Origin of the sequence: Agromyces sp. H66, assembly GCF_004959775.1 — a bacterium.
Taxonomy (GTDB): Bacteria; Actinomycetota; Actinomycetes; order Actinomycetales; family Microbacteriaceae; genus Agromyces.
Genome location: NZ_SJZG01000014.1, coordinates 1 through 55,788, shown reverse-complemented (window position 1 = coordinate 55,788; position 55,788 = coordinate 1). Strand labels below are relative to the sequence as shown.

55 protein-coding genes and 1 pseudogene (1 of these 56 only partly in view) are annotated in these 55,788 nt (G+C 72.1%); 33 read left to right on the top strand and 23 right to left on the bottom strand.

The genetic code is table 11. The annotated features are described in order from the left end of the window. From EZM51_RS18170 to EZM51_RS18160, 3 genes are all read left to right on the top strand, one after another. Positions 1–1,503 carry the 3' portion of a cytochrome b/b6 domain-containing protein gene (locus EZM51_RS18170; protein ID WP_136709727.1) on the top strand. Its footprint begins 237 nt before the window's first position, so only the last 1,503 of its 1,740 coding nucleotides appear in the window; its start codon lies beyond the left edge, outside the window; its stop codon occupies positions 1,501–1,503. An 86-nt stretch (positions 1,504–1,589) separates the two neighbouring features. After that, a complete protein-coding gene (locus EZM51_RS18165) occupies positions 1,590–2,579 on the top strand; it encodes an amidohydrolase family protein (protein ID WP_136709726.1) in 990 nt (329 codons plus the stop codon). 114 nt (positions 2,580–2,693) lie between these two features. Then, entirely contained in the window at positions 2,694–3,554 is an 861-nt protein-coding gene (locus EZM51_RS18160; RefSeq protein ID WP_136709725.1) for an IclR family transcriptional regulator, read from the top strand. A 102-nt stretch (positions 3,555–3,656) separates the two neighbouring features. On the opposite strand, the gene trxA is transcribed toward EZM51_RS18160, so the two are convergent. Both trxA and trxB read right to left on the bottom strand, forming a co-directional pair. Beyond that, on the bottom strand, positions 3,657–3,983 hold the full coding sequence (gene trxA / locus EZM51_RS18155; protein WP_136709724.1) for a thioredoxin: 327 nt from the start codon (positions 3,981–3,983) through the stop codon (positions 3,657–3,659). A gap of 50 nt (positions 3,984–4,033) precedes the next feature. Further along, positions 4,034–5,011 (bottom strand): thioredoxin-disulfide reductase, encoded by a 978-nt coding sequence (gene trxB / locus EZM51_RS18150; RefSeq protein WP_136709723.1) that lies wholly within the window; start codon positions 5,009–5,011, stop codon positions 4,034–4,036. Between the two features lie 207 nt (positions 5,012–5,218). Between trxB and EZM51_RS18145 the strand changes: the two genes are divergently transcribed. Together EZM51_RS18145 and EZM51_RS18140 are read left to right on the top strand one after the other, a co-directional pair. After that, positions 5,219–5,479: a hypothetical protein gene (locus EZM51_RS18145; RefSeq protein ID WP_136709722.1), complete on the top strand. Its 261-nt coding sequence runs from the start codon at positions 5,219–5,221 to the stop codon at positions 5,477–5,479. 7 nt (positions 5,480–5,486) lie between these two features. Continuing rightward, entirely contained in the window at positions 5,487–6,287 is an 801-nt protein-coding gene (locus EZM51_RS18140) for an IclR family transcriptional regulator (protein WP_211195978.1), read from the top strand. Positions 6,288–6,298: 11 nt separating this feature from the next. Here EZM51_RS18140 and EZM51_RS18135 read toward each other — a convergent pair whose 3' ends face one another. Genes EZM51_RS18135 through EZM51_RS18125 form a run of 3 tightly spaced genes read right to left on the bottom strand, consistent with a single transcriptional unit; the run spans position 6,299 to position 9,070 of the window. Continuing rightward, positions 6,299–6,760: a MarR family transcriptional regulator gene (locus EZM51_RS18135; protein ID WP_136709721.1), complete on the bottom strand. Its 462-nt coding sequence runs from the start codon at positions 6,758–6,760 to the stop codon at positions 6,299–6,301. A gap of 31 nt (positions 6,761–6,791) precedes the next feature. After that, complete coding sequence (gene pabB, locus EZM51_RS18130; protein WP_136709720.1) at positions 6,792–8,321, bottom strand: aminodeoxychorismate synthase component I; 1,530 nt, start codon at positions 8,319–8,321, stop codon at positions 6,792–6,794. Then, the gene (locus EZM51_RS18125) at positions 8,288–9,070 is read right to left on the bottom strand and encodes a DUF1932 domain-containing protein (protein ID WP_136709719.1); all 783 of its coding nucleotides are present in this window, start codon (positions 9,068–9,070) and stop codon (positions 8,288–8,290) included. Before EZM51_RS18125 ends, pabB begins: the two co-directional genes overlap by 34 nt. A gap of 175 nt (positions 9,071–9,245) precedes the next feature. Here EZM51_RS18125 and folD point away from each other — a divergent pair, with 175 nt between their 5' ends. Then, entirely contained in the window at positions 9,246–10,106 is an 861-nt protein-coding gene (gene folD, locus EZM51_RS18120) for a bifunctional methylenetetrahydrofolate dehydrogenase/methenyltetrahydrofolate cyclohydrolase FolD (RefSeq protein ID WP_136709718.1), read from the top strand. Positions 10,107–10,122: 16 nt separating this feature from the next. On the opposite strand, the gene EZM51_RS18115 is transcribed toward folD, so the two are convergent. Beyond that, the gene (locus EZM51_RS18115) at positions 10,123–11,136 is read right to left on the bottom strand and encodes a LacI family DNA-binding transcriptional regulator (protein WP_136709717.1); all 1,014 of its coding nucleotides are present in this window, start codon (positions 11,134–11,136) and stop codon (positions 10,123–10,125) included. A 136-nt stretch (positions 11,137–11,272) separates the two neighbouring features. Here EZM51_RS18115 and EZM51_RS18110 point away from each other — a divergent pair, with 136 nt between their 5' ends. The 4 genes from EZM51_RS18110 (at position 11,273) to rhaS (ending at position 16,014) form a co-directional block, all read left to right on the top strand. Next, a complete protein-coding gene (locus EZM51_RS18110) occupies positions 11,273–12,802 on the top strand; it encodes a sugar ABC transporter ATP-binding protein (protein WP_136709716.1) in 1,530 nt (509 codons plus the stop codon). Continuing rightward, positions 12,799–13,839, top strand: a complete 1,041-nt coding sequence (locus tag EZM51_RS18105) for an ABC transporter permease (RefSeq protein WP_136709715.1) — start codon at positions 12,799–12,801, stop codon at positions 13,837–13,839. The genes EZM51_RS18110 and EZM51_RS18105 overlap by 4 nt, the downstream gene beginning before the upstream one ends. After that, positions 13,836–14,912: an ABC transporter permease gene (locus tag EZM51_RS18100; protein ID WP_136709714.1), complete on the top strand. Its 1,077-nt coding sequence runs from the start codon at positions 13,836–13,838 to the stop codon at positions 14,910–14,912. Before EZM51_RS18105 ends, EZM51_RS18100 begins: the two co-directional genes overlap by 4 nt. A gap of 61 nt (positions 14,913–14,973) precedes the next feature. After that, complete coding sequence (gene rhaS / locus EZM51_RS18095) at positions 14,974–16,014, top strand: rhamnose ABC transporter substrate-binding protein (RefSeq protein WP_136709713.1); 1,041 nt, start codon at positions 14,974–14,976, stop codon at positions 16,012–16,014. A 62-nt stretch (positions 16,015–16,076) separates the two neighbouring features. On the opposite strand, the gene EZM51_RS18090 is transcribed toward rhaS, so the two are convergent. Further along, complete coding sequence (locus EZM51_RS18090; RefSeq protein ID WP_136709712.1) at positions 16,077–16,364, bottom strand: Fe-S cluster assembly protein HesB; 288 nt, start codon at positions 16,362–16,364, stop codon at positions 16,077–16,079. A 200-nt stretch (positions 16,365–16,564) separates the two neighbouring features. Between EZM51_RS18090 and EZM51_RS18085 the strand changes: the two genes are divergently transcribed. From EZM51_RS18085 to EZM51_RS18070, 5 genes are all read left to right on the top strand, one after another. After that, positions 16,565–17,503 (top strand): aldo/keto reductase, encoded by a 939-nt coding sequence (locus tag EZM51_RS18085; protein WP_211195977.1) that lies wholly within the window; start codon positions 16,565–16,567, stop codon positions 17,501–17,503. A gap of 78 nt (positions 17,504–17,581) precedes the next feature. Further along, entirely contained in the window at positions 17,582–17,746 is a 165-nt protein-coding gene (locus EZM51_RS20695; protein ID WP_169053982.1) for a hypothetical protein, read from the top strand. Positions 17,747–17,832: 86 nt separating this feature from the next. Beyond that, positions 17,833–19,665, top strand: a complete 1,833-nt coding sequence (locus tag EZM51_RS18080; RefSeq protein ID WP_136709710.1) for a DEAD/DEAH box helicase — start codon at positions 17,833–17,835, stop codon at positions 19,663–19,665. A 128-nt stretch (positions 19,666–19,793) separates the two neighbouring features. Next, positions 19,794–20,345 carry a hypothetical protein gene (locus EZM51_RS18075; RefSeq protein ID WP_136709709.1) on the top strand — a complete coding sequence of 184 codons (552 nt, stop codon included), beginning with the start codon at positions 19,794–19,796 and terminating at the stop codon, positions 20,343–20,345. Positions 20,346–20,497: 152 nt separating this feature from the next. Continuing rightward, entirely contained in the window at positions 20,498–21,439 is a 942-nt protein-coding gene (locus EZM51_RS18070; protein ID WP_248305732.1) for a phosphodiesterase, read from the top strand. A 3-nt stretch (positions 21,440–21,442) separates the two neighbouring features. Here EZM51_RS18070 and EZM51_RS18065 read toward each other — a convergent pair whose 3' ends face one another. Further along, positions 21,443–23,035, bottom strand: coding sequence for a stealth family protein (locus EZM51_RS18065; protein WP_136709753.1), 1,593 nt, complete (start codon positions 23,033–23,035; stop codon positions 21,443–21,445). Positions 23,036–23,393: 358 nt separating this feature from the next. On the opposite strand from EZM51_RS18065, the gene EZM51_RS18060 reads away from it, so the two are divergent. From EZM51_RS18060 to EZM51_RS18040, 5 genes are all read left to right on the top strand, one after another. Then, positions 23,394–24,776 carry an NtaA/DmoA family FMN-dependent monooxygenase gene (locus EZM51_RS18060; RefSeq protein WP_136709707.1) on the top strand — a complete coding sequence of 461 codons (1,383 nt, stop codon included), beginning with the start codon at positions 23,394–23,396 and terminating at the stop codon, positions 24,774–24,776. Further along, the gene (locus EZM51_RS18055) at positions 24,773–26,062 is read left to right on the top strand and encodes an aminotransferase class V-fold PLP-dependent enzyme (RefSeq protein WP_136709706.1); all 1,290 of its coding nucleotides are present in this window, start codon (positions 24,773–24,775) and stop codon (positions 26,060–26,062) included. Before EZM51_RS18060 ends, EZM51_RS18055 begins: the two co-directional genes overlap by 4 nt. A 67-nt stretch (positions 26,063–26,129) precedes the next feature. Further along, on the top strand, positions 26,130–27,203 hold the full coding sequence (gene pstS / locus EZM51_RS18050; RefSeq protein ID WP_136709705.1) for a phosphate ABC transporter substrate-binding protein PstS: 1,074 nt from the start codon (positions 26,130–26,132) through the stop codon (positions 27,201–27,203). A gap of 59 nt (positions 27,204–27,262) precedes the next feature. Further along, complete coding sequence (locus EZM51_RS18045) at positions 27,263–28,207, top strand: bile acid:sodium symporter family protein (protein WP_136709704.1); 945 nt, start codon at positions 27,263–27,265, stop codon at positions 28,205–28,207. 217 nt (positions 28,208–28,424) lie between these two features. Next, on the top strand, positions 28,425–28,922 hold the full coding sequence (locus EZM51_RS18040; RefSeq protein WP_136709703.1) for an FBP domain-containing protein: 498 nt from the start codon (positions 28,425–28,427) through the stop codon (positions 28,920–28,922). Positions 28,923–29,084: 162 nt separating this feature from the next. Here the strand turns inward: EZM51_RS18040 and EZM51_RS18035 are convergent, their stop codons facing one another. From EZM51_RS18035 to EZM51_RS18025, 3 genes are all read right to left on the bottom strand, one after another. Further along, positions 29,085–29,849, bottom strand: a complete 765-nt coding sequence (locus EZM51_RS18035; protein WP_136709702.1) for an SGNH/GDSL hydrolase family protein — start codon at positions 29,847–29,849, stop codon at positions 29,085–29,087. Between the two features lie 81 nt (positions 29,850–29,930). Then, on the bottom strand, positions 29,931–30,125 hold the full coding sequence (locus tag EZM51_RS18030; RefSeq protein WP_136709701.1) for a DUF1918 domain-containing protein: 195 nt from the start codon (positions 30,123–30,125) through the stop codon (positions 29,931–29,933). A gap of 61 nt (positions 30,126–30,186) precedes the next feature. Continuing rightward, positions 30,187–30,633 carry an SgcJ/EcaC family oxidoreductase gene (locus EZM51_RS18025; protein ID WP_136709700.1) on the bottom strand — a complete coding sequence of 149 codons (447 nt, stop codon included), beginning with the start codon at positions 30,631–30,633 and terminating at the stop codon, positions 30,187–30,189. A gap of 78 nt (positions 30,634–30,711) precedes the next feature. Here EZM51_RS18025 and EZM51_RS18020 point away from each other — a divergent pair, with 78 nt between their 5' ends. Continuing rightward, positions 30,712–31,314, top strand: coding sequence for a helix-turn-helix transcriptional regulator (locus tag EZM51_RS18020; protein WP_211195975.1), 603 nt, complete (start codon positions 30,712–30,714; stop codon positions 31,312–31,314). A gap of 47 nt (positions 31,315–31,361) precedes the next feature. Here the strand turns inward: EZM51_RS18020 and EZM51_RS18015 are convergent, their stop codons facing one another. Then, positions 31,362–32,906 carry a PucR family transcriptional regulator ligand-binding domain-containing protein gene (locus tag EZM51_RS18015; protein ID WP_248305731.1) on the bottom strand — a complete coding sequence of 515 codons (1,545 nt, stop codon included), beginning with the start codon at positions 32,904–32,906 and terminating at the stop codon, positions 31,362–31,364. Positions 32,907–33,108: 202 nt separating this feature from the next. Between EZM51_RS18015 and gabT the strand changes: the two genes are divergently transcribed. The 7 genes from gabT (at position 33,109) to EZM51_RS17975 (ending at position 40,590) form a co-directional block, all read left to right on the top strand. Next, the gene (gene gabT, locus EZM51_RS18010; protein ID WP_136709697.1) at positions 33,109–34,467 is read left to right on the top strand and encodes a 4-aminobutyrate--2-oxoglutarate transaminase; all 1,359 of its coding nucleotides are present in this window, start codon (positions 33,109–33,111) and stop codon (positions 34,465–34,467) included. After that, positions 34,464–35,786, top strand: coding sequence for a Glu/Leu/Phe/Val dehydrogenase (locus tag EZM51_RS18005; RefSeq protein WP_136709696.1), 1,323 nt, complete (start codon positions 34,464–34,466; stop codon positions 35,784–35,786). Before gabT ends, EZM51_RS18005 begins: the two co-directional genes overlap by 4 nt. Positions 35,787–35,839: 53 nt before the next feature. Further along, complete coding sequence (locus EZM51_RS18000) at positions 35,840–37,309, top strand: NAD-dependent succinate-semialdehyde dehydrogenase (protein ID WP_136709695.1); 1,470 nt, start codon at positions 35,840–35,842, stop codon at positions 37,307–37,309. A gap of 451 nt (positions 37,310–37,760) precedes the next feature. Further along, positions 37,761–38,402, top strand: a complete 642-nt coding sequence (locus EZM51_RS17990) for a DUF937 domain-containing protein (protein WP_136709752.1) — start codon at positions 37,761–37,763, stop codon at positions 38,400–38,402. A 76-nt stretch (positions 38,403–38,478) separates the two neighbouring features. Next, the gene (locus tag EZM51_RS17985) at positions 38,479–38,925 is read left to right on the top strand and encodes a MaoC family dehydratase N-terminal domain-containing protein (protein ID WP_136709694.1); all 447 of its coding nucleotides are present in this window, start codon (positions 38,479–38,481) and stop codon (positions 38,923–38,925) included. Further along, positions 38,925–39,350 (top strand): MaoC family dehydratase, encoded by a 426-nt coding sequence (locus tag EZM51_RS17980; RefSeq protein WP_136709693.1) that lies wholly within the window; start codon positions 38,925–38,927, stop codon positions 39,348–39,350. Before EZM51_RS17985 ends, EZM51_RS17980 begins: the two co-directional genes overlap by 1 nt. A 1-nt stretch (position 39,351) precedes the next feature. Then, positions 39,352–40,590 (top strand): UDP-N-acetylmuramate dehydrogenase, encoded by a 1,239-nt coding sequence (locus tag EZM51_RS17975; RefSeq protein WP_136709692.1) that lies wholly within the window; start codon positions 39,352–39,354, stop codon positions 40,588–40,590. 14 nt (positions 40,591–40,604) lie between these two features. Here EZM51_RS17975 and EZM51_RS17970 read toward each other — a convergent pair whose 3' ends face one another. Beyond that, complete coding sequence (locus EZM51_RS17970; protein ID WP_136709691.1) at positions 40,605–40,943, bottom strand: hypothetical protein; 339 nt, start codon at positions 40,941–40,943, stop codon at positions 40,605–40,607. Then, positions 40,943–42,505: a PspC domain-containing protein gene (locus tag EZM51_RS17965; RefSeq protein WP_136709690.1), complete on the bottom strand. Its 1,563-nt coding sequence runs from the start codon at positions 42,503–42,505 to the stop codon at positions 40,943–40,945. The genes EZM51_RS17970 and EZM51_RS17965 overlap by 1 nt, the downstream gene beginning before the upstream one ends. Positions 42,506–42,621: 116 nt before the next feature. On the opposite strand from EZM51_RS17965, the gene EZM51_RS17960 reads away from it, so the two are divergent. Then, positions 42,622–43,938, top strand: coding sequence for an ATP-binding protein (locus tag EZM51_RS17960; protein WP_136709689.1), 1,317 nt, complete (start codon positions 42,622–42,624; stop codon positions 43,936–43,938). Continuing rightward, positions 43,931–44,599, top strand: a complete 669-nt coding sequence (locus tag EZM51_RS17955; RefSeq protein WP_136709688.1) for a response regulator transcription factor — start codon at positions 43,931–43,933, stop codon at positions 44,597–44,599. The genes EZM51_RS17960 and EZM51_RS17955 overlap by 8 nt, the downstream gene beginning before the upstream one ends. A 14-nt stretch (positions 44,600–44,613) precedes the next feature. Here EZM51_RS17955 and EZM51_RS17950 read toward each other — a convergent pair whose 3' ends face one another. From EZM51_RS17950 to EZM51_RS17910, 9 genes are all read right to left on the bottom strand, one after another. Then, positions 44,614–46,320 (bottom strand): long-chain-fatty-acid--CoA ligase, encoded by a 1,707-nt coding sequence (locus EZM51_RS17950; protein WP_136709687.1) that lies wholly within the window; start codon positions 46,318–46,320, stop codon positions 44,614–44,616. A 10-nt stretch (positions 46,321–46,330) separates the two neighbouring features. Continuing rightward, positions 46,331–47,938, bottom strand: a complete 1,608-nt coding sequence (locus tag EZM51_RS17945; RefSeq protein WP_169053981.1) for a phosphatase PAP2 family protein — start codon at positions 47,936–47,938, stop codon at positions 46,331–46,333. 137 nt (positions 47,939–48,075) lie between these two features. Then, complete coding sequence (locus EZM51_RS17940) at positions 48,076–48,702, bottom strand: response regulator transcription factor (RefSeq protein ID WP_136709685.1); 627 nt, start codon at positions 48,700–48,702, stop codon at positions 48,076–48,078. Beyond that, positions 48,699–49,922, bottom strand: a complete 1,224-nt coding sequence (locus tag EZM51_RS17935) for a sensor histidine kinase (RefSeq protein ID WP_136709684.1) — start codon at positions 49,920–49,922, stop codon at positions 48,699–48,701. Before EZM51_RS17935 ends, EZM51_RS17940 begins: the two co-directional genes overlap by 4 nt. A gap of 25 nt (positions 49,923–49,947) precedes the next feature. Continuing rightward, positions 49,948–50,751, bottom strand: a complete 804-nt coding sequence (locus EZM51_RS17930) for an ABC transporter permease (protein WP_136709683.1) — start codon at positions 50,749–50,751, stop codon at positions 49,948–49,950. Beyond that, positions 50,748–51,629 carry an ABC transporter ATP-binding protein gene (locus EZM51_RS17925; protein WP_136709682.1) on the bottom strand — a complete coding sequence of 294 codons (882 nt, stop codon included), beginning with the start codon at positions 51,627–51,629 and terminating at the stop codon, positions 50,748–50,750. The genes EZM51_RS17930 and EZM51_RS17925 overlap by 4 nt, the downstream gene beginning before the upstream one ends. A 126-nt stretch (positions 51,630–51,755) precedes the next feature. Continuing rightward, positions 51,756–53,099, bottom strand: a complete 1,344-nt coding sequence (locus EZM51_RS17920; protein WP_136709681.1) for a sigma-70 family RNA polymerase sigma factor — start codon at positions 53,097–53,099, stop codon at positions 51,756–51,758. Next, positions 53,096–53,491, bottom strand: coding sequence for a YciI family protein (locus tag EZM51_RS17915; protein WP_136709680.1), 396 nt, complete (start codon positions 53,489–53,491; stop codon positions 53,096–53,098). The genes EZM51_RS17920 and EZM51_RS17915 overlap by 4 nt, the downstream gene beginning before the upstream one ends. Positions 53,492–53,581: 90 nt before the next feature. Beyond that, positions 53,582–54,274, bottom strand: a complete 693-nt coding sequence (locus EZM51_RS17910; RefSeq protein ID WP_248305730.1) for a LysE/ArgO family amino acid transporter — start codon at positions 54,272–54,274, stop codon at positions 53,582–53,584. Between the two features lie 71 nt (positions 54,275–54,345). Here EZM51_RS17910 and EZM51_RS17905 point away from each other — a divergent pair, with 71 nt between their 5' ends. From EZM51_RS17905 to EZM51_RS20885, 3 genes and pseudogenes are all read left to right on the top strand, one after another. Next, a complete protein-coding gene (locus tag EZM51_RS17905) occupies positions 54,346–55,233 on the top strand; it encodes a LysR family transcriptional regulator ArgP (protein WP_136709679.1) in 888 nt (295 codons plus the stop codon). Positions 55,234–55,301: 68 nt separating this feature from the next. After that, on the top strand, positions 55,302–55,514 hold the full coding sequence (locus tag EZM51_RS20690) for a hypothetical protein (RefSeq protein ID WP_169053980.1): 213 nt from the start codon (positions 55,302–55,304) through the stop codon (positions 55,512–55,514). A gap of 4 nt (positions 55,515–55,518) precedes the next feature. Continuing rightward, positions 55,519–55,788: pseudogene (locus tag EZM51_RS20885) on the top strand (hypothetical protein); the annotation flags it as partial.

Below are 55,788 nucleotides of genomic sequence, written 5' to 3'. Positions count from 1 at the left end.
AGCGGACTGCCGCGCGTGCCCGGCGGGCGTCCGTGGCCCGAGTCCGGTGAGGTTCCGGCCGTCGCTGCGACAGTGGCGTCGGATGCCGCGGCAGCGCCGGCCACGGAGCATCCGCCTGCGACCGCCGAAGCGACGACCGCACCCGCGCCAACCGTACCCTCCGTCGCCGCACCCGCCGCGACTGCGCCTGCCGCGACCGGCGGACGCACCCTGCGCCGCGGTCTGCCGCGCGTCGCCGGGGGAGAGCCATGGCCCCCGACCACGGCCGTCGCGCCGGTGGCCGCGTCGGCCCCGGCCGCCGCCGAGCCCGCGGTCGCCGAAGCCCCGGCGCCGTCCGAGCAGCCCGCTGCGGCGGCATCCGTTGCCGAGACGCCCGCCCAGCCGACGGTTCGCCGTGGCCTGCCGCGCCCCGAAGCCGCGGTGCCCGAAGCACCGGCGAGCACTCCCGTGCCCGAGGCCGAGCGCACGCCCGAGCCGGTCGCCGCCGCGGTCGCCGCTCCGACGCCGGCGCCCGCACCCAGGCCCGCCGCCCCGGCACCGGCGCCGACCCCGCCGGCGAAGCAGCCCGCCCCCGAGCCGGCGGCCACCGAGGCGAAGCGGTACGGCCGCTTCACGCTCAGGCAGTGGGTCGGGGCATCCGTCATCGGAATCCTCGCGATCATCGGTGCGGCCACGATCGTGGTGCAGCTCACCCGCTGGTTCATCGGGCTCGACTTCATGCAGGACTTCATGGCGACCTACCCCGGTGAGACGCACCTGCCCGAGGGTGCCCCCGTGGGCCTGCCGGCATGGCTCGGCTGGCAGCACTTCTTCAACGTCTTCCTCATGGTGCTGATCATCCGGTCGGGCCTGCAGGTTCGGCTCGAGCGGCGCCCGGCCGCGTACTGGACCCCGCGCTGGTCGAAGGGCGGTGCGGGCAAGATCAGCCTCAACGCCTGGTTCCACCAGTCGCTCGACATCCTGTGGTTCGTGAACGGCGTGGTGTTCGTGGTGCTGCTGTTCACGACCGGCCAATGGATGCGCGTGGTGCCCACGAGCTGGGAGGTCGTTCCGAACGCGATCTCGGCGGGCCTGCAGTACGCGTCGCTCGACTGGCCGCTCGAGAACGGCTGGGTCAACTACAACAGCCTCCAGGTGCTCGCCTACTTCGCGACCATCTTCATCGCCGCGCCCCTCGCGGTGCTGACCGGGGTGCGCATGTCGGGGCTGTGGCCGAAGAACGCCGCGGCCCTCAACCGCATCTACCCGGTCGAGTGGGCACGTGCCGTGCACTTCCCGGTGATGCTGTACTTCGTCGGCTTCATCGTCGTGCACGTCACGCTCGTGCTGACCACCGGCGTGCTCCGCAACCTGAACCACATCTACACGGCGCGTGACGCGAACGACTGGATCGGCTTCTGGCTGTTCGTCGGGTCGCTCGTGCTGATCGCGGCCGCGTGGATCGCGGCGAGACCCATGGTGCTCGCGCCGATCGCCGGGCTCTTCGGACGCGTCGGGCGCTGACGCCTGCGGATTCGCCTTCCGCAGGGTGAAAAGTCGACCCCGCGGATGTTGCAGGTGGCCTGAGAGTGAAAGCTCAGGAGGCACACGTGACCATCGACGCGCACGCGCACATCATCCCGAAGGACTTCCCCCGAGAGGATGGCTTCCCGCGCATGGAGGCCATCGACCATGACACCGCCCGCACGCTCATGTTCGGCGCGACGAACTTCCGTGCGCGGGACGTGTGGTTCGACGTCGAGCGACGCATCGAGGCCATGGATGCCGCCGGTGTCGCCGAGGAGATCGTCTCGCCGATGCCGCCGCTGCTGAACTACGCCGTCGCTCCGGTGCTCGGCCTCTCGATCGCCCGGTACGTCAACGAGGTCATGGCCCGGTACGTTCGCGACGGCGAGGGTCGCATCCATGGCCTGGGCATCGTGCCCATGCAGGACCCGGAGCTCGCCACGGCGGAGCTCGCGCACCTTCCCTCCCTGGGCCTGCGCGGCGTCGAGGTCGCGTCGCACGTGAACGGCGTGCCGATCGGCGACCCGCGCTTCACCGAGTTCTTCCAGGAGGTCGACCGCCTCGGCATCTCGGTGTTCATCCACACGATGCCGCGCATGGACGAGGTCGCCCTGCCCGCCTCGCTGCGCGCGTCGATCGGCGTGGGCCTCGAGGGCGCGCGGGGTGCGACATCCCTCGCCTTCGGCGGGATGGCCGACACCTGCTCACTCGACCATGTGCTGTTCAGCCACGCCGCCGGCGGACTGCCGCTCATGCTGGCGCGCGCCGACCACTTCTGGGCGCAGCAGCCCGAAGACGCCCGATCGGCCGAGCCGCCGAGCGCCGTCGCCCGCCGGTTCTTCTACGACTCGATGGTCTTCGACCCGCGTGGCCTGCGGTTCGTCGTCGACTACCTCGGTTCCGACCGGGTCGTGCTCGGCACGGACTTCCCGGCGATGCCGCGTCCGGCGCGGCTCGCCGACACGATCGAGGCACTCGACCTCGCGCCGGAGGACTACGAGAACATCGCCTCCCGGAACGCGCGCGCGTTCCTGAGCCTCGAATCCGCCCCTCTCGCTCCCCTCTCCGCATAGGTATTCGCTCCCCTCACCACACCACTCCGCACCACACCCACACGACCCCCCACCACACGACACGACACGACATCGGCACTCGGAAGCGCTGTCAGCGAAGACAGGAGCTGGATCATGGCGACCATTCAGACGCAACCTGATGGGCAGGGACTCATGGCTGAGACCTCCGACCCCGACCCGGGCAAGCGCACGGCTGCCGCGCGAGTGCTCGCCCTCCTCGGTGCCTTCGCACGCGGCGGCGGATCCCTGACGCTGTCGGAGATCAGCCGGTACGCCGACCTGTCGCTGACGACGACCCACCGCCTGGCGAAGGAGGTGCTCGAGTGGGGCGGCCTGGAACTCGATGACCACGGGCGCTACCGACTGAGCCGGAAGATCCTCGACCTGGCGTCCTCGTCGACCCAGGCCCTGCGGCTCCGGGAACGGGCGCTGCCGCATCTGGCCAACCTGCATCGGCTCACCGGGCTCACCGTGCACCTCTCGGTGCGCGACGGCCGCGACGTCGTCTACCTCGACGTGCTGCGGTCGCATCCGAACGTCACCGGCGAGAGCCGGATCGGGGGCAGGCTCCGGCTGCACGTCGCGGCCACCGGGCTCGTGCTCCTCGCCCACGCCGATGAGGCGTGCGTCGACGAGTACCTGCAGGAACCGCTGAGGCGGTACACGTCCGAGGGCATCGGCGACGCGGCGACGCTGCGGGCGAGACTCGAGGAGGTGCGGAGGAACCGGTTCGCCATCGCCAGCCGGTTCCTGTCGATGCGGGCCGGCTCGGTGGCCGCGCCGATCTTCAACCCCGATGGAACCGTCGACACGGCCCTGGGCGTCGTGTACTACACGGAACGCGACGATCCCATGAAGCTCGTCGACCTCGTGCGCGCCACGGCCAATCGCGTCTCGCACGCGTTGGCCGACGACAAGCCGCGGCTCGATCCGCGCATGATCGAGTTCCGGCGCCGGCAGGCGGGCATGGGCTGAGACCGGGGAGCGGATGCCGCGAGCCGATGGATGCCGCGACCGGATGCCGCGTGCCGATGGATGCCGCGAGCCCACGTCGGCCCGCGGCATCCCACCTCGTCCTCAGCCGATGAAGTCGACGAGTTCCGCCTCGAGCGCGGGCTTGCCCTTGGCTCCGGTCATGCGCTTCACGACCTCGCCGTCGCGGAAGACGAAGATCGCCGGGAGCGAGGTGACCTGGTACTTCAGTGCGGTCTCCATGTTCTCGTCGACGTTCACCTTGACGACGTCGAGCCGGCCGGGGTGCTCCGCCGCGATCTGGTCGAGGATGGGCGAGAGGGCGCGGCACGGGCCGCACCACGGCGCCCAGAAATCCACCATCGTGGGGGTGTCGGCGCCGAGCACCTCGTCGGCGAACGTCGCATCGGTGACCTCGCGGGCTGTGGACATCGGGGTTCTCCTTCGAGACGGGTGGAACGGACGGACGGGGACGAGCGGGACTAGGCGTCGACGGTCTCGGCATCGGCCGGCCGGACGGCGGCCGACACGAGGTCGTCGGGGAGGGAGGCGAGGTAGTGCTCCGCGTCGAGCGCGGCCACGACGCCGGAGCCCGCGGCCGTCGCGGCCTGCTTGTAGGTGGGGTCGATGACGTCGCCCGCGGCGAACACCCCGGCGAGGTTGGTGCGGGAGGAGCGTCCCTCGACGGCGATGGTGCCCTCGACCGTGAGGTCGAGCTGCCCGTGCACGAGATGCGTGCGGGGGTCGGCGCCGATGGCGATGAAGACACCTGAGAGGTCGAGGGTCGCCTCGGATCCGTCCACCGTGTCGACGAGCCCGACGCCGCTCACGAGGTCGCCGCCGTAGATGTGCGCGACCCGCTTGTTCCAGTGGAACCGGATCTTCGGGTTGGACCGGGCGCGTTGCTGCATGGTGGCGGAGGCGCGCAGCGAGTCGGTGCGGTGGATGACGTGCACGGTGTCGGCGAAGCGGGTGAGGAAGGTGGCCTCCTCCATCGCGGAGTCGCCGCCCCCCACGACGGCGACCTGCTTGTCGCGGAAGAAGGCGCCGTCGCACGTGGCGCACCAGGAGACGCCGTAGCCCGACAGTCGCGCCGCGTCGTCGAGTCCGAGCATGCGGTAGGCGGATCCGGTGGCGTAGATCACGGCGAGCGCCTCGTGTACGTCGCCGTTGCCGAGGTGCACGCGCTTGACGGGGCCGTCGAGTTCCAGCCGCACGACGTCGTCGTAGACGATCTCGGCGCCGAACCGCTCGGCCTGCCGCTGCATGTTCATCATGAGCTCGGGACCCTGGATGCCGTCGGGGAATCCCGGGAAGTTCTCCACCTCGGTGGTCTTCATCAGCTCCCCACCGAATTCCACCGAGCTCGCGATCACGAGCGGCGCCAGCCGCGCCCTCGCGGCGTAGATCGCCGCCGTGTACCCGGCAGGACCAGAACCGACCACGATCACCTGTCGCACGGGGATTCCTCTCTCGTCGTCCATGCCGGGCGATGGAGCTCCCCGGCCTCGTCAGTCTCCGACAGGGGGTTCGGCTGAGACGAACAGCTTTCCGGCTGGTGAAAGGTTCGGTGGGGAGGGCGCATCCGACGTGCTTGAGTGACGAAGGTGGGTCCACGGGTTCCGCGTGAAGCCGGAGGACCGTGAACGAGTGAAGAGGAGGTCCTGATGACGGACACGATCGGCGGCCCTGCGGCCGTGGATGAAGCACTGCAGCAGTTCCGCGACATGCTCGCGTCCGACGGGTACCTGTTGAGCTGGTCGGATGCCGGCGACGAGAAGGTCGTGGTCGAGATCGCGGCCGGCGAGGACGCCTGCGCCGACTGCCTCGTGCCGCTTCCGGTGATGGAGGCGATCATGTCCAAGGCGCTGGAGCCGACGCCGTACTCGCTCGACCACGTGATCCTGCCCGAGGGCGAGGGGCACTAGCGGTCAGGTGACGGATCCGATTGCGGAGGACGCGGCCGACGATGAGGCGTCCCGGTCGGTCGTCAGCCGTGCCCTCGCGATCATCGGCACCTTCCACGGCGGCCGGGAGCGGCAGTCGCTCTCGGAGCTGAGCCGCAATTCCGGTGTGCCGATCGCCACCGCGTACCGGATCGTCCAGCGCCTCGCCGACTGGGGCGCGCTCGAGCGCGACGAGGCGGGCAAGTACCGCATCGGACTGCGGCTCTGGGAGGTCGCGTCGCTCGCCCCGAGGTCGATGGGACTGCAGCGCATCGCCCGGCCCTACATGCAGGACCTGTACGAGACGACGCACTACAACGTGCAGCTCGCCGTGCGCGAGGGGAGCGAGCTCGTCTCGGTCGAACGCTTCCAGAACCCGCAGTACCGTCGGGGTCGTCCGCGCGTGGGCGGCCGGTACGCGCTGCACGTCACCGCGATCGGCCTCGTGCTCCTCGCCCACGCGCCCGACGAGGTGCGCGAGGAGGTGCTCGCCGGCCCCCTGAAGCGCTACACCGAGCACACCTACACCGATCCGGCGCAGTTGCGCCGCGTGCTCGCCGAGGTGCGCAGCCACGGGTTCGCGATCAGCGACCGGCAGATGGATCTCGACCACGTCGGCGTCGCGGCCCCGGTCTTCGGGCCCGACGGATCGGTCGTGGCGGCGCTCTCGCTCGTGTTGCGACACGATGACGTCGACGAGAAGAACATGGTGCACCTGGTGCGGGTCACCGCGAACGGTATCTCGCGGGCGCTCCGCAAGGCCGGCGAGGCGGGCCGGGCTCCGGTCTGACCCGCCGTGGTCTAAGCGCCGCTGCGCTCGCCGGTGCCGATCCTCGCAGACGGCGAGCGCAGGGCATCCCGGCAGCGGCGCAGGTACGACCTGAACTGGTCGACCTCTTCGTCGGTCAACTCCCGCAGCATGTCGTCCTCGACGGCCCGTACGTCGTCGGCCATCGCGCTGATGCGGGCGATGCCGGCGTCGGTGATGTAGAGCAGCATCTGGCGGCCGTGGTCGGGGTCGGGCTCGCGGCGCACGAGCCCGCCGTCGATGAGCACCGTGATGGTCTCCGCCATCGTCTGAGCACGCACGAACGACCGACGCGCGAGCTCGGACGAGGTGAGGCCCGGCAGCCGGAACAGCACGGTAAGGGCCGTGTACTGGGCGAAGTTCATCCCGTGCACGTTCACGACCTCCATGAACGGGCGACGCACGCCGAGTTCCACCTGCTTGATGAGATAGATGAGTCCGCGATCAGTCGCCATGGGGATTCTCCAGTCGGTTCGGCTGCTCGCATCATCCTGCCACCCGCATGACCGTGGCCGCCATTTCAGGTGACCTGACACTCCGTCCACTCGAACGAATATCGTTCATGACGAGGGTCGCGGATGCCGCGGCGAGCAGCGGCTCCGCCTTCAGCAGCGTCTCGGCGAACTCGTGCTCGTCGACCGACGAGGCGGTCACCCCACCGCCGGTGCCGATCGTCGCGACCTCCGGTTGCACGACGAGGCTCCGGATCGTCATCGCGAGGTCGACCCGTCCATCGGTGCCCAGGTAGCCGAACGCGCCCGCGTAGGGTCCGCGCGGCCCGCGCTCGAGCCGGTCGATGATCGTCATGGCGCTGTGCTTGGGGGTTCCGGTCATCGACCCGGCCGGAAGGCACGCCTCGAGCACGTCGACCCACGACCTCCCCTCCGCGATCCGCGCCGAGACGGTGCTGACCAGTTGGTGCACGTTCCGGTAGCTCTCCACGCGCAGGAGGCCGTGCACCACGACCGAGCCGAGCTCGGCCACCCGGCTGAGGTCGTTGCGCATCAGGTCGACGATCATGATGTTCTCGGCCCGCTCCTTGGGGTCGGCCGCCAGTTCGCGGATGAGCGCGGCATCCTCCGCCTCGGATGTCCCGCGCCGCCGTGTGCCCTTGATCGGCATGGTCTCGACCCGGCCGTCGGGGCGGATGTCGAGGAACTGCTCGGGCGATGAGCTCAGAAGCGCGACATCCCCGAACCGCAGCAGGCCCGCGTGATGGCTGGGATTGGCGCGCCGCAGCCGCAGGTAGGTCTCGACGGGGTCGAGGCTTGCGTCGATCGTGATCTCGTTCGTCAGGCAGATCTGGAACGCGTCGCCGCGGGCGATCGCGTCGGCGCACTCGGCCAGCATCCGCAGGTACTCCTCGCGCGGATGCCGCAGGGTCGCGATCGCCCGTCGCCGCGCGGGCCGCGGTGGAGCCGGTTCCCGACCGCGCAGGGCATCGATCGCCGTGGTCGTCTCGTCGACCCACCGGTCGGCCGACGGCGAGCCGTCGGGGACGCGCAGGGTGATCGTGCGCTCGGCGTGGTCGAAGGCGATGACCCGGTCGGCGTACATCAACGCGAAGTCGGGGAGTGCGGAGCGGTGGTGGGGCGTGCCGACGAGTTCGGCCCCCAGCTCGTAGCCGAGCCATCCGACCCAGCCGAGCCGCAGGCCGGAGGCGGGCGGGTCGTCGGATGCGGGCGCGTCGTCGTGGGTCGTCTCGGTCGTCTCGGTCGTCGCCCGGAGGAGATCGAAGACGGAACCCGGATGCCTCGTGCGCGTGTCGCCCGCGGGCGAGGTCAGGCCGACGCCTCCGTGCTCGTGCGGCATCGCCACCACCGACGTGGGAGAGGGGACGCCGATGTAGCTGACGCCCTCGGTCGCGCCGAACCCGCCGTCGAGCCAGAACGCCGTCGCCTCGTCGCGGAAGAGCCGGGTGAAGACCACTTCGGGGTCCACCCAGTCCGGCAGGGCGATGTCGCGCGACGCCCGTGGAACGATCACCGGGCGGTCGGGCGCGAGTCCGCCAGGCATTCCAACCACTCCAGCGTCGCCGCCGTCATGCGGCTCGGCGTGCCGAGCGACTCCACGTAGGCGCGGGCGTCGCGCATCTCGTGGGCCCGGCGGGCGGCGTGCAGCCTGGTCCCCGTGATGAGGCGCTCCACCAGCGAGTCGCCGGCCGGGCCGAGCTCGCCCGCGATCTGCGACTTCATCCACTCCATCGAGCCCGCTCGCTCGGCGGCGGCCAGGCTCTCGAAGGCCAGCGCCGCGAGGCCCTTCATGAACACGCTTCGCAGGAGCTTCAGGCCCGCGGCGACCCCCGCTTCGGGGCCCACGTCCTCGATCGGAACGCCGAGGCCTCGCAGCGTCTCGGTCAGCCGCGCCGCCCCGGTGCCGCCGGCGAGGAGTGGCGTGTCGACGCCGGCACGCGGCACGGGCGCCATGATCGCGACATCGACGAACGGAATGGATGCCGCGGCCGACTCGGAAGCGAGCTCGCGCATCAGCTCGGGCGACGCGGTGTTCATGTCGGCGAAGACGGCGTGCGGGGACATCGCGGCCCGGGCCCGTGCGGCCACCGGGGCCGCGGCGGATGCCCCGACGAGGCTCAGGGTGACCTGTGCGCCGTGCACCGCGGCCTCGAGGCTCGGCGCGATGACGTCGATCTCGAGGTCGTCGCCCGCGTATGCGGGGTCGAAGCCGCGGACGTGCGCGCCGCGCCGATGAAGTCCCTCCGCGTAGATGCGACCCGCTTCGCCCAGACCGAGAACGGCGATCTCCATCGTGACTCCAATTCGACAAGAGTGTAGGTTTGATTGTAGACAAAAATGAATGAAATCGGCAGGCTCGCTCCCACGGGCCTAGTGCCCCAAGAGAGCGGCCACTCTCACGCTCGCCTCCCAGAAAGGTCGTCATGAACATGCCGGATGCCGAAACCCGACGCGCGAGGATGTCACGATGACGGCGCAGGTCATCGACGGTGCGGCGATCGCCGCTCGGCTGCGGGAGCGGCTCGCCGACGACATCCGTGCGTTCACCGAAGCCTCCGGCGCGGCGCCCGGGCTGGCGACCGTGCTCGTCGGCGAGGACCCGGCGAGCCAGGTCTACGTCGCCAGCAAACGCAAGCAGGCGGCGGCCGTCGGGATCGTCGACCACCACGTGCACCTCGACGGCGGCGCGAGCGCAGCGGAGATCGCCGAGACCATCGAGCGTCTCGCCGGCGACCCCGCCGTCTCGGGGATCCTCCTCCAGTTGCCGCTGCCGGAAGGACTCGACGCCGCGCCGCTCATCGACCTCATCCCCGCCGCCAAGGACGTCGACGGCCTGACCACGCTGAGTGCCGGCCTCCTCGCCCGCGGCAAGCCGGGCCTGCGTCCGTGCACCCCCAGCGGCGTCATCGAGCTGCTCGACGCCGCCGGCGTCGAGATCTCGGGAGCGCGTGCCGTGGTGGTCGGGCGATCCGAACTGGTGGGCGCTCCGCTCGCCCAACTGCTCACGCAGCGCGATGCCACGGTCACCGTCGCGCACTCGCGCACGCGCGACCTCGCGGCGGTGACCCGCGCGGCCGACATCCTCGTCGCCGCGGCGGGCCGGCCCGGCCTCATCACCGCCGAGCACGTGCAGCCCGGCGCCGCGGTCATCGATGTCGGCATCCACCGCACCCCCGACGGGCTGCGAGGCGACGTCGACTACGACGGCGTGGCCGAGGTCGCGGGCTGGATCACCCCCGTGCCGGGCGGCGTCGGGCCGATGACGATCGCGATGCTCCTGCGCAACACCCTGCTGGCCGCCCGCATGCAGCGGGGCGAGGCGATCTGATCGTCGCGTCCCGGACTCAATGCCGGGGCGACGTGCTCGCCCGCACCATGAGTTCGGGCTGGAACACCGTCTGCCTCGGGATCAGGTCGGGATCGGCGGTCTCCTCGAGCAGGACGCGCAGCGCCGTGCGCCCGATCATCCGGCTCGGCTGGCGCATCGACGACAGCGGCACGGCGGCTGCGGCGGCGAACACGTTGTCGTCGAAGCCGATGAGGGCGATCTCGTGCGGCACCAGCATGCGCCCGTCGATCACGAGCCCCTGGAGCAGGCCGAGCGCGAGCAGGTCGTTCGCCGCGAAGAGGGCGTCGGGCCAGTCTCGGCGTGGGCGATCCAGGATGCGCGCGCCGGCCGCGGCGCCCTCCGCGACGGTGAGCGCGCTCGTGGCGATCACCTCGATCTCGACGGGCGACCCGCTGTTCTCGACCGCGACGCGCGCTCCCGCCAGGCGGTCGGTGACCTGCCGGATCTCGAACGGCCCGCCGACGAAGGCGATGCGGCGCCGGCCGGTCTCGATGAGATGCTCCACGGCCATCCGACCGCCGACGACGCTGTCGACCGAGACCGAGCTGAACCGCCCGTCGCCGCTGAACCGGTCGACGAGCACCGCGCGGATGCCCCGGGCGCGCAGGCGCTCGAGGCGGGGCTGGATGTCCCCGTAGGGCGAGATGAGCACCCCGCGCACCTGCTGCTCCTCGAACAGGTCGAGGTACATGCGCTCCCTCGCGACATCCTCGTCGGTGTTGCCGTAGAGCACGGCGATGCCGTGCCGTGACGCCTCGTCCTCGGCGCCGCGCACGACGTCGCCGAAGAACGGGTTCTGGCCGTCGAGCACCACGAAGCCGACCGTCGTGCTCACGCCCGCGCGCAGCTTGCGCGCGGCGTCGTTGCGAACGTAGCCGAGCTCCTCGATGGCGCGGTGCACCCTCGAGACGGACTCGGCCGACACCTCGGCGGGGCGATTGAGGACGTTCGAGACGGTACCCACGGACACGCCGGCTCGCTGCGCGACATCGCGGATGCTCGCCGCCATCCGTGCTCCTTCATCGTCGACGGGCCGCGGGAGGTGCCGGCTGAGGTCCGACTTGACCGCCGCTCCCGCGCTCCATAGAGTATGCCTGAATCGTACATGAATCGATTCATTTGTGTTTCACCTCAAGGAGGAGGACGTGCCCGTGGAGATCGCCGCATCGCCCCCCGCGCCGCCCGCGCTCGAGTTGTCGAAGGTCGTGAAGTCGTTCGGCGCCGTGGTCGCCCTGCGCTCCGGCACCATCACGCTCGAGCAGGGCTCCATCCACGCGCTCATCGGCGAGAACGGCGCGGGCAAGTCCACGCTCGTGAAGATCATCGCCGGCCTCTACCGGCGAGATGCCGGCAGCTTCCGCCTCCGGGGCGAGGAGGTCGACTTCCACACGACCGCGCAGTCGAAGGCGGCCGGCATCGCGGTGATCTACCAGGAGCCCACGCTCTTCCCCGACCTCTCGGTCACCGAGAACATCTTCATGGGCCGTCAGCCGACCAACCGATTCGGCCGCATCGACCGGAAGGCGATGCGGGCCGAGGCGACGGAGATCTTCGCGCGGCTCGGCGTGTCGATGGATCCCGATCGGATCACCGAGGGCCTCTCGATCGCCGATCAGCAGATCATCGAGATCGCCAAGGCCATCTCACTCGACGCCCGGGTGCTGATCATGGACGAGCCGACCGCGGCACTCTCGGGCGTCGAGGTCGAGCGGCTCTTCGCGGTCGCGCGGAGCCTGCGCGACGAGGGCCGCGCGCTGATGTTCATCTCGCATCGGTTCGACGAGGTCTTCGCGCTCTGCGACACGGTCACGGTCATGCGCGACGGCAGCTACATCGCCACCGAGTCGATCGCCGAGACCAGCGTCGACGAGCTCGTGCGCCAGATGGTCGGGCGGGATGTCGCCGAGCTGTTCCCGAAGCTGCCGGCCGAGGTCGGCGACGACGTGCTCGTCGTCGAGGGCCTCACCCGCACGGGCGTCTTCCACGACATCGGCTTCACCGTCCGCGCCGGCGAGATCGTGGGTCTCGCGGGCCTCGTGGGAGCCGGCCGCAGCGAGGTCGCCCGCGCGATCTTCGGCGTCGACCCGTACGAGTCGGGTTCGGTCCGGCTCGGCGGCCGGGCACTGCCCAAAGGCAACCCCCGCGTCGCCATGGCGCGCGGCCTCGCCCTCGTGCCCGAGGACCGCCGCAAGCAGGGCCTCGTGCTCGACGAGTCCGTCTCGCGCAACGTCACCCTCGCCATCCGCGATTCGCTCGCAACGGCCGGGCTCCTGACCAACCGGGCCGAGAATGCCGCGGCCGCGGTGTGGGCCAGCCGCCTCGAGGTGAAGACCGCGGCGCTCGACGCCGAGGCGGGCACGCTGTCGGGCGGCAACCAGCAGAAGCTCGTGCTCGGCAAGTGGCTCGCGACCCGACCGAAGGTGCTCATCGTCGACGAACCCACGCGCGGAATCGACGTCGGCACCAAGGCCGAGGTGCACCGCCTGCTCTCCGAACTCGCCCAGCAGGGCATGGCGATCCTCATGATCTCGTCGGAGCTGCCGGAGGTCCTCGGCATGGCCGACCGCGTGCTCGTGATGCGCGAGGGATACCTCACGGGCGAGTTCCCGCGCGCCGAGGCCACCCCCGAAGCCGTCATGTTCGCCGCCACCGCCGAGAAGGAGGACGCGAAGTGACCGCGACCGCCGCCCCGCCCGCCAAGCCCACCCCGTCGCCGGCGACGCGCGCCGTCTCGCACCTGTTCAAGGCGCGCGAGACCGCCATCGTCATCGCGCTCCTGCTCGTGGTCATCGCCGCGACCCTCCGCAACCCGAACTTCCTGTTCTCCGCCGACGGCTTCCGCGACCTGCTGCTCACCCCGTCGCTCCTCCTGCTCGTCGCGGTCGGCCAGGCCATCGTCATCTTCACCCGGAACATCGACCTCTCGGTCGGCTCCGTGCTCGGGCTGACGGCCTACCTCACCGGGCGGCTGTTCATCGACGTGCCCGGCATTCCGATCATCGCCGTGTTCCTCGCGGGCATCATCATCGGCGGCATGCTCGGTCTGGTCAATGGCGCGCTCATCGCGCTCGCGAAGGTCCCCGCGCTCGTGATCACCCTCGGCACCCTGTACATCTACCGTGGCGTCAACGTCGCGTGGGCCGGGAGCGACCGCATCAACGCGTCCGACCTGCCCGCCGCGTTCCGCGGGCTCGGGACCGGCCAGATCCTGTACATCCCGATCCTCACGATCGTCGCAGTCGTCGTGCTCGTCATCGCGGCGTGGGTGCTGCGCAACCTCCGCAGCGGGCGCGAGTTCTACGCGATCGGGTCGGATCCCGCCGCGGCGCACCTCTACGGCCTGCCCGTGACGCGCCGCATCATCACCGCCTTCGTCGTCAGCGGCGCGCTCTCGGGCTTCGCCGGGGTGCTCTACGCCGCCCGCTACGGCACGGTGAGCTCCGCCGCCGGAACCGGCTGGGAGTTCCAGGCCATCGGCGCGGCCGTCATCGGCGGCGTGGCGATCTCCGGCGGCGTCGGCACCGTCTGGGGCGCCGCGATCGGGGCGTACCTGCTGCTCACCATCAACCGCGCCCTGCCCATCCTCGGCATCCAGGACTTCTGGCAGCGCGCGGTCCTCGGCGCGCTCATCATCGGCGCGATCGTGCTCGACCGGGTGCTCGCGCTCCGGCAATCCCGCAAGCTCCTCGAGATCAGGGAGGAAGGCCGATGACCGCCACGGCACCCGCACCCGCGCCGGACACCCGGACCACGCGCACCTACGAGGCGTACTCGCACTCGCCGTGGCGGCGACTCCTCGTCAACCGCGAGGCCGCCATCATCGGGCTGCTGCTCGCGGTCATCGCCGTCGCCCTCGCCGTCGTGCCGAACTTCGACAGCCCGCTCACCGTGACCTACCTGCTGCGCGACATCGCCCCGATCCTCCTGATCGCCCTGCCCATGACGCTCATCATCGTCACCGAGGAGATCGACCTCTCGGTCGCGAGCGTCGTCGGGCTCTCGAGCGTGATGACCGGCATCCTCACGCAGGCCGGCTGGCCGTTCGCGCTCGCCGCGGTCACGGCGATCCTCGTCGGCACGCTCGCGGGAGTGGTCAACGGGTTCCTGATCACCGTCGTCGGCCTGCCATCGCTCGCGGTGACCATCGGTACGCTCGCCCTGTTCCGCGGCATCGCCGTGGGCCTGCTCGGCACGACCGCCATCACCGAGTTCCCCGAGTTCTGGACGGACCTGGCCAAGGAGAACATCCCCGGCACCCCGATCCCCGGCATCATGATCCCGTTCGCGGTGCTCGCGATCGGCTTCGCGATCCTCCTGCACTTCACGCCCTTCGGCCGCTCGCTCTACGCCATCGGCCTGAACACGGAGGCTGCCGCATTCTCGGGCGTGGACGTCGGCCGCACCAAGTTCCTGCTCTTCATCCTCAGCGGAACCGTGGCCGGGTTCGCGGGCGTCTACTTCACGCTGCTCTACAGCAACGCCCGCGGCGACAATGCCACCGGAATGGAGCTGCAGGTCATCGCCGCGGTCCTGCTCGGCGGCGTCTCGATCTTCGGCGGCCGCGGGGCCCTGCACGGCGTCATCGCCGGTGTGCTGCTCATCGGCACGCTCGGCAGCGCCCTCCGTCTCGCCGGAGTCACCAGCGACATCATCAACGTCATCACCGGAGTGCTCCTCGTGCTCTCGGTGGTGTCCGCCAGCCTCCTCGCCTGGCTCCGCCGTCGGCGGATCTCGGCGATCGGGAAGAAGAAGGGGGCAAGCGCGGCATCCCCACCGTCGCCCTGACCCTGCACACCCAACACCCTGCATCACAGTCCGGTCACCGGCACCACGGAAGGAAACAACGATGTTCACTCAGCACCGCACGCGCCGTCTCGGCATGGCGCTCACCGCGATGGCCGCCGCCGCCGCGCTCACCCTCACGGGGTGCGCCTCGGGCGGAGACAACGGCGGCGGGGAGGGCGGCGGCGACGCCGACCTGTCGGTCACGTTCCTGCCCAAGAACCTCGGCAACCCGTATTTCGACACCTCGTCGGCTGGCGGAACCGAGGCGGTCGAGGAGTTCGGCGGCGAGTTCGCCGAGGTCGGCCCGTCCGAGGCATCCCCGACCTCGCAGGTCAGCTTCATCCAGACGGCCGCGCAGCAGGGCGTGGGCGCCCTCGTGGTGTCGGCCAACGACCCCGAGGCGATCTGCGACGCACTCGACGAGGCACGCGACGCCGGCGTCAAGGTCGTCACGTTCGACTCCGACACCAACCCCGAGTGCCGCGACCTGTTCATCAACCAGGCGACCGCCGAGGGCATCGCGAAGATCCAGGTCGACCTCATCGCCGAGCAGATCGGCGGCGCCGGCCAGATCGCGATCCTCTCGGCGTCGGCGAACGCGACGAACCAGAACGCGTGGATCGAGCTCATGGAGGAGGAGCTCGCCGCCAACCACCCCGACATCGAACTCGTCGAGACGGTCTACGGCGACGACGACGACCAGACGTCGTTCGACAAGACGGCCGCCCTCCTGCAGACCTACCCCGAGCTGAAGGGCATCGTCTCGCCCACCACGGTCGGCATCGCGGCCGCGGCCCGGTACCTGTCGACCTCGGAGTACAAGGGGCAGGTCGCCCTGACCGGCCTGGGCACCCCGAACCAGATGCGCGAGTACGTCGAGGACGGCACCGTGACCGCGTTCGCGCTCTGGAACCCGGCCGACCTGGGCTACCTGGCGGCGTACGCGGCCAAGGCCCTCATCGAGGGCGAGATCACCGGTGAGGAGGGCGACACCTTCGAGGCCGGCAAGCTCGGCGACTACGAGGTCGGCCCCGACGCCACCGTGCTCCTCGGCGACCCGTACGTCTTCGACGCCGAGAACATCGGGGACTTCGACTTCTGATCCCCTGCACCGAACGGCGGGCCGGCAGATCGAATCTGCCGGCCCGCCGTCGTCGTGCGGTGTCAGGACTGCTGATGCAGGAGGTCGAACGCGACGCGGCCGTCCTCCGAGACGCGCGCGTCGAGGGTCTTGTCATCGAGCGCCTGGGCCGCGTTCTCGCCGAGGTAGACGCGTGCGCCGTCCTGCTCGACCACCGTGTCGTGCTCGAGCGGCGTCGGCACGATCGCCACGGCGAAATCCGTGGCCGCGGCGTCGTCGGCGTCGATGCGCAGTCCGGCCTCGCCGGCCGCACCACTCCGCTCGACGATCTCCTTGACAGCAGTGCTGGCGTTATCGGTCAGTGTGAGCATCGGGCTCCTCCTCTTCGATCGCGAACCGCCCACTCTTCCCGATTCCAACCTGTTCCGCGACCCCTTGCGGTCGACGGTCGGATGCCGCAGACTGGGCCACCTTGGGAGGAGCGTGCCCAGGCGCCGATATCTGCGTTGCTGTTGAAATGCAGGAAGAATCGCAGGTCCGGCGATGTTTCTCCCGAGATGGGCTGCGCCACGTGCACGAACGTCCCGCACTCGCCCCGTTGGGCCTCGGACTCGCCGCGGTCGGGCGTCCGGCGTACATCACGGCGGGTCGGGCCGCCGATCTCGGCGGCGACCGGAGCATCGAGGCGCTGCGGCGACGGGCGCACGCGCTGCTCGACGCGGCGTGGGCACGCGGCATCCGCTTCCTCGATGCGGCCAGGTCGTACGGTCGGGCGGAGGAGTTCCTCGGGTCGTGGCTCGCGGCGCACCCCGATCGCCGCGCCGAGCTGACGATCGAGTCCAAGTCGGGCTACGCCTACGTGGGTGACTGGCGCATCGACGCCGAGGTGCACGAGCGCAAGGAGCACTCGCTCGCGATGCTCGACCGGCAGTGGCCCGAGACGGTCGCGGCGCTCGGCGGCCCGCCCGACGTGTACCTCGTGCACTCCCTGACGCCCGACAGCCCGGCGCTCGCCGATGCGGCGCTGCTCGACCGGCTGCGGGAACTCGCGGCGTCCGGTGTCAGGGTGGGCGTCTCGACGAGCGGGCCCGGCCAGGGCGAGGTGCTCGACGCGGCGCGTGAGCTGCCCGACACGCCGTTCACCGCGGTGCAGGCGACGTGGAACCTCCTCGAGCCGTCGGCGGAACCGGCACTCGTCCGCGCCCACGATGCCGGCTGGCTCGTCGTGGTGAAGGAGGCGGTCGGGAACGGCCGACTGACCCCCGCGGGAGACCAGCCCGATGCGGCCGCGCTCGCCGCCGCCGACGGCCAGTCGCTCGACGCGTTCGCGATCGGGGCGGCGCGCTCGCGGCCCTGGTGCGACATGGTGCTCTCGGGGGCGGTCACCACCGCTCAGCTCGACTCGAACCTCGCCGCGCGAGCTCCCGCGACGGATACCGCGGCGCTCGTCGCCCTCGCCGAGGACCCGGCCCGGTACTGGGCTGCTCGAGGCGCCCGCCCCTGGGCGTAGCCGACGAGCCGGGTTCCGCGTCGCGATTCCCCGCTCGCGTTCGACCCGTTCGCGGTCCGGCAGGCGTACGGTGGAAATATGTGGACTGTGCTGGTGATTCTGCTCGTGGTATGGCTGGTGCTGGCGATCGTCGGCTTCGCGCTCGAGGGCCTCCTCTGGCTGGGTGTGATCGGCATCGTGCTGGTCGTGGGCACGGTCATCTTCGGCATCCTGCGGCAACGCGCGGCTCGCGCGAAGCGATAGGCACGCGCGCACACCGCGACCGCTCGCGCGCGTCGCACCGGCATGTCCGCCCGACGCGCTCCCAGCCGCACGGTCTACCCTGAAGGGTGACTTCCGACGAACTTCCCGTCGAGGCAGCGGCTCCCGAGCAGCCCGCCACGACGTTCTCCGACCTCGGCCTCGAGGGTCCGGTGCTGAAGGCGCTCGACGACGTCGGCTACGAGACGCCCTCGGCGATCCAGGCGGCGACCATCCCGACCCTGCTCGCCGGCCGCGACGTCGTGGGCCTCGCGCAGACCGGCACCGGCAAGACCGCCGCGTTCGCGCTGCCGATCCTCGCACGCCTCGACGTGTCGCAGAAGACCCCGCAGGCGCTCGTGCTCGCCCCCACCCGCGAGCTCGCGTTGCAGGTGTGCGAGGCGTTCGAGCGGTACGCCGCGCACCTGCGCGGCGTGCACATCCTGCCCGTCTACGGCGGCCAGGGCTACGGCGTGCAGCTCTCCGCGCTGCGCCGCGGCGTGCACATCGTCGTCGGCACGCCGGGCCGCATCATGGACCACCTCGACAAGGGCACGCTCGATCTCTCGGAACTCAAGTACCTCGTGCTCGACGAGGCCGACGAGATGCTGAAGATGGGCTTCGCCGAGGACGTCGAGACGATCCTCGCCGACACGCCCGACGACAAGCAGGTCGCCCTCTTCTCGGCGACCATGCCCGCCGCGATCCGCCGGATGTCGCAGCAGTACCTGCACGACCCCGAGGAGATCACGGTCAAGACGAAGACCCAGACCGCCGCGAACATCACGCAGCGCTACCTCGTCGTGTCGTACGCGCAGAAGGTGGATGCCCTCACGCGCATCCTCGAGGTCGAGAACTTCGAGGGCATGATCGTCTTCGTCCGCACGAAGAACGTCACCGAGGAGCTCGCCGAGAAGCTCCGCGCCCGCGGCTACGAGGCGGCCGCGATCAACGGCGACATCGCCCAGGCGCAGCGCGAGCGCACCGTGAACCAACTCAAGTCGGGCAAGCTCGACATCCTGGTGGCCACGGATGTCGCGGCGCGCGGCCTCGACGTCGAGCGCATCAGCCACGTGGTCAACTTCGACATCCCCACCGACAGCGAACCGTACGTGCACCGCATCGGCCGCACCGGCCGCGCCGGTCGCACGGGCGACGCGATCAGCTTCGTCACCCCCCGCGAACGGGGCCTGCTCGCCCGCATCGAGAAGGCGACGAAGCAGCCGATCACGCAGATGCACCTGCCGAGCGTCGACGAGGTCAACGTCACCCGCCTCGCCCGCTTCGACGACCGCATCAGCGCGGCGCTCGAGCAGACCGAGAGGATCGACGGCTTCCGCGACATCATCGCCCACTACGTGCGCCACCACGACGTCCCCGAGGCGGATGTCGCGGCCGCGCTCGCGGTGGTGGCGCAGGGCGAGTCGCCGCTCCTCCTCGAGCCGGAACCCGAGCGCCCGGCGCGTGCCGAGCGCCCGCCGCGGCGTGAGCGCGACGAGCGGCCCGGCCTCGACGGGCGCGGCTGGGGCGACCGGGACCGCGGCGACCGCCCCGAGCGCCGACACCGAGCCGGCGACGCCTCGTTGGCGACGTACCGCATCGCCGTCGGCAGGCGCCACCGAGTCGAGCCGCGGCAGATCGTCGGGGCGCTCGCCAACGAGGGCGGACTCAAGCGCGAGGACTTCGGGGCCATCCAGATCCGGCCAGAGTTCTCGCTCGTCGAGCTGCCGGCCGACCTGCCGCGCGAAACGCTGGAGCGGCTCGAGAGCACCCGGATCTCGGGCCGCCTCATCGAGCTCCGGCGCGACACGGGCGGTCCCGGCCGACGTACGGGTGGCACCGAGCGCCCGCGCTCGGGGGCGCGGAGCGGCGCCCCGGACGCCGATGGGAAGCCGTTCCGGAAGCCTCGCCACAAGCACTGACCGGCCGCGCCCCGAATCCTGACCATCCGTCACCTGCGGATGGAGCCGACCCGCCGTGCCCAATATCCTCGTAGGGTGCCGCGCCCCCCGAATGGGGTGAGCTGTGGCGTCCGAGGCGAGGTGAGCACGTGTTCGAGGGGGAGGATCCCGGCCAGGGGCGACCCGACGAACCGCTGCGTCGACCCCGCGGACGCCACGCGCGCCGCGCCGCGCCCCCGGTCGGCAGCCGGCGGGCCCGGCTCCTCGCGGCGGCGGCTCCGATCGTGGCGTGGCTCGAGCCGCGCCTCACCGCCGCCGGCGCCTGGCTGTTCGAGCGGCGCCTGCATGTGCTGATCGTCTCGGCCACGGTGGCCACCGTGGCGATGCTCGGGGGCGCGGTGGCGCTGATCTCGTTCGCCGGCGGATCCGGGCCCGGTGACCAGGCCGTCGGGGGCGGCGACGCCCCGCGGCCGACCTCGACCGATCCGGGCGCGCCCAACTCGTACGCGCCGATCCTGCCCAGCCCGGGGCCGACGCCGACGCCCACGCCGAGCAGCCCGCCGCCGACACCCGGCGACGGCTCGACCGATCCCGGCGACGACGTGCCGGTCGAGCCGGTCCCGACGGTCGAACCCCCGCCCGACACCGGCAACGGACGCCCCGATCCGCCCGGGCACACGAAGAAGCCCGACAAGCCATGAGGCTGAAGCGCCGGCACCCGACGGTGTCGAGCGCGCCGTCTCTTCGACCGCGTCACATGCCGTATTCATTCACCGTTCAGATTCACGTGTTCGGCTAGCGTTACCCCCGACGCCCGTCGACGCGCGTCTTCACCGATCGAATGGGACGAAACGTGAACACCCGTACGGCCGAATACCCGCGGCCGGACCACTTCCTGCTCCACATCAGCGACACGCACCTGCTCGCAGGCGGCGGGCTGCTCTACGATCGCGTCTCGAGCGAGCAGCACCTGCGCACCCTCTTCGACGAGTTCGAGGCATCCGGAGCCCGGCCCGAGGCGATCGTCTTCACCGGCGACCTGGCTGATCGCGGCGAGGCCGACGCCTACGAGCGCATCCGCCGCATCGTCGACCCCGTGGCCGCGCGCCTCGGCGCGCAGGCGATCTGGGTCATGGGCAACCACGACGATCGCGCGGCCTTCCGTCGTGGCCTCCTCGACGACCGCATGGGAGGGTCTCGGCCAGTCGATCGCGTCGACGACGTCAACGGCCTGCGCGTCATCACGCTCGATTCCACGGTGCCCGGGCACCACCACGGCGAGGTGGCGCCGGCGCAGCTCGACTGGCTCGCCGAGGAGCTGTCCATCCCGGCGCCGCACGGCACCATCCTCGCGATGCACCACCCGCCCGTGCCGAGCGTGCTCGACCTCGCGGTCTCGGTGGAGCTTCGCGACCAGGCGGGGCTCGCCGAGGTCGTCGCCGGCAGCGACATCCGCTCGATCATCGCCGGTCACCTGCACTACTCGTCGACCGCGACGTTCGCGGGGGTGCCGGTCTCGGTGGCCTCGGCGAGCTGCTACACGCAGGACCTCAACGTTCCCGTCGGCGGCACGCGCGGGCGAGACGGCGCGAGGGCGTTCAACCTCGTGCACGTGTACCCCACGACCGTGCTGCACTCGGTGGTGCCGCTCGGCGCCTTCCCCGCGCTCGACTGGATCGACGCCGACGAGAGCGCGCGACGCCTCGACGCCTCCGGCATCAGGATCGCGGATGCCGCGACGCCGCCCGTCGCCGAGGAGCCGCCGTTCACCATGCCGATTCCGGTGCTCGCCTGAGATTCAGGCGGTGAGGTCGGCGGTGGCGGATGCCTCGAGCTGCGTGCCGCCCGCGGCATCCGCCGGCTGCTCCCACGGCGCCTGGAACGGGAAGTAGCGCTCGAGGAAGTCGATCACCGCGGTCGTGCGCTCCTCGACGGAGATCTCGGGGAAGCTGCCGTCGTTGAGGCAGAACATGTCCTGGTCGCGGCGCTTGAGGAGCCGCCGCATCGCCGGGAGCGCCTTGCGCAGCGTCGTCTCGATGTACTTCACGCGAGCGTCGGACTGCACGACCGCCCGGCCCGTGATCAACGCGTAGTAGTGGTAGAGCGAGTTCGTCACCGAGATGTCCGTCGCCGAGCGGAATCGGCTCGCCGCGGTGCGCCGGAACTCCTCGGGGAACTCCGCCTCGAGCTCGGCCATGACGCTCTTGCGCAGCGGGGCGGCGCAGTGCTCGAGGTGGCGCGTGGTGACCTTGCCATACCGCTCGCGCAGCAGGGCGCGGTTCACGCGCGCCGCATTCTCGAAGCCCGAGCGCCCCGGATGGGTCTCCCCGAGCCCGATGCGGGTGGACGCCTCGACGAACTTCGTGATGCCGCCCGGCGAGAAGAACAGCGACGGCCGCACCGGCCGGCCGAAGAACATGTCGTCGTTCGAGTACAGGAAGTGCTCCGCGAGTCCGGGGATGCGGTGCAGCTGGCTCTCGACCGCGTGCGAGTTGTGCGTGGGCAGCACGGTCGGGTCGGCGAACATCTCCTCGCTGCGCACGATCGTGACCTTCGGATGCTCCGCGAGCCACGCCGGCGCGGGCGAGTCGGTCGCGATGAAGATGCGCCGCACCCACGGCGCGAACAGGTGCACCGACCGCAGCGCGTACTTCAGCTCGTCGATCTGGCGGTAGCGCGCCTCGGAGTCGTCACCCTCGCCGACCACGTAGCTCTGCATGCGCTTGGCGCGCTCGCGGACGAACTCGTCGCTCGAGCCGTCGACCCAGGAGAAGACCATGTCGATCTCGAAGTCGACGTCGCTCGCGAGCGGCTCGAACATGTGCTCGAGGGTCGGCCAGTCGCGGCCGTGCAGGTGCACGACGTCGTCGATGGCCTCGGAGCGCGGCAGCGTGCGGCGCATGAGCGCGTTCTCGACCGGCGCCTCGATGACGTCGTCGCCGAAGCGCCAGAACTCGAGCTGCACGCCCGTCTCGGGCCCGTAGCGAAGGCGGCCGATCGGTTCGACGCGCGGACGGTGCAAGCGCAGCACCGTCGGCTTCCGGTGCGCCGACAGGCGACCGTCGGCCAGGAGCACGGGATGCGACCCGGCCCCGCGGTCGGGGGCGACGGGCAGGGCATAGAACGGCTCGTTCGCGAACGCCGTGGCGAAGGCGAGGGCCACGGCCTTGCGGTCGGCCCGGTCGACGGCGACCACGAGCCGGTCGTCGTCGCCCCGCACGAGCAGATACCCGATGCCGGCGTCGTCGAGCGCCCGGCCGATCGCGAGGAGATCCTCGACCATCGACTCGTGCGGGGTGGTGTGGCCGTTGCGCAGGGCGTACTGCCCCTTGCGGATGACGAGGTCGTCGCGATCGAACCGCGAGATCGCGGGCGCGGATGCCACCAGCACGAGCTCCGAGGCATCCGCGAGCCGCAACGGCGGGACCTCCGGGGCCTCTCGCCTCGCGAACGCGTTCCCGTTGAGGTCGTGCTGGTCGGCAGGGCGATCGCGGTGGGATCTCGTCACGGAAGGATGGCCTCCAGGGGTCGGTGGATCGCGCCGAGGAACGACACGGGGATATCAGACGATTCTACGGCGCGGCGGCCCTGTCGCCCACGGCTCGACCGGCATCCGAGGCGTTCGCGATCGCGCGTGATGACGCCGCATGACGCCCCGTTGAGCCGTGTGACGGCGGGTGCCGTCGTGTGACGGCCGGCCTCGCGGCGTCCGCTCGGCCTGCCTAGCGTCGGGGCCGGGAGGCACACCAATGACACGACTCATCATCGGCGCGATGGTCAGGGCGATCGGCGCGTACCCGTCGGGCTGGCGGTATCCGGGTGCGCACCGCGACCCGCGCGGCGACGCGGCCGTGCTCCGCCGTACGGCCGAGGTCGCCGAGGCCGCCCGGCTCGACTACCTGTTCTTCGGCGACTGGCTCGCCACGGGCCACGACCTCGAGTACCGGGATCCCTACCTCGTGGCGCGGGTCGACCCGCTCTCGGCGGTGACCTACCTCGCGGGACTCACTCGCCGCATCGGCCTCATCGCGACCGCGAACACGAGCTACGCCGACCCGTACACGCTCGCCAGGGCGACCGCGTCGGTCGACCTGCTCTCGGGCGGACGCGCGGGGCTCAACCTCGTCACGGGCGCCGAGCCGCGCGTGGCCGGCAACCACGGTCGCGACTTCCACGAGACGAGCGGGTCGCGCTACGACCGGGCGGTCGAGTTCGAACAGGTGCTGCGCCGCCTCTGGGACTCGTTCGAGGACGAGGCGATCGTGGCGGATGCCGCTGCCGGCGTCTACCTCGACCCGTCGCGCCTGCATCCCACCGACTTCCGCGGTGCGCACCTCAGCGTCGCCGGGCCGCTCAACGTGTCCCGTCCGGTGCAGGGGCACCTCCCGCTCGTGCACGCCGGCGGATCGCCGCGGTCGAAGCTGTACGCGGCCCAGGTCGCCGACCTCGCCCTCATCGCCGTCACGGGCCTCGAGCACGCCGTCGCCGTTCGCGAGGAGCTGCGCTCGCTCGCGTTCGAGTCGGGTCGCGACGATCGCACCCTGAAGGTCATCGCGCCCGTGCTGCCGATCGTCGGCGACACGCGGGCGCACGCGCAGTCGATCGCCGACGAGCTCAGTGAGCTCGTGCAGATCGCCGAGGACTGGCCCGACGGGCCGCCGGCGGCGTTCCCCGCGAACCGCTCGCTGGCGCAGTTGTCATCCCTCGTGGGCGTGGATGTCTCGGGCCTCTCGCCCGATCGGGCAGTGACGCCGGCGCTCCTCGCGGGGTTCAGCGGCGCGGGCCAGGAGCTCGTCGAGATCGTCGCCGAGCGCACCGGCCGGAGCCCGTCGGGCGAGCGGCCGCCGACGCTGCGGCATCTCGTGGTCGCGGCATCCGTCACCGCATCGATGGTCGTCGGCTCGGCCGACGAGATCGCCGCCGAGTTGGCGGCGTGGGCCGAGGCGGGCGCCGTCGACGGGTTCAACGTGCTCTCGGCGGTGCAGCCCGCGCAATTCGAGGCCTTCGCGTTCGGCGTGGTGCCCGAACTGCAGCGTCGCGGGGTCTTCCCGACCGAGTACGAGGGGGAGACCCTCCGCGACCACCTCGGACTCGGGCGACCCGAGAACGTGCACGTGGGAGCGCGGCGATGACGGCCACGGAGGAGCGCACCACGTTCGGTCCGCTTGCCGCGCTCGCCGACGCGGGGCTCGAGGTGCCCGTGCTCGGCGGCGGGACCGTGCGGCACGTGAACCTCGACATCGCGGCGTCGGCCCCGGCGCTCGACGCGGTCGTGGCGCACGTCGCGCGCGTGCTGCCGTACTACGCGAGCGTGCACCGCGGCAGCGGGTACCCGTCGCAGGCGATCACGGCGCTCGTGGAGGAGGCGCGGGTCACGGTCGCCCGGCACATCGGCGCCCGCGACGACGACCTCGTCGTATTCACGCGCAACACGACCGACGCGCTCAACCTGCTGGCGGCCGTCGTGCCCGGCGAGACGGTGGTGCTCGATCTCGAGCACCACGCGAACCTGCTGCCGTGGCGGGCGCGGCGCGTGGTCGTCGGCGAGCGCACGATCGCGGCGACGCTCGAGGCGCTCGACGCCGAGCTGGCGGCGCGCCCAGCTGCCCTCCTGTCGGTCACGGGCGCCTCGAACGTCACGGGCGAGGTGCTCCCGATCGACGCGCTTGCGCGTCTCGCGCACGCCCGCGGGGCCCGTCTCGCGGTGGATGCCGCGCAGTTGCTGCCGCACCGTCGCGTCGATGTCGCGGCATCCGGCATCGACTACCTCGCATTCTCGGGCCACAAGGCCTATGCGCCGTTCGGGGCGGGCACGCTCGTCGGGCGGGCCGACTGGCTCGACCAGGCGCCGCCGTACCTCGCGGGCGGCGGCGCGGTCGAGTCCGTGCGCGTCGACGGCTCCGCATGGAAGACGGGCGCCGAACGGCACGAGGCGGGCACGCCGAACGTCGTCGGGATCGCGGCGATCGCCCGCGCGCTGGTCGAGCTCGAGCGCCTCGGCGACGCGGCGCGGCACGAGCACGAGCGTGCGCTCACGGCACGCCTGCACGCCGGTCTCGTCGGCGTTCCGGGTGTGCGCGTCATCACGGGCTTCGACGACGCGGACGACCGGCTCGGCATCGCGACGATCGAACTCGAACGGGGCTCCGTCGGCCTCGTGGCCGCGGCCCTCGCCGCCGAGCACGGCATCTCGGTACGCGCCGGGCGCTTCTGCGCGCACCCCTTCTTCGATCGCGTCGCCACCCGCGCGAACGGGCTGCGCGCGAGTCTCGGGGCCGGCTCATCGGGCGACGACGTCGACCGGTTCCTCGAGGCGCTCGCGCGGCTCGTGACGGACGGCCCGGCGCACGCGTACGAGCGCGCAGCCGGCGGCTGGAGTCCGCTCGTCGACGACCGCCCGCGCCTCGCGCTGGGGTGAGCCCGCGGCATCCCGCGCAGAGCGTCGTCGCCGCATCCGCCCCGGCACGTTCGCTACGATGGCGGGCATGCGCGCGCGGAGGCTCGGCCTGATCTTCACCGGCCTTGCGGCGACGGTCGCCCTGCTCGGCGGGTGCGCCGTGAACGAGCAGGGCGACGCCGAGAGCGACCTCTCGGGCACGCTCGACGGGGCCGGCTCGTCGGCCCAGGGCGCGGCCCAGGACGCCTGGATCGCCGGGTTCCAGCGGGCGAACGGCAGCGTCACCGTCAACTACGACCCGGCCGGCTCGGGCGCCGGACGTGAGCAGTTCATCGCCGGCGCCGTCGCCTACGCCGGAAGCGACACGCCGCTCCCGATCGACGACGCCGAGGGGGATCTCGAGCGCTGCGCGGCGGGCTCGGGCGCGATCAACCTGCCGGTGTACCTGTCGCCCATCGCCCTCGCCTTCAACATCGAGGGCGTCGATCGGCTCCGGCTCGACGCGGCATCCGTCGCCGGCATCTTCACGGGCGCGATCGAGCGGTGGAACGATCCCGCGCTCGTGGCCCTCAACCCCGACGTGTCGCTGCCCGACGAGCGGATCACCCCCGTGCACCGGTCGGACGACTCGGGCACGACCGAGAACTTCACCGACTACCTCGCCGAGGCCGCGCCCGAGGCGTGGCCCGACGAGCCCGACGACGCGTTCCCCTACGACGGCGAGGCCGCACAGGGCAACTCCGGCATCGCCGCCGTCATCCGCGACGGCGTCAACGTGATCGGCTACATCGACGCCTCGCGCGCCGAGGGGCTCGACGTGGCGAGCCTCGCGGTTGGCGACGGGTCGGTCGCGCCCGACGCCGAGTCGGCGGCCGCGATCGCCGACGTCTCGCCCATCGAGCCGGGCCGACCCGACGACGACCTCGTGATCGACATCGACCGTGCCACCTCCGAGGCCGGCGTCTACCCGCTCGTGCTCGTGAGCTACCTCATCGCGTGCCGCGAGTACCGGGACCAGAACGAGGCCCGGCTCGTGCGTGCCTACCTCGAGTGGGTGTCGAGCGCCGAGGGTCAGGATGCCGCGGCCGAGGATGCCGGGTCGGCACCGATCTCCGACGCGCTCCGCGAGCGCGTGCAGGCCGCCATCGCCGGCATCCGCTGAGCGGCGGGCCGATTCGGCCGGGCATTGCCCGCAGCGCCTGGATGCGCCACACTCGGCGCATGGGATCAGCGTTGACCACCATCGGATTGCCCGTCGCCCTCGGCATCATCATGTTCGGTCTGGGCCTCACCCTCACGCCACGCGACTTCGCTCGCGTGGCGAAGCATCCGAAGGCGGTGATCATCGCCCTCGTCTGCCAGCTCCTCCTGCTGCCGGCGCTCTGCTTCGGCCTCGTGCTGCTGTTCCGGCTGCCGCCCGTGCTCGCCGTCGGCATGCTGCTGCTGGCCGCGTCGCCGGGCGGCACCACGGCCAACCTGTACAGCCACCTGTTCCGCGGCGACGTCGCCCTCAACATCTCGCTCACGGCCATCAACTCGGTCATCGCCGTGTTCACGCTGCCGCTCATCACGAACCTCGCGATCGCCTACTTCCTTCCGGGTGACGACTCGCTGGGCCTGCAACTCGCGAAGGCGGTCGAGGTGTTCGCCATCGTGCTCGGACCCGTGGTGCTCGGCATGCTGGTGCGCTGGTGGAGGCCCGCCTTCGCCGACCGCATGGACAAGCCCGTGCGCATCGCCTCCGTCGTGATCCTCGTCGTCGTCATCGCAGGTGCGATCGCGTCGAACCTCGAGCTCCTCCTCGAGAACGCCGGACGGCTCGCCGGCATCACGGTGCTGTTCTGCGTGCTGAGTCTCGCCGTGGGGTACCTCGTGCCGCGACTCTTCCGGGTCGAGCGCCGGCAGGCGATCGCGAGCTCCTTCGAGATCGGCATCCACAATGCGACGCTCGCCATCGTGATCGCGCAGACCGTGATCGGCAGCGTCGAGATGAGCCTGCCCGCGGCGGTCTACGGCGTGCTCATGTTCTTCGTGGCGCTCGCATTCGGGTTCCTCATCCGTGGTCGCCGGACGGCGGTCGAGGCCGACCGCGACACGGTCGCGGTGACGGATGCCGCGGGGTCGACGTCGCCGGCGTCGGACGCCGCCGGGCCGTCCGCGCCGTGAGGGCGTGACCCGGTCGACGGGTCTCCGCGGCAGCGGCTGACCCGCGGAGCCGGCTTCGTGGACCGGGCGGCGGTGCCCGCGTCGCCGGTGCCGCCCCACGCGCTCGCCCACGGCACGGCCGGCGCCACCGCGCCAGGGACGGCCGTGGTCGCTCGACGTCGAGTGGGAGGCCGAGCCGGCTTCGTAGACTGGGAGGCACGCACCGGGAGGGGACGGAATGCAGCCACTGGTCGAGAGCGAGATCCGCGAGGCGCTCGGCAACGCCAGTGCTGCGGAGCTCGCCCAGCTCTCGTTGCCGCTCGACTTCCTCCTCACGGAATGGGCGCATCTCGACGCATTCGCGTGGCGTGATCCCCGCATCGCGAGCCGCGGTTACCTCGTGACGGAGCTCGACGGCTCGCCGGCGGGCGTGGTGCTCCGGGCTGCGGCCTCCAACGGGTCGCACCACCGCGCCGCGATCTGCAACCTGTGCCACACGCAGCAGCCCGCCGACCAGGTGGTGCTGTTCTCGGCTCGACGCGCGGGGGCGGCGGGGGAGCGCGGCGACAGCGTGGGCACGTACATGTGCGCCGACCTCGCCTGCCAGGAGACGGTGCGGCTCGGCCGGCCGGCGGCGCCGTCCGAGGTGCAGCCGGGCGTGCACGAGATCATGCGCATCGACGGACTGGCACGACGCACGCGTGCGTTCGTCGCCGACGTGCTCGGCGCGGCCTGACGTGCACTTCTCCTCGTCGTCGTACTGAGGAGATCGGGATGTCTGCGGTCGATCTCGCAAGGGTCGACCGCGGTTGCCGCGATCTCCTCAGTTGCGCGAACGGGTGAGCAGGTCAGCGGGCCGGGGGCGCGCGCGGCGGCGCGAGGACGCGGGTGGTGCGCGTCAGCGCGCGGCATCCAGCGGCTCCAGGGTCGGACGCTTGGCGACGCGACCGTCGCCCGACGAGCGGCCGGTGAGCCGCCGGCCGACCCACGGCAGCACGAACTCGCGGTAGTACGCCGCGGTGTTGCGGCTGCGCGGCCCGGGCGGAGCGGCGGCCACCTCGGCGACGCCCCACTCCTCGGGCACCGGGATCCCGAGCGCCGAGAGCACGTTGCTGGCCACGCGCGCGTGGCCGAGCGAATTGAGGTGCAGCTTGTCGGGCGACCAATAGCGGATGTCGCGAAGCCCGCGATCGTTGAAGTTGTCGACGAACGTGACGCCGGGGAGCTCGGCGAGGTCGACGAGCGCGGCCGTGAGACGGGCGCCGCGCGCATCGAAGACCCGGCCGAGCGGCAGGTGGTCGGTGGGGTTTGCGCCGCTCAGCATGAGCACGTGGATGCCCTCGTCGCGGATCCGGTGCACGGCCTGGCGGAACCGCCCGGCGACGCGCTCCTCGGGCATGCGCGGGCGCAGCATGTCGTTGCCGCCGCCGTTGAAGCTGATCACCTCGGGGCGGAGCCGGATCGCGGCCTCGAGCTGCTCATCGACGATCGGGCCGAGCTTGCGGCCGCGGATCGCGAGGTTCGCATACCGCACGGGCTCGTGCGCCGCGGCGGCGAGGCCGAGGGCCACGAAGTCCGCCCAGCCGCGCACGGTGCCGTCGGGCAACTCGTCGCCGACCCCCTCGGTGAAGCTGTCACCGATCGCCGCGTAGGAGTGGAACATCCCTCAACGGTAGCGCGACGCTTGCTGCGCAGGTCGAAGCGGGCAGGTTCACGAGGCGCCCCTCGACGAGCTCAGGGAACCTCAGTGGGCCTGGTGCTCGTGCTCGAGTTCGCAGTCCGCACCCGGATAGAGGAGCGTCTCGTGCCCGTCGTCGAAGCGCACGAGATACGGCGGCGAACCATCGGCACCGCGGACCTCCAAGATCTCGCCATGCCGGTCGGCCTGGCCGACCTGCTTGCCGTGGATGACGAGGCGTTCGCCGACTGTCGCTTGCATCGCTACCTCCTCCGCTCGTTCCAGCGTACGCCGGGGGCTGCCGAGGGGGAAGGGTCGCCGGTCAGCGTGATCGCGGATCGGCCAGGCGGTTCATGGCGATGAGGAGTCGCTGCTTCTTCGTGTTCTGGAAGGCCGCGCACCGCCAGGCGTCGCCGTCGCGGACCATCACGAAGGTCTGCACCTTGTCATGCCTGATCGGCATGCGCTTGCCGATGCCCCCCTCGGTGACCACGACGGCGACGCCCGGCGTGGGGAACCGCAGGTCGAGCACCCGCATCGACATGCGCGTGCCCCGCTGCCACTTCTCGAACACGGGCACGTGGGAGCGGCGGATGGCGGCGCGGCCGAGATCGTGCATGCCGGCGAAGATCACGTAGCTCGCATCCTGCGTGAACTCCCCGGCGTAGGCGGTCGGGTCGCCGGCATCCCACGCGCCACGGAGGCGGTCGAGTGCGGCGAGGACCCCGGCTCGGTCGGTCTCGGAGGCGGCGGTGGTGTTCTCGGTCATGTCCCGATCATGTCATGCAACATTCATTAATGCAACATGCACTAATGAGGAATGCATGCCAGAGGTAGACTGCGGGTCGTGACGAGCCGAGACCAGCTGCAGCGGGGCGATCGCGACCTGGCCGCCCTCACCGTGCTGGCGCTGCTCAGCAGGGGTCCCCGGCACACCTACGACATGCACCGCTTCATGGTCGACACCCGCAAGGACTTCGTGGCGGGCCTGCCCCGGAGCCTGTACCACGCCGTCGGCAAGCTCGAGAAGTCGGGGCTCATCACCGAGGCAGGAGTCGAGCAGGCGGCCGGACGGCCCGAACGCCTGCGATATGCCATCACCGACGCCGGGCGCGCCGAGCTGCGCCGTCGGGTGTCGCTCCTGCTGGCCACACCCGAGTCCGACGCCACCCTCGCCTACGCCGCCCTCTCGTTCATGGGCATCCTCGGCGCCGACGAGGCGATGGCCGCGCTCCGCGCACGGGTCGCCGCGATCGACCTCGCCGCCGCCCGGCTCGCGGGCGACCTCGCCGAGGCGCGCGGCGTTCCGCGCATCCTCCTCATCGAGGCCGAGTACGAACGCGCGCGGCTCGCCGCCGAGCGCGAGTGGATGGCGGGCGTCGTCGCCGAACTCGAGTCGGGCGACCTCGCCTGGCCTGACCTCGACGAGGTCGCGCCGCCGGGCCGATGAGCGGAGCGGCGCGTCGGTGACTGCGGCGCGTCGGTGACTGCGGCGTGTCAGTCGACCGCGAGAAGCGCCGCCCACAGGTCGGCGCGCACGTGGAACCCCGACAGGTCGCGCCCGAGCAGCCGCTCGGCCAGCGCGACCCGGCTGCGCACCGTGTGCCGGTGCACGCCGAGGGCCTGGGCGGTGGCGTCGAACTGACCGCCGTGCTCGAGCCAGGAGCGCATCGTGCCGACCAGCGACGTGCCGTTGGCCGCGTCGTGTTGGTCAAGGGGCGCCAGGGTCGCGAGCGCGACGGCGCGGGCGTCGGTGCGGGCGAGGAACGCGAGCACGCCCTGGCGGCTGATCTCGTCGAACGCGACGACGCCCGAACCCGTCTCGCGAGCACGGTCGAGCGCGCGCAGGGCCTGTTCGTGGGCCCGAGCGATACCGTCGGCGGTGACGGCGTCGGAGAGGCCGACGGGCACCTCGAACTCGGTCGCGATCTCGCCGGCGAGCTCGGCATCCGCGTCCTCGAGCACGATGACCACGTCGTCGTCGTCGCGACCGAAGAAGAGACGGCCCCCGCGCTCCTCGACCCGGAGCTCGAGCAGCTCGGTGAGGCGGTCGAGATGCTGCGGCGCGGCATCCGTCACCGCGATCCGGAGCGGCGCCGCCGGGAGCGGACCCCACATCTCGCCGGCCACGCGCTCGGCGAGGGTCAGGTCGCCCGCGAGGATCGAGCGGAGCAGGCCCGATCGCAGGTGCCCGCGAGCGCGATCGAGGTCGCGATTCTGCTCGAGCGCGAGTCCGGCGAGGGCGATGACCGACGTGACGACCTCGCGGCCGGCCTGGTCGAGCTCGGCCGAGTCGCCGATCGCCAGGACGCCTCGGAGCGAGCCGCCCGACCCGAGGGTCTGCAGGGTCATCCGCTGCGGCTGCCCGACCGACTCGCCCGCCATGAGCGTGCGGCTGGCGCGCTGGCCGCGGCGGAGCATCGACCGGGCCTCGCCCACGACCTCGCCGAGTGCCGGCTGCCCGAGGCCGCCCTCGGGCGCCTCGCGATCGAGCGACCCCGACGCGTCGATGAGGCCGACCCATGCGCCGATGCGGTTCGAGAGCTCGCCGAGCGTCGCCGAGAGCCCGTCGGGGCGAAGCGCCGCGAGCGAGATGGCGCGCTGGGCCGCGAGCGACCAGGTGTGCCGGGCGTAGGCATCCTCGGCGAGTGCGTCGGCGACGAGTCGCACGATGGCGATGAACGGCACCCGGTACGGCACCTCGAACAGCGGCAGACCCTCGCGCGCGCAGGCGTCGACGAGCGCGGCGGGCGTGCCGGCCCGGATCACCTCGGTGCCGAAGCCGAGCGCCGCGATGCCCGTTTCGCGCAGCCGCCGCACGTAGGCGTCGGCGAACGCGGGGTCGAGGTCGGCCTCGAACTGGGTGCCCGTCGTGAGCAGCACGTTGCCGGCGTCGAGGAACGGCGTCGGGTCGGCGAGGTCTGAGCTGTGCGCCCACGTCACGGGAGCGGCGAGCGCCTCGGCGGACGGGACGCCGGCGGGCGTGAGCAGCGTGAGGTCGAGCTCGGGGCGGTCGAGCAGGGTCTGCACGGTGGGCTGCACGGTTCGGTCCTCCTCGGCGGTCGCTGAGCCTGTCGAAGCGCGGTCGCGCTGGTTCCCTTCGACACGCTCAGGGAACAAATGGGATGTACGTCGTGTCCAACAAGCTGCACCCGAGTGTACATGGGGGAGCTGCGGCATCCCTTCGGCCCGACCTAGCATGAGCGGCATCCGCCACCCGTCGTCACCTCGCATCGGAGCAGCCATGACCATCGTCGACAGCCCGGCCATCGCCGCCGGAGGTCCGACGCTCACCCAGGAGCGCCGTCTCGTCACCGCCATTCCCGGCCCCCGCTCGCAGGAGCTGATGACGCGCAAGGCTGCGGCCGTCGCCGCGGGCGTGGGCCACACCATCCCGGTGTCGGTCGTCGCCGCGGGCGGGGGCGTCATCGTCGACGCCGACGGCAACTCGCTCATCGACCTCGGGTCGGGCATCGCCGTCACGGGTGTCGGCAACGCCAACCCGCGCGTCGTCGAGGCGGTCACCGCGCAGCTCAACGCGTTCACGCACACCTGCTTCACGGTGGCCCCGTACGACTCCTACGTCGCCGTCGCGGAGAAGCTGAACGCGCTCACCCCCGGCGACCACGCCAAGCGCTCGGCCCTCTTCAACTCGGGCGCCGAGGCCGTCGAGAACGCCGTGAAGATCGCCCGCAACTTCACGAAGAAGCAGGCCGTCGTCGCGTTCGACCACGCCTACCACGGCCGCACCAACCTCACCATGGGCCTCACGGCGAAGAACATCCCGTACAAGAGCGGATTCGGGCCGTTCGCCCCCGAGGTGTACCGCGCGCCCCTGTCGTACCCCTTCCGCGACGGCGGCCTCTCGGGCGCCGAGGCCGCGGCCCGCGCCATCACCCAGATCGAGAAGCAGGTCGGCGCCGAGAACCTCGCCGCGATCATCATCGAGCCCATCCAGGGCGAGGGCGGCTTCATCGTGCCCGCGCAGGGGTTCCTGCCCGCGCTCGTCGAGTGGTGCCGCGCGAACGACGTCGTGTTCATCGCCGACGAGGTGCAGACCGGCTTCGGCCGCACCGGCGCCTGGTTCGCGAGCGAGCACGAGGGGATCGTGCCCGACGTGGTCGTCACCGCGAAGGGCATCGCCGGCGGCCTGCCGCTGTCGGCCGTCACCGGCCGGGCCGAGATCATGGACTCCGCCATGGCCGGCGGACTCGGCGGCACCTACGGCGGCAACCCGCTGGCGTGCGCCGCGGCGCTCGCCTCGATCGAGTCGTACGAGGCCGACGGCCTCATCGAACGCGCGAAGCGGATCGGCGCCGTGCTCCTCGGTCGCCTGAACGCGCTGCGCACCGCCGACGCCCGCATCGGCGACGTACGCGGCCGCGGGGCGATGGTCGCGATGGAGCTCGTCGACCCCGAGACGGGCGCGCCCGACGCGGCGCTCACCGCGAAGGTCGCCGCGCACGCCCACGCGAACGGCGTGCTCGTGCTCACCTGCGGCACATACGGCAACGTCATCCGGTTCCTTCCGCCGCTCACGATCTCCGACGAACTCCTCGTCGAGGGCCTCGGCGTCGTCGCGGAAGGGCTCCGGACCGCATGACCGACCTGCTCACGGCGACGACGGCGTCGACCGTGTCGGATGCCCCGAACGCGTCGCCCGCGACATCCGACGCCCACATCGCCACCCCGCTCACCGATGCGCGCGCCCAGCTCGCGGAGGCGATCTCGCTCCTCGGTTACGGCGACGGCCTGCACCGGATGCTCGCGACCCCGCGTCGCGAACTCACCGTCGCCGTGCCGCTGCGCATGGACGACGGATCGCAGCGGCTGTACACGGGCTACCGCGTGCAGCACAACTTCTCCCGCGGCCCGGCCAAGGGCGGCCTGCGCTACGCGCCCAACGTCGACCTCGACGAGGTGCGGGCGCTCGCGATGTGGATGACCTGGAAGTGCGCCCTGCTCGACGTGCCGTACGGCGGCGCCAAGGGCGGCATCGCGATCGACCCCCGCGAGCACTCCACGGCCGAGCTCGAACGCGTGACCCGTCGCTACACGAGCGAGATCCTGCCGATCATCGGCCCCGAGCGCGACATCCCCGCGCCCGACATCGGCACCGACGAGCAGACCATGGCGTGGATCATGGACACCTACTCGGTGAACTCCGGCTACACGGTGCCCGGCATCGTGACCGGCAAGCCCATCTCGCTCGGGGGTTCGCAGGGGCGCGCTTCGGCGACCAGTCGCGGGGTCACGCACATCGCTCTCGCCGCGCTCCGACACGCCGGGCTCGACCCGGCGCGCTCGACGGCGGCGGTGCAGGGCTTCGGCAAGGTCGGGGCGGATGCCGCGAGGTTCCTCGCCGAGGCGGGCGTGCGCGTCACGGCGGTGAGCGACCAGTACGGCGCTGTCCACCGCTCGGGCGGACTCGACATCGAGGCGCTCGCCGACCACGCGCGGGCAACCGGTTCGGTCGTCGGCTTCGCGGGCGGCGAGGCGCTCGACGGCGCAGCGCTGCTCATGCAGGACGTCGACCTGCTCGTGCCTGCCGCCGTGGAGGGCGTGCTGCACGACGGCAACGCGGGCGACGTGCTCGCGAGGGTCATCGTCGAGGGGGCGAACGGCCCCACGACGCCCGCGGCCGACCGCATCCTCCGCGAGCGCGGCGTGCTCGTCGTGCCCGACATCCTCGCGAACGCGGGGGGCGTCATCGTCTCGTACTTCGAATGGGTGCAGGCCAACCAGGCCTACTGGTGGCGTGCCGACGAGGTCGAGTCCAGACTGGAGGAGCGGATGCTCAGCGCCTGGCAGCACGTCCTCGGCTACGCCGAGGCCCGCGACCTCTCGCTCCGCACCGCCGCCACCGCGCTCGCCGTGGAGCGCGTCGCCGAGGCGCACCGCCTCCGCGGCCTCTATCCCTGATCGATTCCCGCACCGCCGACCGACGGCCGACACCCTACGAAACGGAACGCAGCATGACTGACACCCTGCAGGAAGCCACCCTCCTCGACCGCGTCGCCGACGGGCTCTTCATCGGCGGCGAATGGCTCGCCGCCGAAGGCGGCAAGACCTTCGACGTGCGCGACCCGTCGACCGGCGAGGTGCTGAAGACGATCGCCGACGCCTCGCCCGCCGACGGCATCCGCGCGCTCGACGCCGCGGTCGCGGCACAGGACGCCTGGGCGGCCACGGCTCCCCGTGAGCGCGGCGAGATCCTCCGCCGCGCCTTCGACACGCTCATCGCGCGCCGCGAGGAGTTCGCCCTCCTCATGACGCTCGAGATGGGCAAGCCGCTCGCCGAGGCGCGCGGCGAGGTCAACTACGGCGCCGAGTTCCTGCGCTGGTTCAGCGAGGAGGCGGTGCGCATCACGGGCCGCTACGGACTGAACCCCGAGGGCACCGGCCGCATCGTCGTCGCGCAGCGTCCGGTCGGCCCGTCGTACTTCATCACGCCGTGGAACTTCCCGCTCGCGATGGCGACGCGCAAGATCGCGCCGGCGCTCGCCGCGGGCTGCACCGTCGTGGTGAAGCCCGCCGCGCTCACGCCGCTGACGACCGTGGCGTTCGTGCAGCTGCTCGAGGAGGTCGGGCTGCCCAAGGGCGTCGTGAACGTGGTCACCACCACGAGCTCGTCGAAGGTCTCGGGCCCGATCATCGCCGACCCGCGCCTGCGCAAGCTGTCGTTCACCGGTTCGACCGAGGTGGGCCGCAAGCTCATCGAGCAGTCGGCCCAGGGGATCCTCCGCACCTCGATGGAGCTCGGCGGCAACGCCCCGTTCGTCGTGTTCGAGGATGCCGACCTCGACAAGGCGGTCGACGGCGCGATGATCGCGAAGTTCCGCAACATCGGCCAGGCGTGCACGGCCGCGAACCGCTTCATCGTGCACGAGTCGGTGGCCGGTGAGTTCGCCAAGCGCGTCACCGAGCGCGTCGGGGCGATGCGGGTCGGGCGTGGGACCGAGGACGGCGTGGCGATCGGCCCGCTGATCGACGCCGACGCGGTCGCGTCGACCGACGAGCTGGTGAAGGACGCCGTGGAAAAGGGCGCGAAGGTCCTCGCCGGGGGAGCGCCGATCGACGGCGCGGGCTCGTTCTACGCGCCGACGGTGCTCGGCAACGTCGGGTCGGATGCGCGCCTGCTCCGCGAGGAGATCTTCGGCCCGGTGCTCGGCATCACGACGTTCGCCGACGAGGACGAGGCGGTGCGCCTCGCCAATTCGACCGAGTACGGGCTCATCTCCTACGTGTTCACGAAGGACCTCGCCCGCGGCCACCGCATGATCGACCGCCTCGCCACCGGCATGATGGGCCTCAACACGGGCCTCGTCTCGAACGCGGCGGCGCCGTTCGGCGGCGTGAAGCAGTCGGGCATCGGCCGCGAGGGCGGTTTCGAGGGCATCCACGAGTTCCTCGACACGAAGTACACGCTCATCCCGGTGGACTGAACCTTCGGCGGTCGGATGTCGCGACCTCGCGTCGCGGCATCCGCTCGCCGTCGCTGCTGCCGCCTCTCAAGTAGCCCAGCCCGAAAGCCGGGAGCACTGTTTCGTCGAGGAACCCGGTGCCGAAGTGCCGCGGTGCCGGAGTGCCGCGGTGCCGGAGTGCCGGAGTGCCGGAGTGCCGCGGTGCCGCGGTGCCGGAGTGCCGCGGTGCCGGAGTGCCGCGGTGCCGCGGTGCCGGAGTGCCGGAGTGCCGCGGTGCCGGAGTGCCGCGGTGCCGGAGTGCCGCGGTGCCGGAGTGACGCGGGCTTCCAGATGGGAACATACGTCGGGAACGTGCTCTGGGCCGCTCCTCGGCGCCGCTTCGTCGGCCCGGTCCGCCCCTTCCGCGCGCGCCGTCCGCCCCGGTAGCGTGAAGCCGTGCGTCCGACGGAGGGCGCAGGAATGGGGGATCCGCATGGCCGGACTCGATGAACTCATGTCGCAACTGCCGATCGGCGACATCGCCGCGCGGCTCGGCGTCGATGAGGCGACCGCGCGCAAGGCGGTCGACGATGCGCTTCCGGCGCTCCTCGCAGGCATGGGCGCCAATGCCACCGACCCCGCGGGTGCGGCGTCGCTCGAGCGAGCGGTCACGAAGCACGACCCGTCGCTCGTGGAGGGCGGCGTGGATCTCTCCGACGTCGATGAGGACGACGGCCGCAAGATCGTGAAGAACGTGTTCGGCGACAACACCGATCAGGTGGTGCAGGCGCTCGACACGAAGGAGAAGAAGGAGACCGGCGTCGGCGACCTCGTCGGCAAGCTCCTGCCGATCCTCGCGCCGATCGTCCTGGCCTACCTCGCGAAGCAGTTCTCGAAGAAGCAGGATACGGCGGCGGCCGACCCGGCGGCCCGGCCGGCGGAATCGAGCTCGGGCGGCGGTATCGGCGACATCCTGGGCGGCCTGCTCGGTGGCGGATCCACGTCGGGGTCCGGCGGCTCAGGCGGTGGCATCGGCGACCTGCTGGGCGGACTCCTGGGCGGTGGCAGCTCCGGTGGAACGGGCGGGGGCCTGGGCGACATCCTGGGCGGACTCCTCGGCGGCGGCAAGCGCTGATCGCGCCTCCTCAATCCGCGGCTTTGGGACGGCGCTCGCTCCTCAACCCGCGAGAGCGCCCGCATAGACTGTCGTGGTGCCAGTGAACCCCGAGCTGCAGGGGCGGGTGTTCCCGCCGACCGAGCCGTACCTCGTCGGACGCGAGAAGGTGCGCGAGTTCGCCCGTGCCGTCTTCGCGACCAACCCGATCAACCTCGATCCCGAGGCGGCGCGCGCCGCGGGCTATGACGACGTCGTCGCGCCGCCGACGTTCGCGGTCGTCGTGCAGGAGCAGACGCTCGCGCAGCTGCTCGCCGAGCCCGACTCGGGCATCGATTTCTCGCGCGTCGTGCACGGCGACCAGCGCTTCACTTCGACACGGCCGATCGTGGCGGGCGACCTGCTCACGGCGACCCTCACCGTCTCGAGCGTGAAGACGCTCGGTGCGCACTCGATGGTGACGGCGGAGTCGAGCATCGCGGATGCCGCGGGCGAGCACGTCGTCACGGCGATCTCGACCCTCGTGGTGCGAGGGGAGGACTGATGGCCGCGCCCGCGTTCGACGGCCTCACCGTCGGCGACATGGTCGCGGAGCGGTCGTTCGCCCTGACGCGCGATTCGCTCGTGCGTTATGCCGGGGCATCCGGAGACTTCAACCCCATCCACTACCGCGACGACGTCGCGCACGAGGTCGGCCTGCCCGGCGTACTCGCCCACGGCATGCTCACCATGGGCTTCGCGGTGCAGCCCGTCGTCGACTGGGCCGAGGATCCCGGCCGCATCGTCGACTACCAGGTGCGCTTCACGCGCCCGGTCGTCGTCCACCCGAAGCTCGGCGCGGTCGTGCAGGTCGTCGCGAAGGTCGGCCAGCTCGACGCGGACGCCCGTGTCGCCCGCGTCGACCTCACCGTGAAGGTGGGCGACGAGACGGTGCTCGGCAAGGCCCAGGTGCGGGTCGCGCTCGACTGACATGGCCGGCGACATCCCGTTCTCGGAGCTCACGACGCTGAAGGTCGGCGGACCCATCCGCCGGCTCGTCAACGCGACCACGCAGCGCGACCTCGTCGACCTCGCCGTCGAGGCGTGGGACGACGGCGAGCCGTGGCTCGTGCTGGGCGGCGGCTCGAACCTGCTGGTCGGCGACGAGGGGTTCGACGGCACGGTCATCCGCGTGGCGACCAAGGGCATCGAGGTGCTGCCGCCCGGGGTCGGCACCGGGCCCGGCGCCGGTGACGCGGAGGCGATGGATGCCGCGTCCGACGGCACCGTTCGCATCCGCGTGCAGTCGGGCGAGAACTGGGACGACCTCGTCGCCTGGACCGTCGAGCACGGCTACGCCGGCATCGAGGCGCTCTCGGGCATCCCGGGCTCGGTGGGCGCCGCGCCCGTGCAGAACATCGGCGCCTACGGCCAGGAGCTCGAGTCCACGCTCGTGGCGATCGAGTTCCTCGAGGAGGGGGCGGATGTCCCGCGCCGCATGACCGCCGCCGAACTCGAGCTCGGCTACCGCACGTCGGTGCTGAAGCGGGGCCTGCGCGGCGTCGTCGTGTCGGTGGAGCTCCGGCTCCACGACACCGCCGCCGAGCGCGCCGTGCTCGGCGAGCCGCTCGGCCAGCCGATCGCCTACGGGCAGCTCGCCGACGCGCTGCACGTGAACCTCGGCGATCGCGTACCCATCGCGCGCGTGCGGGACGCCGTGCTCGCGCTGCGAGCGTCGAAGGGCATGGTGCTCGACCCGGCCGATCCCGACTCGGTGAGCGCGGGCTCGTTCTTCACGAACCCGATCGTCTCCGAGCGCGTCGCCCGTACGCTGCCGGGCGACGCCCCGCGCTGGTACCTCGAGGAGGACGCGGCCGACGAGGTCGTGCCGATCGCGGCCGGCGTGCTCGACGAATCGCCGCTCGAGCAGTTCCTCGCGCACCAGGCGTCGCTCGCGGCATCCGGCGGCGCAGCGGATGTCGCACCGAGCGAACCGCTCGTCAAGCTCTCGGCCGCGTGGCTGATCGAGCACAGCGGCATCCGGCGCGGCTTCGCGCTGCCCGGATCGCGAGCGGCCATCTCGACGAAGCACACCCTCGCGCTCACGAATCGCGGCGGGGCATCCGCCGAGGACGTGGCGCAGCTCGCCCGCTTCGTGCAGAGCCGCGTGCACGCCGAGTTCGGCATCATGCTGCACCCCGAGCCCGTGCTGGTCGGGGTCGAGCTGTAGCCTCCGAACCCTGGTCAGCGCCGGGCGCGCTCGCCCCGCCGGATGAGGGCGACGATGCCGAACACGGCGACGAGCGAGCCGAGCGCGAGCAGGAGGTAGAGCGTCGCCGCGAGCGGCGACAGGTCCAGGAGCCATTCGCCGACGGCGTCGCGACGAGGCCGGTCGACGACCACCCACAGGGTCGTCGCGGCGACGGCACCGAAGATCAGGCTCCAGACGAGCGCACCCCATCGCACGGTCGGTCGCGCCATGGGCTGCTCGCGTGCGGCATCGGGTGCATCCGGTTCCGTGAGCGACGCCGTCTCGAACACGGCGGTGGCTTCCTCTCGGTCGGGCGTGCTCGTCTCGTTCATCAACCGGCCCTCTCGTGGATCGTGACGTAGATGGTTCCGCCCGGGGGCTGATGCACGACGAGGCGCGCATCGGCCGGTGCCCCGCGGTCGCGCCCGAAAGTCAGGATCTCGTCGGTGTCACCTGTCGGTACGCTCGTCGCCGTCTGGGCGTCGGTGAACCGGAGCACCTCGACCCGACCGGCGTCGCGGGCGTCGAGCTCGACCTGTATGTCGCCCATGATCGTGAGATATACGTTCCCGGCGACCTGGGTGAGCTCGACCTCGGGTGTTCCGGTCACCCGGTGGAGGTCGGCGGAGGCGACGAGGTGGGCGTCGCCGATCGGCTGCACCACCGACTGGGACTCGAGCATCGAGATGCCGTATCCGGGCGGAACGAACGTGCGCCCTGGGGGGAGCGCCGCGCCGAGCATCGCCAGCGTGCTGACGGCCGTGACGAATGCGAGGAACCCGGCGCGACGCCGGCGCACGGCCGCGACGAACATCCCGAGCGCGAGCACGAGGGTGGAGACGGCGAGCGCCACTGCGGCGACGTGGCCGGCGAGCTGTGGGGCGCCGAGCGCCCAGATCGCCGCCAGCGCAGCGCCCACGAGGGCGATGCCGAGCACGGTGAACACGTAGGCGGCACCGGCCCGCGGCCGCTCGGCACGCCGGCGGCGCCGTGCCGCCTCGGACTCCGCGGCGAGCGCCTCGGCCCTCGCCTTGTTCTCGGCGGCGGCACGGGCGCGGGCGGCACGCTCCGCGTCCTGCTGCGACTGCCGCCAGTCGGCGTGCGACCGACGCCACGCCTCGTGCTGCGCTCGCCACGCGGCGATCTCGTCGGCGTCGGCGCCCATGGCCGGCGCGGGCGGTTCAGGAGCCGGGCCGGTACCGGGCGCGGGTGCGAACGCGACGGACGGTGCGGATGTCGCGGCCACGCCGGAAGGGCCGGATGTCGCGGCCACGCCGGATGCGTCGGATGCTGCGCCCACGCCGGACGTCGACGCATTCGCCCGTCGGATGAGCCAGACGACGAGCACCGTGATCCCCGCGATGACGGCGAGCACCCAGAGCACGCGAACGGGGGCGAGCACGTCGATCCCGCCCACCCAGATCGACGGCCAGTCGGGCCACCATCGCCAGCCGAGCCATCCGCCCTGCACGAGGGGGATGAAGCCGATCACGCTCATCACGGCGATGCCGACGATCGCCGGGTCGACCGTGCCGCGGAGGAGGCGCTCCAGGTGGATGCGACCATCGGTGTCGGGCAGCAGCAGCCATGCGATGGCGTAGAGCAGAACGAACGGCGCGCCGAGCACCGCGACCACGACGACGATGCCGCGCACGATGAGCGGGTCGATGCCGAGCCGGGCCGCCACGCCCGCGGCCACGCCGCCGAGCCACCCCGGGCGACGCGGCACCCCGAGGCGGCGCAGCCATCCGAAGAAGCCGTCACCGTTCTCTTCGGGCGTTCCGGGCGGAGTCGAACCGACCGCCCCGTCAACGGGCCGACCGGCCGGCGTGGAGTCCCCCTTCACGTCGTTCGGGGCCGGGTCCGTCTCGGGGGCGGTCGGGTTCGTCTCCATGGCTCGATGCTGGCAGCGGCGGCGCGGAGGCCGCTATGGGGTGGATCCCTGACTCGACCCTGATTCGCGGGTCCGGGGCATCGGCGGCCGCGCGTGCGTCTGCTTGGATGGCAGCCATGGGATCGAGCGCGGAGGGCATCAGGGCGGCGGATGACGCGGCCGCCGGTGTCGCGGCCGACCGCACGTCGCCCGTGCCGCCCGTCGCGGCCGATGCCGACACCGTGGCACGGCCGCCGCTCGTGCGCCCGCGGGACTGCGTCGCGACCGGGGTCGCCGCCGGCCTCGCCGCGCACCTCGGCTGGCCGGTCTGGATCGTCCGGGCCGCCTTCGTCGCGCTCACGTTCGTCGCCGGCGCGGGTCTCCTGCTCTACGTATGGCTGTGGGCCTTCGTCCCGTGGTCGCCCGCGCTTCCGAGTGCGCCGGGTGCGGCGCCCGGTGCGGAGTCCGCCGCCCGCCCGAGACGACGCGCGCCCGTGGCCTGGCTGCTCGTCGGAGCATCCGCCGCCGTCCTCGTCGCCGCATGGATCTCGAGTCGGTCGCTCGTGAGGGCGGAAGCCGACGACTGGGCGTGGTGGTTCCAGACGACCCTCGCCGGGGTGGGGCTCGCCGTGGCATCCGGCGCCTGGTCGACCTTCATCGACCGGCCCGATCCCGAACGAGGACCCCGCTCGGAACTCGCCGTACGCGCCACCGCCACGGGCCTGCTCGTGGTGACGGCGCTCGCACTCGTGTTCGGCCCGCTCGCCGCACTCGGCCCGGTTCCGGTGTTCGCGGCCGCGCTCGCCGCCGTGCTCGGCATCGGGCTCGTGTACGCCCCCACGCTCATCGCCCGCTGGCGCGACCTGACGGGCGAGCGCACGAAGCGCATCCGCGAGGAGCAGCGGAGCGAGATCGCCGCGCACCTGCACGACTCCGTGCTGCAGACGCTTGCGCTCATCCAGAATCGAGCCGGCGCGACGAGCGAGGTCGCGCGAATCGCCCGGGCCCAGGAGCGGGAGCTGCGTGACTGGCTCTATGCGGGCGACGCCCCCCGGGAGAGCGATCTCGTCACCGACCTGCGCGATTTCGCCTCCGCGCTCGAGATCGACTATCCCGTGACCGTCGACCTGGTCGTGGTGGGGGAGTCGCGGGAGCCCGCGGGCGGCGAGCTCGCGGCCGCCGCGCGGGAGGCGATGCTGAACGCCGCCCGGCACGCCGGCGGCGAGGTGTCGGTATACGTCGAATCGCGCCCGGACGCGGTCGAGGTGTTCGTGCGCGACCGCGGACCGGGCTTCACGCCGGCCGACATACCAGGAGATCGACTGGGCGTTCGCGAGTCGATCATCGGGCGGATGCGCCGTGCCGGCGGGTCGGCGACGGTGCTGCCCGGCGCGGGCGGCGTCGGCACCGAGGTGCGCCTCCGGTTCCCCGCCGAGGAGGAGACCCGTGGCTGAGCTCGTGCGCGTCGTCGTGGTCGACGACCACTCGATCTTCCGGTCGGGCCTGAAGGCCGACCTCGACGACACCGTCGTCGTCGTCGGCGAGGCGCACGATGTCGAGTCGGCGGTCGCCGCGGTGACGGATGCCGCGCCCGACGTCGTGCTCCTCGACGTGCACCTGCCGGGGGTCGCCGTTCCCGCGGGCACGAGCGGCGGCGCCGAGGTGATCCGGCGCGCCGCGCCGGCGGTACCCGGCACCCGATTCCTCGCCCTGAGCGTGTCGGACCGGGCCGAGGACGTGGTCGGGGTGATCCGCGCGGGCGCTCGCGGCTACATCACGAAGGGCTCGTCGGGCGCCGATGTCAGTCGCGCGGTGCACGCGGTCGCGGGTGGCGACGCCGTCTTCTCGCCGAAGCTCGCCGGGTTCGTCCTCGATGCGTTCGGCGCGGCGGTGGGGGAGACGGCGTCGGCCGTCGACGAGCTCGACCGGCTCTCGGCACGTGAGCAGGAGGTCATGCGCCTCATCGCCCGCGGCTACGCCTACAAGGAAGTCGCGGCCGAGCTCTTCATCTCGACCAAGACCGTGGAGACGCACGTGTCCGCGGTGCTGCGCAAGCTCCAGCTGTCGAGCCGGCACGAGCTCACCGCGTGGGCGAGCGCGCGCCGGCTGCTCTGAGGCGGCGATCGCGTTCAGCCGGCGCCGCGCGCGGCGACCATCTCGTCGCGCACCTGGCGCCTGAGCACCTTGCCGATGAGCGAGCGGGGCAGTTCGTCGACCTCCACGATGCGCCTGGGCACCTTGTACGGCGTGAGGCTCTCGCGGCAGAAGTCGCGCATCGCCCCCGCGTCGAACACCGCGCCCTCGCGCAGCTCGACCGCGGCGGCGACCTCCTCGCCGCCGGCAACCCGAGGCAGGCCGACGACGGCGGCGCCCCGCACGTCGGGGTGGCCGAGCAGCACGCCCTCGACCTCCGACGGCGACACGTTGAAGCCGCCCGTGATGATCAGCTCCTTGACCCGGTCGACGATCATGACGAAGCCGTCGTCGGTGACCCGCACGATGTCGCCGGTGCGGAGCCAGCCACCCGGCAGCAGGGTCTCGGCCGTCTCGGCCGGTCGTCGCCAGTACCCGTCGAACACCTGCGGACCTCGCACGAGCAGCTCGCCCTCCTCGCCGGCCGGCCGGTCCTCGTCGGGGTGCTCGGGGTCGACGACGCGGATCTCGGTGCTCGGGAACGGCACGCCGACGGTCCCGGGTCGCCGCGTCGGGCCCATGGGGTTGCCGATCGCCACGGGCGACGACTCGGTCATCCCGTAGCCCTCGACGAGCAGGCCCCCGGTCACGGTCTCCCAACGGTCCACGGTCGCGGGCGGCAGCGCCATCGCACCGGAGATCGCGTATCGGATGCCCCGGAGCGGCGCGGTTCCCCGGTGCTCGGCCGCGCGCGCCAGCTGGTCGTAGATGGGCGGCACCGCCGGCAGGAAGGTCGGCGGCGAGTGCTTGGCGGCCTGGAACACGAGGTCGACGTCGAACTTCGGGAAGAGCACGAGCCGGGCGCCGATGCTCATCGCGAACGTCAGGCACAGGGTCATGCCGTACGCGTGGAAGAGCGGCAGCACCGCGTAGACCACCTCCCTGCCGTCGCGGAGTCCCGGTACCCACGCGCGGCCCTGCATCGCGTTGGCCCGCAGGTTGCGGTGGGTGAGCACGGCGCCCTTCGGGTCCCCGGTCGTGCCGCTCGTGTACTGCAGCAGGGCGGTGTCGCCGAGTGCCGGCCGCGGATGCCGCTTCGAGATCGGGCGCGCGTCGACCACCTCGTCCCACTCGAGGACGCCGCGCGCGGTCGGCTTCGTCGTGAGCGCCGCCCGCGAGGCGCGAGCCCTCGGGATCGGCAGGCGCAGCGCCATCCGCTTCGCGAAGGGCAGGGCGCGGGTGAGATCGACGGCGACGAGATGCGCCGGCCGGATGTCGCGGGGGAAGTCCGCGACGGTGTCGGCGACCGCGTCCCAGACGATCGCGACGGTCGCGCCGTGGTCCTCGAACTGGTGCCGCAACTCGCGCGCCGTGTAGAGCGGATTGTGCTCGACGACGACGGCCCCGAGCCGGAGCACGGCGTAGAACGCCACGACGTGCTGCGGGCAGTTCGGCAGCACGATGCCGACCCGGTCGCCGGCCGTGACGCCCAGGCGACGAAGCCCCTCGGCGGCCTTCGCGATCTGCTCGCCGAGTTCGCGGTAGCTCGTCTCGGCGCCGAAGAACTCGAGCGCCGGGCGTCGCCCGAACCGGCGGACGGCGCCATCGATCATGTCGACGAGCGTCTGCGTCGGCTCCGCGATGTCGTGCGGCACTCCCGTGGCGTAGTGCGCGAGCCACGGTCGCTGCTCGTACGGATTCACTGCTCGCCCCTCACCGGTGGGTGCCGTCGCTCGCCGGTCGGTACACGTCGAGCGCCCCCCGTGCGATCGTAATCCTCGTGCGGTAGCCGCGTCTCGGGGCGGCGGACGTCGCCTCGAGCGGCGCCGCGATCGCGACCTCGCCGTCGTGTGCGAAGCCGGGCGGCTGACCCTCCCTCGGCCATACGACGACCTCGATCGATTCGGCCCGGAACACCTCGACTCGCCGGGGCAGCAGCCGCAGCGCGCGGAAGACGGCGCTGACGCGTCGGCCGAAGGCGAGGGACGCCGCAGCTCCGGTGCGCGAGCCCGCGTGGAGCAGCCGCACGTCGAGCACGCCGTCGTCGAGCCGGCGGCGCTGCAAGGGGGCCAGCGTGCCGGGTTCGCTCGCGCCGACGCCGACGAAGAGCGTCCATACCTGCGCCCGGCGGCCGTTCACGACGATCGTCACGGGTTGCGAGCGTCGCAGCACGCGCGCGGCCGCCGCCACGGCGGCGAGCCACTTGCCCAAGCGGTGCTCGTGCCGCTCCCGCACCGCGACGAAGTCGGGGTAGATGCCCACCGACGCGGAGTTGAGCACGGTGATCGGCTCGTCGTCGCCGAACGCCAGCTCCGCGACATCCGCTCGCACCCCTTCACCGCGCTGCACCGCACCGATGGCGAGATCGACGGATGCCGCGCCCGCCGTGCGGGCGAAGTGGTTGAACGTGCCGCCGGGCACGACGAGGAGCGGCAGGCCCGCGGCGATCGCCTCGTGGGCTGCGGCGGCCACGGACCCGTCGCCGCCGCACACGCCGAGGATGCGCGGCGGCGACGGGCGAGCGAGGGCGGCCCGCACCGCCTGGCGCGGCGTCTCGTCGTCGTCGAGCACGTGCACCTCGGCGCGCGGCAACCGGTCGGCGATGACGGGCAGCGGGTCGGCGCGCACGACGCTCGTGCCCGATGAGCGGTTCACGACGATGAACACGCCCTCGCCGTCGGGCGATGACGGCAGCCCCCGGTCGACGCCGGGAGGTCGCGAGGGGCGGTCGCCTCCACCCGTCTGCCCGGCGTGCCCGGGAGGCACCGCGAGCGCGCCGAGCCCGGCGACGCCCGCGCCGAGCGCGAGCCCGCCGACCACGTCGGACAGCCAGTGCGCGCCCGTGTGCAGGCGCGAGTATCCGACGCCGATGGCGAGCGGGGCGAGCGCGGCTCCGATGCGCGGCCGCTCGATCGCGACCCCCGCGGCGAACCCCGCCGCGCTCGCCGAGTGGCCCGACGGGAACGACGGCGTGAGCGGCGGCTTCGGCAGCCGGCGCCCGATCGGCACGTCGGCGAGCAGCGGTCGGTCGCCGCCGAAGACCCGCTTGGCGATCAGGTTGGCGATTCCGCTCGCCGCGAGCAGCGACGCGAGGCCGCGGCCGGCGGCGCGACGGCGCCCGGTGACGGCGAGCACTCCCGCGAGCGTCCACCAGAGAACCCCGCGGTCGGCGAAGCCCGTGAGCCGCGACCAGAACGCGTCGACGTGCGGATGGGTGTGGCGGCGGTTCACGGCGCGGGCGGCCGCGGCATCCGCTCTCCGGACCCACTCGGGAAGGATGCGGGTGCGACGCACGGCGACGCGCAGATTCCTGAAGGCCACGCGCTCAGGGTATGCCGCCCGCGGCATCCCGTCACGGGGTTGCTCATCCCTCCGCGAGTCGTCGGTGATCGCTGCATGGGGTCGCCGACAGCCGACCAGCACTGACGACTCGATGAAAGGGTGTGGGGTGGGCGGGCTCAGAGGAGGCCGAGCTCCATCGCGCGGGTCACGGCGCGCGTTCGGTCGCTCACGTCGAGCTTCTCGAACACGTGCAGCAGGTGCGTCTTCACGGTGGCCTCGCCGATGAAGAGATCGCGCGCGATCTCGGGGTTCGATCGGCCGTCGGCGACGAGCCGCAGCACCTCGAGCTCGCGCGGCGACAGCGCGGGCCCAACGGATGCCGCAGCCGACCGTACCCGGGACACGAGCTTCGCGGCGATCGACGGTGCGAGCACCGTCTCGCCGGCGACGACCGAGCGCACGCCTTCGAGGATCTCGTCCTGCGGTGCGGCTTTCAGCAGGTACCCGGATGCCCCGGCCTCGATGGCGCCGAGGATGTGGTCGTCGGTCTCGTACGTCGTGAGGATCAGCACCTTCGTCTGCGGGCTCGCCTCGAGGATGCGTGCAGTGGCGCCTGCGCCGTCGAGCTTCGGCATGCGCAGGTCCATGAGCACGAGATCGGGCGCGAGCTCGAGCACGCGGCGCACCGCGTCCTCGCCGTCGGCGGCCTCGCCGACCACCTCGATGTCGTCGGCGGTGTCGAGGAGGCTCACGATGCCGCCGCGCACGATCGGGTGGTCGTCGACCACGAGCACCCGGATCATCCGCCCACCTCCGGCCGGGGTGCCGGCACGGTCGCCCGCAGCACGCTGCCCCCGCCCTCGGCCGGCTCGAGCGAGAGTCGTCCGCCGACGAGCGCGAGCCGTTCGCGCATGCCGCTCACGCCGAATCCCGAGCTCTCACTCGCCCCGGCGATGCCCACGCCGTCGTCGGTCACCGTGAGCTCGACGACGTCGTCGAGCGCCACCACCCGCACCACGGCGGAGGTGGCGTGCGCGTGCTTGCGCACGTTGGCGAGCGCCTCCTGCGCGCAGCGCAGCAACACGACCTCGACATCGCGTGCGAGCCGGACGTCGCCGACGTCGGTGCTCACCCCCACGCCGGTCTCGCGCGTGAAGCGCTCGGCGAGGCGGGTGAGTGCGTCGGGAAGGTCGGACTCGACACGCACCGGTGCGTTGACGGCGACGAGCGCCCGCGCCTCGCCGAGCGCCTCCCGGGCCGTCTGCTCGATGAGCGCGACGGTCTCGGCCGCGCGCGGCGCGGAGCCCGGGGCATCCGTCGGGCCGGCGGCATCCGTCGAGCCAGCCGCTCCCGTCGGGCCGGCGGCATCCGTCGCGCCGATCTCACGCCCGGCGCGCTGGGCGAGCAGCACGAGCCCGGTGAGGCTCTGCGCGAGCGTGTCGTGGATCTCGCGCGCCAGCCGCTCCCGCTCGCTCGTGACGCCCGCGTCGCGATGCATGGCGGCGAGCTCGTCCTGCACCGCCTCGAGCTCCGCGAGGAGCCGGGCCCGCTCCTCGCCGAGCTCGGCGACGCGCACGAACCACAGGCCGAGTACCAGGCTGAACACGAACGAGAACGCCGAGATGCCCACCGAGAGCAGCAGGTTGCCGGAACCCGTGCCGACGTAGTAGCCGGCGCCCACGCCGAGCGCGATGAGCGCGTTCGAGATGATCGCGGTGCGCAGGCCCGCCGCGGCCACCCACACCAGCGGGTACGCGAAGGCCTGCAGGAACGACATGAACGGATCGAACGCGACGGCGGCGGCGACGACCGCCGCGAGCAGCGCGGCGTGCACGAGGTCGAGCGGCGTGCGCTGGCGCCGCACGAGACGACGCCCGAGCAGTGCGTAGAGCAGCAGCATGGCGGCGATCGAGGCCCAGGCGCCGACGTCGTCGAGCCCGTAAGGCGGATCGAGGGCGAGGATGCCGCCCATGACCAGGGCGACCCCGGCCGCGGCGGCATCCCACCAGCGCACGTTCTGCATGCGTCTACTCTCGCATCGCCGCGCCTCAGGCGTCGCGGCGGATCCAGCGGAAGGTGACCCGGCTGAGCACGAGCCCCACCACGAGCCAGATCGCCAGTGCGATGGCGATGCCCGCGAGGTTCCACGACTCGTTCTGCTCCAGCACCTCCCAGCCCTCGGGCAGGAACACCGAACGCATGCCCTGTGCGATCCACTTCAGGGGGAACAGGCCGGCGATCTCCTGCAGCCACGACGGCAGCATGTTCCACTGCAGGTAGACGCCCGACATGAACTGCAGCAGCAGCACGGTCGGGATCACCACGGCGGTCGCGCTCTTGCCGCTGCGCGGCAGCGCCGAGAGCGCGATGCCGACCAGTGCGCTCGTCACGAGTCCGAGCACGAACACCCACGCGAACGTGACCCACTTGCCGGGCTCGGTGGGCAGTTCGATGCCGAGCACGAGGCGCCCCGCGAGCAGGAGGAGCGCCGCCTGGAGCGCACCGGTGACGAACACCTGGCCGATCTTGCCGATGAAGTAGCTCATCGGCGACAGCGGCGTGCTGCCCAGGCGCTTGAGGGTGCCGTTGCCCTTCTCGAGCGCGATGTCGACGGCGAGGTTCTGCACGCCCGACAGGAGGATGCCGGCGGCGATCATGCCGGGCAGGTAGTACGCGCCGATCGTGATCTCTGCCCCGGGGGGCCCGACCTCGCCCTGCGCGCTGAAGGCCGCCGTGAAGATCGCGAGCATCACGAACGGGAAGAAGAACGTGAAGAACAGCGTGTCGGGGGAGCGGAAGTAGGTCTTGGTCTCGGTGGCGATGCGGGCAGCGCCCAGCGTTGCGATGCTCATGCTGCGACCTCCTCGCGTGCGGGAACGGGCTCGGCGGCGCGCACGAGTTGGAGGTAGACGTCCTCGAGGCTCGGACGGATCACCTCGAGCCCGTCGGGCTCACGACCGAGCGACCCGACGAGGGAGGCCACGAGCAGGCCGGGCTCCTCCGTGCGCTGCTCGTGGCTCCCGGTGCCGTCGGTCCAGCGCACGAGGGGCACGCGCGCATCCGCGCCGCCGATCTCGTCGACACCGCCGAGGGCGACAAGGCCGCCGCCGGCGATGACGCCGGCGCGATCAGCGAGCTGCGCGGCCTCCTCGATGTAGTGCGTGGTGAGCAGGATCGTCACCCCCTCCGCCTTCAGCCGGCGGATGAGGCCCCAGAACTGCTGCCGTGCCTCGGGGTCGAAGCCCGTGGTGGGTTCGTCGAGGAACAGCAGCTCGGGCCGGCCGATGATGCCGAGCGCGACGTCGACGCGTCGCTGCTGCCCGCCCGACAGCTTGCCGATGCGGGTCTTCGCCTGGGCCTCGAGACCGACGGCGGCGATCACCTCGTCGACGTCGCGCGGGTTCGGGTAGAGGCTCGCGAAGTGCCGCAGCTGCTCGGCCACGGTGAGGAGCCCCGTCTCGCCCGTCGACTGCAGCACGATGCCGAGCCGGGCCTTCCAGTCGAGGCCGCCCTTCGCGGGGTCGACGCCGAGCACGTGCGCATCACCGCCGGTGCGGATGCGGTAGCCCTCGAGGATCTCGATGGTGGTGGACTTGCCCGCCCCGTTCGGGCCGAGCAGGGCGAAGGTCTCGCCGTGGTGGATGTCGAAGCTCACGCCGTCGACCGCGGCCTTCCGGCCGTATGTCTTCTGGAGGTCGCGCACGCGCACGGCCACATCGTTCGTTGTCATGACTCCAGCGTGGCAACGGGCCGCCGCACGCGGCAGCGGTGGATCGGATGATTCGGCCGTCCACCGATCGGTGGAGGCCACGTCCGCCGGTCGGCGGCGGCTCCGCGGCTCGGGGGCCGCCGCCGGTCAGGATGCCGCGCCGAGCTCGTCGATGCGTCGGCGCAGCGCGCGGCGCTCGGCGTCGGACGGCGCGAGCTCCAGCGCGTCCCGCAGGCGTGCGGCCGCGGCATCCGCTCGCCCGAGCCGCGCCAGCAGCTCGCCCTGCGCGGCCGGGAGCAGGTGGTAGCGGTCGAGGGCGCCGGATGCCGCGAGCCGGTCGAGCTCGTCGAGTCCGGCCTTCGCGCGGCCCGCGAAGCCGTGCGCGAGCGCGCGGTTCAGGGCGACGACGGGGGAGGGGTCGAGCGCGGCGAGCTCGTCGTAGAGCGTCGCGATGCGCTCGAAGTCGGTGTCGTCGGCGGTCGGCGCGGCGGCGTGGCACGCCGCGATCTCGGCCTGCAGCCGGTACGGGCCTCGGATGCCGCGGGGCCGGCGCTCGAGGCTCCGCAGGATCGCGAGCCCGGACGCGATCTCGGCGGCATCCCACCTCGTGCGGTCCTGCGCGGCGAGCGTCACGAGCTCCCCGCCGGCGTCGACGCGGGCGCGGCGTCGCGAGTCCTGCAGCAGCATGAGCGCGAGGAGGGACGCCGCCTCGCGCTCCTCGGGCATGAGCCGGACGACGAGCCGTGCGAGCCGGATCGCCTCGTCGGCCAGGGCGCCGCGCCGCTCGGCGTCGCCGCCGGAGGCGGAGTAGCCCGCGTTGAACACGAGGTACAGCACGGCGAGCACGCCGCCGAGCCGCTCGGGCAACGCCGCGGCATCCGGAACCCGGTAGGGGATACCCGCGTTGCGGATGCGCTGCTTGGCGCGCACGATGCGCTGCGCCATCGTGGGCTCGGGCACGAGGAACGCGCGCGCGATCTCGGCGGTGGTGAGACCGCCGAGCGTGCGCAGCGTGAGCGCGACGCGCGCCTCGAGCGCGAGGGCGGGATGGCAGCAGGTGAAGACGAGGCGCAGGCGGTCGTCGACCCCGCCGTCGGCCGACTCGCCGCCGAGCCGGTCGAACGCCGTGTCGGTCTCGGAGGGTTCGCCGTCGGGCGCCGGGAGGGGCGCACCCGCCCGCCGCCCGACGTTCCGGCCGCCCTCGACCTCCTCGAGCGCGGCCGCCTCGCGCACCTTCGCGGCCTCGTTGGCCCGTCGGCGGAGCCGGTCGATCGCGAGGTTCCGCGCCACCGTCGTGAGCCACGCGCCGGGATTGCGCGGCACGCCCTCCGCCGGCCATCGCTCGACCGCGCGGGCGAACGCCTCGGCCGCGCAGTCCTCGGCGAGCGTCCAGTCGCCGGTCTGGCGGATGAGCGTCGCCACCACCCGCGCCCACTCGTCTCGGTGGGCGCGGGCGACGGCGTCGTGGTGCGCAGCGGCGCCGTGCGTCATCCGAGGGCCGCGGTCTCCTCGGCCCGTTCGCGCGCGTGCCGCTCGGCGCCGGGCTCGTGCACGTCCATCGGCCACGCCGGACGCAGCTCGATGCGGCCGAAGCGGGCCATCGGATGCCGCGAGGCGATCTCGATCGCCTCGTCGAGGCTCTCCACCTCGAGGATGTCGTAGCCGGCCATCCACTCCTTCGACTCGGTGAACGGGCCGTCGGTGACGAGCAGTTCGCCGTCGCGTACCCGGACCAGCGTGGCATCCGTCGGCGGACGCAGCCGCTGGCCCCGGATGCGGATGCCGCGGGACTCGAGGTCGTCGACCCAATCGCCGACGTTGTCCTCCTCGGGCACGAACGGCTCGGCGTCGGGGTCGGTGGCGACGATCAGCAGGTATTCCATGGTGGGTTCCTCCCTGGTTGACACGGTATGCACCCACGACGAACAGGGGAAGGCGTTCTCGACAGGTGGACCCGATCAGTGCGGAACGGATCAGTGCGGGAGCACGAGCGAGACGCCGAGCACGACCATGACGACCGCGATGACGCCGTCGAGCACGCGCCAGGCGCGTGGGCTGCCGAGCACGCCGCCGAGGAGCCGTGCGCCGTACGCCAGGCCGAAGAACCACGCGATGCTCGCGATGCCGGCCCCCACCGCGAACGCCCAGCGGCCGTCGCCGTGCGTGTTGGCGACCGAGCCGAGCAGGAACACCGTGTCGAGGTAGACGTGCGGGTTCAGCCAGGTCAGCGCGAGACAGGTGAGCACGGCGGCGGCGAGCGTGGTGCGGGTCGTCGCGGGGGCGGTGACGGTGCGGGTGGTGACCTCGGTGGGGGTCTCGCGACGGCGCTGCGTGCCGCCCCGATCCTCGGATGCCTCGTCGGCGACGAGCGCTTCGCCGGTCGGCCGGATCGCCCGGCGCGCCGCGAGCAGGCCGTACCCGACGAGGAACGCCGCGCCGAGCCAGCGGATCACCTCGACGAGCCAGGGCACCGCCTGCAACACCGCGCCGATGCCCGAGACGCCCACCACGATGAGCGCGAGGTCGGAGAGCGCGCAGATCGCGGCGACGGCGAACACGTGCTCCCTGCGGATGCCCTGTCGCAGCACGAAGAGGTTCTGCGCGCCGATGGCGACGATGAGGGAGAGGCCGAGGCCGAGGCCGGCGAGGAGCGAGGAGACGGGCACGGATCGACGATAGGCGGCGAATAGCCTGCAATCCAGCTCAAGATTCTTCAGCAGCATTAGCATGGCTTCAGATGGAGATCCCGCTCGACCTCGCCCGCACGCTCGCCGCCGTCATCGACGAGGGCACGTTCGACGCGGCGGCCCGCCGCCTGCGGCTCACGCCGTCGGCCGTGTCGCAGCGCGTGAAGTCGCTCGAGCAGCAGCTGGGACGCGTCCTGGTCGTACGATCCAAGCCCGCGCGCGCCACCGCCGCCGGCGCGGCCGTCGTGCGCCTGGCCCGCCAGCTCACGCTGCTCGAGCAGGACGCGCTCGCCGGGTTCGGCCTCGACGCGGCATCCGACCTTCCGGTCTCGATCCCGCTGGCCGTGAACGCGGACTCCCTCGGCACGTGGTTCCTGCCGGCGCTCGCCCGCGTCGCCGAGCGGCATGCCGTCGTGTTCGACCTGCACCGCGACGACCAGGACTTCACCGCGAGCCTCCTCGAGTCGGGCACGGTCATGGGGGCCGTCACGTCGCAGGCGACGCCGGTGGCCGGATGCCTCGTGCGCCCGCTCGGGGTCATGCGCTACGACGCCGTGGCCACGCCCCGCTACGTCGCTCGCTGGCTTCCCGACGGACCGACCCCCGAGGCCCTCGCCCAGGCCCCGCGCGTGGACTTCGACCGCCGCGACGACCTGCAGGCCGAGTATCTGGGCGAGCTCGGCGTCGACGTCGAGCACCCGGCGCGCCACTTCGTGCCCGCCTCGAACGACTTCGCGACCGCGATCAAGCTCGGGCTCGGCTGGGGAATGCTGCCGGGCTTCCAGTCGGCGACCGAGCTCGAGCGCGGCGAGCTGGAACGACTCGGCGGCCGTCCTGTCGACGTGCCGCTCTACTGGCAGCAGTGGAATCTGGGATCGCCGCTGCTCGACGCGATCGCCGAGGGCATCACGGCGGAAGCGCGAACCGCGCTGGGCTGAGCGGGCAGTGTCGAAACCGCGCTCTCTCGTTCGTCGGACCGACGTGACGTGAGACGAAGGGGAGCGAGATGGAGATCATGATGTTCGTGGTGGCCGATCCCGAGGTCGATGCGGGAGAGGTCGACCAGGAGGCGGTGGCGGCAATGGACCGGGAGCTCGAGGAGCGTGGCACGCTCAAGCGGGCCATGCGGCTGCGGCCGGCCGCCGAGGCGACGACCGTGCGTGTGCGGGGCGGTGCGATCGAGATCCGTCCGGTCTGGCCGCTCGATGAGGGGAAGTGACCACGTGCAGTTCATGTTGCTCGTCGCCACCGACCCCGACGCCGAGCCCTCTCGTGCCGAGCAAGACGACATCGAGGCGTGGGTCGACGAGATGTCCGGGCGCGGCATCTTGATCACGGGTGACCGTCTGCGTCCTCCCGAGTTCGCGAAGACCGCGCGGGTACGCGGCGACGAAGCATCGAGGTGCGCGCGCCTGGCCGCTCGACGAACCGGACGACGGAGGGTTCACCCACTCCTGATATGTAGTCCTTTCCTGTCAAGTGGGCAGGGTGAG

What these genes read in the sequence shown, in the direction of transcription:
- EZM51_RS18160 (WP_136709725.1), top strand. Translation starts at nt 2,694, where the DNA reads ATGGCGACCATTCAGACGCAACCTGATGGGCAGGGACTCATGGCTGAG.
- trxA (WP_136709724.1), bottom strand. Translation starts at nt 3,983, where the DNA reads ATGTCCACAGCCCGCGAGGTCACCGATGCGACGTTCGCCGACGAGGTG.
- EZM51_RS18145 (WP_136709722.1), top strand. Translation starts at nt 5,219, where the DNA reads ATGACGGACACGATCGGCGGCCCTGCGGCCGTGGATGAAGCACTGCAG.
- EZM51_RS18135 (WP_136709721.1), bottom strand. Translation starts at nt 6,760, where the DNA reads ATGGCGACTGATCGCGGACTCATCTATCTCATCAAGCAGGTGGAACTC.
- pabB (WP_136709720.1), bottom strand. Translation starts at nt 8,321, where the DNA reads ATGCCTGGCGGACTCGCGCCCGACCGCCCGGTGATCGTTCCACGGGCG.
- EZM51_RS18125 (WP_136709719.1), bottom strand. Translation starts at nt 9,070, where the DNA reads ATGGAGATCGCCGTTCTCGGTCTGGGCGAAGCGGGTCGCATCTACGCG.
- folD (WP_136709718.1), top strand. Translation starts at nt 9,246, where the DNA reads ATGACGGCGCAGGTCATCGACGGTGCGGCGATCGCCGCTCGGCTGCGG.
- EZM51_RS18115 (WP_136709717.1), bottom strand. Translation starts at nt 11,136, where the DNA reads ATGGCGGCGAGCATCCGCGATGTCGCGCAGCGAGCCGGCGTGTCCGTG.
- EZM51_RS18100 (WP_136709714.1), top strand. Translation starts at nt 13,836, where the DNA reads ATGACCGCCACGGCACCCGCACCCGCGCCGGACACCCGGACCACGCGC.
- rhaS (WP_136709713.1), top strand. Translation starts at nt 14,974, where the DNA reads ATGTTCACTCAGCACCGCACGCGCCGTCTCGGCATGGCGCTCACCGCG.
- EZM51_RS18090 (WP_136709712.1), bottom strand. Translation starts at nt 16,364, where the DNA reads ATGCTCACACTGACCGATAACGCCAGCACTGCTGTCAAGGAGATCGTC.
- EZM51_RS20695 (WP_169053982.1), top strand. Translation starts at nt 17,582, where the DNA reads ATGTGGACTGTGCTGGTGATTCTGCTCGTGGTATGGCTGGTGCTGGCG.
- EZM51_RS18060 (WP_136709707.1), top strand. Translation starts at nt 23,394, where the DNA reads ATGACACGACTCATCATCGGCGCGATGGTCAGGGCGATCGGCGCGTAC.
- EZM51_RS18055 (WP_136709706.1), top strand. Translation starts at nt 24,773, where the DNA reads ATGACGGCCACGGAGGAGCGCACCACGTTCGGTCCGCTTGCCGCGCTC.
- pstS (WP_136709705.1), top strand. Translation starts at nt 26,130, where the DNA reads ATGCGCGCGCGGAGGCTCGGCCTGATCTTCACCGGCCTTGCGGCGACG.
- EZM51_RS18045 (WP_136709704.1), top strand. Translation starts at nt 27,263, where the DNA reads ATGGGATCAGCGTTGACCACCATCGGATTGCCCGTCGCCCTCGGCATC.
- EZM51_RS18040 (WP_136709703.1), top strand. Translation starts at nt 28,425, where the DNA reads ATGCAGCCACTGGTCGAGAGCGAGATCCGCGAGGCGCTCGGCAACGCC.
- EZM51_RS18035 (WP_136709702.1), bottom strand. Translation starts at nt 29,849, where the DNA reads ATGTTCCACTCCTACGCGGCGATCGGTGACAGCTTCACCGAGGGGGTC.
- EZM51_RS18030 (WP_136709701.1), bottom strand. Translation starts at nt 30,125, where the DNA reads ATGCAAGCGACAGTCGGCGAACGCCTCGTCATCCACGGCAAGCAGGTC.
- EZM51_RS18025 (WP_136709700.1), bottom strand. Translation starts at nt 30,633, where the DNA reads ATGACCGAGAACACCACCGCCGCCTCCGAGACCGACCGAGCCGGGGTC.
- gabT (WP_136709697.1), top strand. Translation starts at nt 33,109, where the DNA reads ATGACCATCGTCGACAGCCCGGCCATCGCCGCCGGAGGTCCGACGCTC.
- EZM51_RS18005 (WP_136709696.1), top strand. Translation starts at nt 34,464, where the DNA reads ATGACCGACCTGCTCACGGCGACGACGGCGTCGACCGTGTCGGATGCC.
- EZM51_RS18000 (WP_136709695.1), top strand. Translation starts at nt 35,840, where the DNA reads ATGACTGACACCCTGCAGGAAGCCACCCTCCTCGACCGCGTCGCCGAC.
- EZM51_RS17990 (WP_136709752.1), top strand. Translation starts at nt 37,761, where the DNA reads ATGGCCGGACTCGATGAACTCATGTCGCAACTGCCGATCGGCGACATC.
- EZM51_RS17980 (WP_136709693.1), top strand. Translation starts at nt 38,925, where the DNA reads ATGGCCGCGCCCGCGTTCGACGGCCTCACCGTCGGCGACATGGTCGCG.
- EZM51_RS17975 (WP_136709692.1), top strand. Translation starts at nt 39,352, where the DNA reads ATGGCCGGCGACATCCCGTTCTCGGAGCTCACGACGCTGAAGGTCGGC.
- EZM51_RS17970 (WP_136709691.1), bottom strand. Translation starts at nt 40,943, where the DNA reads ATGAACGAGACGAGCACGCCCGACCGAGAGGAAGCCACCGCCGTGTTC.
- EZM51_RS17965 (WP_136709690.1), bottom strand. Translation starts at nt 42,505, where the DNA reads ATGGAGACGAACCCGACCGCCCCCGAGACGGACCCGGCCCCGAACGAC.
- EZM51_RS17960 (WP_136709689.1), top strand. Translation starts at nt 42,622, where the DNA reads ATGGGATCGAGCGCGGAGGGCATCAGGGCGGCGGATGACGCGGCCGCC.
- EZM51_RS17940 (WP_136709685.1), bottom strand. Translation starts at nt 48,702, where the DNA reads ATGATCCGGGTGCTCGTGGTCGACGACCACCCGATCGTGCGCGGCGGC.
- EZM51_RS17935 (WP_136709684.1), bottom strand. Translation starts at nt 49,922, where the DNA reads ATGCAGAACGTGCGCTGGTGGGATGCCGCCGCGGCCGGGGTCGCCCTG.
- EZM51_RS17930 (WP_136709683.1), bottom strand. Translation starts at nt 50,751, where the DNA reads ATGAGCATCGCAACGCTGGGCGCTGCCCGCATCGCCACCGAGACCAAG.
- EZM51_RS17925 (WP_136709682.1), bottom strand. Translation starts at nt 51,629, where the DNA reads ATGACAACGAACGATGTGGCCGTGCGCGTGCGCGACCTCCAGAAGACA.
- EZM51_RS17920 (WP_136709681.1), bottom strand. Translation starts at nt 53,099, where the DNA reads ATGACGCACGGCGCCGCTGCGCACCACGACGCCGTCGCCCGCGCCCAC.
- EZM51_RS17915 (WP_136709680.1), bottom strand. Translation starts at nt 53,491, where the DNA reads ATGGAATACCTGCTGATCGTCGCCACCGACCCCGACGCCGAGCCGTTC.
- EZM51_RS17905 (WP_136709679.1), top strand. Translation starts at nt 54,346, where the DNA reads ATGGAGATCCCGCTCGACCTCGCCCGCACGCTCGCCGCCGTCATCGAC.
- EZM51_RS20690 (WP_169053980.1), top strand. Translation starts at nt 55,302, where the DNA reads ATGGAGATCATGATGTTCGTGGTGGCCGATCCCGAGGTCGATGCGGGA.